Raw genomic sequence first — 57,671 nt, 5'->3', positions numbered from 1 at the left:
ATTTCATCACCTGAAACTGTTGTAAACTGTTCTTCTTTCGGTAATTCTCTTTTATCATCAACATAAAGAGAGATCAGAACGACATCATTTTTTAAGATTGGCAAAATTCTTTCATCAGACCAAACATTATTTTCCATTTTTCGACAATTTACACAAGCATAACCGGTGAAATCAAGCATTATAGGTTTGTTAACCGATTTTGCAAACGCCAATCCATCCTCATAATCGTGAAAAACCATGATCCCATGAGGTCCCAATTCGGCTCCTTCCGGTAATCCTTCTTCCGATCCTGCATTAGAACCTGCTGATCCTCCAACACCAAATGGACTTTCACTATACTGTGGAGGTGGTGGAAACGCACTAATTAATTTTAAAGGCGCACCCCAAAGACCCGGAATTAAATAAAATGTAAATACCAAGGTAAGCAATCCTAAATACAATCTTCCTACTGAAATATGTTGCAATGGACTATCGTGAGGTAAAGTAATTTTCCCAAACAAATACAAAGTCAACGCTCCAAAAATGGCGATCCAGATTGCAATAAAAACTTCTCTTTCTAAGAAATGCAGCTGTAAAACTAAATCGGCATTTGATAAAAACTTAAAAGCCAAAGCCAATTCTAAAAATCCTAAAACCACTTTTACCGTATTCAACCATCCACCCGATTTTGGCAATGAATTTAACCAACCCGGGAACATCGCAAAAAGCATAAAAGGTAACGCTAAAGCTAACGAAAATCCTAACATCCCGACAATTGGAGCAATTCCTCCATTTGAAGCTGCTTCTACTAATAAGGTCCCTACAATTGGTCCTGTACAAGAAAAAGAAACAATTGCCAGAGCCAATGCCATGAACAATATCCCTATTAATCCTCCTCTGTCTGCTTGCTGATCGGCTTTATTTGCCCATGAATTTGGCAACATAATTTCAAAAGCCCCTAAGAAAGAAGTAGCAAATACAATAAGGATAACGAAGAATATCAAATTAAACCAAACATCTGTAGACAACGCATTTAATGCATCGGCTCCAAATATTTTAGTCACAATTAGTCCCAAAATAACATAAATAGCAATAATTGAAACACCGTAAATAATAGCATTTCGAATCCCTTTTGCTCTGCTTTTACTCTGTTTTGTAAAGAAACTTACCGTCATTGGAATCATCGGAAAAACACAAGGCGTTAACAATGCTGCGAAACCTGATAAAAATGCGATGAAAAAGATAGACCACAAACTTCTTTTCGAAGTGGGAGCCGGCATTTCTGCTTTTTCTGTTGTTGAAGTAACTTCTGTTTTTACGTTTTCTGCTGCAGGTGCCACTACCTCTTTTGTTAAGGTATCAACAGCCAATCCCGCGTTTTTAGTTTCGTCCAATTTTGATTCCGATACTGTCGCAACTGCCTCCATTTTAAAGGATGCCGGAATTACAATTGAGAACTTTTTACTGGAATTGATACAAACTTCTTTACAAACCTGAAAGTCAAAGTCAACATCAACGGTCTTTAAATCCGGGTTTGTAATTGTGATTTCCTGTTCGATATGTGCCTTCCCTTCAAAGAAAGTTTCATTTACACCAAAAATATCATTGAAAGCCGTTTTGGTTTTACCTTCTTTTGCTTTCCCTACTAAAGTATAATTCCCTTTTTGATTTTTAAACGCAATTTCCAACGGAAGCGGGCCTCCATCTGGCGTAAATTGCGAATACATATGCCACTCTTTTTCTATCACACCATCAAAAATCAAAACCGCATTACTTCCTGATTTCTTTTCAATTTTAGCTGTCCATTTTACCGGTTCTAAAATTTGAGCATTGCCTTTTGCAAAAGCAAAAATGAAAAATAACAAAAATACAATGGTTTTATGCCAACCATTTTTTGAGATAATCGTCTGATAAGATTGATTTGAGTTCATTATTGTAATTCTATTTTAAGTATTTTAGTAGTTGTATTTTCAATTTTAAATCGTTCGTCCTGGCGAATTCCAACCACCCAGACAATCTGGTTGTCAGAACACAAAATCCATGTTTTTTCTTTTTCAAGCAGAGACAATTTTTCATCTTTAAAGAGTTTGCTCACTTTCTTAGATTTACCCTGCATTCCAAAAGGATAGAAAAGATCTCCCTCATTCCATTTACGTAAAATCAAAGGAAACCGGATTTTTTCGACAGCAACAAATATAGCCTTATTTGAATCTATAGTAATGTCATCTACCTGACAAAGCCTTAATTTTAAGGGAAAATTAACGTCTGTATCTGTTTCATTAATTATATATTCCTCATTTTCATCCTCTTCTAAAATCGGGGATAAAATCAATGTATTTCTGTTTTTCAACAAGCGAAATTCCGCTGCAAAAACTTGCTTTCCGGATTGTCCATCCACTAAGTCGTAAATATCATTCCAAGCAACAAATCCAAATTCATTCAACCATTGGTATAGATACGATTTATAATTGGGTAACTTTTTAAGCTGAATCAAATCAAAGTGAATATCATCCTCCATCTCTTTGGCCACCTGTTGGTAAATCATGATCGAAGCATCCTCGACCATCACCTGTGCTTCCTGCAAAAAAGACTGTGTTTTTTGAAAAGCATTCAAAAAATTAGGATTGATTTCTTTTAAAATCGGAACTAAATCATGGCGGATTTTATTTCTGAGGTATTTATTAGAGGCATTACTGCTGTCTTCTCTCCATTGGATATTATTTTCCTGAGCATACTTCAAGATTTCCTCTCTTGAAAAAGGCAAAAGCGGACGAATAATTTTATCATTTTCTTCCGGTATTCCGATTAATCCATCCAATCCCGTACCTCTTGCTAAGTTGATAATAAAAGTCTCCAGATTATCATCGGCATGGTGCGCTGTTAGAATATAATCGAAATTTTCGGTTTCCAAAAGCTCATAAAACCAACTGTAGCGCAACTCACGAGCCGCAACCTGAGTCGAAAGTTTATAGTCTTTTGCAAAAGCCTCCGTATCAAACTGTGTTATAAAAACAGGGGTTTTATTTGTGTCGCAGTACTCCTGGATGAAATTCTGATCACTAAAACTTTCTAAGCCACGAAGTTGGAAATTACAATGCAAAACCGCAATTTCATATGGTAATTGTTTGAGCAAATGCAGTAAAACCATACTGTCTAAACCTCCACTAACGGCAAGAAAGAGCTTTTTATTTTCTAAAAAAGAAAATCTGGAAGCGACATGATTTTGAAACTTTGAAAGCATTCGATAAAGATAAAGATTAAAATTTTATTAATTTTCAAATGAAATGTTAAGCGCGATAAAAATATTTACTTTCGTTCAAGCGACAGATAAAAAACAGGTGAAGCAAGCTACAAGAATTACTTTTTATGCAGATTAGTTTTTTTTGTCACAGATTAAATAGATTCACACTGATTTTAGTCATTTTAATCCTCCTAATCTGTGGCTATATTTTTTGACACGAATTTCACGAATTGGCACGAATTATTTTTTTTTAATTAGCAAACAACAAAACATTAATTAGTGAAAATTAGTGTAATTCGTGGCCACTCATTTTTATTGCAAAACCTCATGCATCGCCTTAGCTTTCAGCAAACATTCCTCATATTCTTTCTCTGGAACGGATTGTGACGTAATAGCACTTCCAACAGAAAACGAAACATACTTATTTTCCTGATTGTACAAAATACTTCTAATAACTACATTAAAATCAAAATCACCGGAAGGTGTAAAATATCCAACGGCACCACTGTACAAACCACGTTTGGTTTCTTCCAGATTTTCAATAATTTTCATTACAGAAATCTTCGGCGCTCCCGTCATACTTCCCATTGGAAAAGTAGTTTTTAAGACATCGATCGGGGTATATTGGGCATCCAGTTTTGATGTTATGGTCGAAATCATCTGATGCACTTGTAAAAACGAATAAATAGCACAAAGCTCTGTAACTTCAACGGAACCTTTCTGGGCAGTATGCGACAAATCATTTCGAACCAAATCGGTAATCATGATATTTTCGGCACGCTCTTTTGCATCCTTCCTAAGATACTCCTTTGATTTTTCGTCTTCTGTAAAATCTGAAAAGCGTCTCGAAGTTCCTTTTATGGGCTGAGATAGTAACGTATCTCCAACCTTTTTCAGATACCGTTCGGGCGATGCGGAAAGCAAAAACTGCTTATCGTTTTTAAAGAAAACTGAAAAAGGCGCTTGCGAAATCTCATTCAACTTTTGAAATTTCTCTATAGGATTTATAATGGCATTCTCAGCAAAAAACTCCATGCAAAAATTAGCTTCGTACATATCACCTACGTGAATGTGCTCCAGCATTTTTGTCACTTTTTCGACATAAGATTCTTTTGAAATTCGTTGTTGTACTTCGATTGCTCCCAGTGTCTCAAATGATTGAGAATGACTGTTCATAATTTCTTCAAAATCAACTTCAACCTCATCATCACAAAGAAACAGGTATTGAATTTCAAGTTCATTTCCTTTTAATAAAAATATTTTTTTAGGTTGAAAAAAAAACAAATCCGGAAAATTCAATCCATCAAAATTGGACGACTTTAATCTCTCAATATTATTTTTTAAATCGTAAGCTAAATATCCAAAAAGCCAATCTTTCGTGGTCGATTGATATTGTTTCAAATCATCGAAAGCGTTATGAAAATCTGTTTTCACAGAAGTAAAAGCATCTACAGCAAGCAGGCAATCAAAGCTTGAATATTCTTGTGGATAGGAATTACTGTCCAAAAAAATAACCTCACGGAATTGTTGCGACCAAATTAAAAGCTGTTGTTTAAGTTGCTCCGGATTGGCAATAGGTTTATGAATTGTAACTCTCAAAAGTGGTATAATTTAGACTTCAAAATTACGACAAAAAAAATCCTTCAATAAAATAATACCGGAAAAAATATTGGCATGCTTTTTAGTATACGAGATTAATACCAATCCTTAAAGCTGTTTCTAAAAATAAAAACGGTTTACATCGTGTAAATCCATAACTAATCCTCTTTTAATCTTTTAATCCTTTATGAAAACAATTACAAAAGTAAGTTTAACTACGCTGGCAACTGTTACATTGCTATATTCCTGCAAAAAAGCAGATGATGCATCACTTAACGATCAGACCGCAGATTATGCAACTGCAGTTGCAGACAGCGCCACAGTCTCTTCTTCTGCCGCAGTAGAGAAAAAAGACAGTAAGCAAAAGTTCATCAGAACCGCCGATATTAAATTTAAAGTCAAAAATGTTGCTAAATCAACTTATGCGATTGAAAATACAGTTCAGAAATTTGGAGGTTTTGTCACCTATACCAACTTACAAAGTAATATTCAGGAACAGATTAAAACCAAAATTAGTCAGGACAGCACTTTAGAAACTACAAAATATACGGTTGAAAACAATGTTACGATTCGTGTACCAAATACGCAATTGGATACCGTAATCAAGACCATTGCCAAACAAATTGATTTTCTGGACTCGAGAGTCATTAAAGCGGATGATGTTTCTTTAAAATTGTTATCCAATCAACTGGCACAGAAAAGAAATGTCGTTACCGAAAAAAGAGTCGCAAAAGCAATTGATACCAAAGGCAAAAAAATGACCGATATCATGCAGGCAGAAAATGCTTTAGCCACCCAAAAAGAAGCAAAAGACAATACTATAATTGACCAACTGTCGATGGAAGATCAAATCAACTTTAGCACCATTACGCTACAGCTTTATCAAAAGGAAACGACAAAACAGGAAATTACAGCCAGCGAAAAAGACAGTAACGCTTACAAGCCAAACTTAGGCATTCAGATCATTGATTCTTTAAAAAATGGCTGGTACATTCTTGAAGCCATATTTGTCTTTATTCTTAATCTATGGCCTTTTATTCTGATGGGTTTTAGTGGCTTTTTCCTGTATAAAAAATACGTAAAGAAATAAGCTGAAAACTGTTAATTAAGTAACAATTTTATAAGAAAAAATTCGTTATATTTGATATAGCATTCTATTAATCTTAAAATAGATTGTTTTGATTGTAAAATCCTCAGTAAAATAAGGTTTAAAATTGATTTTCATTTTATACGAGAATTCAAATTATATCAAGCACATAATTATTTTTTTCAACCTCTTAAAAATCCTAAGTATTATGAAAATTGCTACTATTATTATTCGAGTTTTGATTGGCCTTTTGTTGCTCTTTGCTTCAATCAGTTTTTTCTTTAAGCTGGCTCCTGAACCGGAAGTTACAGGAAATTTTAAAGCTTTTAATATGGGCTTAGTGGCCTCAACTTATTTATTGCCATTGGCAAAATCAGTAGAGTTGCTTTGCGGAATTGCTTTTTTAACGGGTCGTTTTGTAACATTGGCTAATATTTTAATCTTGCCAATTACAATCAATATTTTGTTTATTAATTATTTCATGGCTCCGGAAGGTTTGCCGATAGCAGGACTATTATTCTTAGCCAATTTATTTTTGATCTACAGATATTGGGATAATTACAAAACTGTTTTTACTCCTTAATTTATTACCAAACTAAAAAATAAACCCGACAGATTTAAAAACCTGTCGGGTTTATTTTTCACTACCTTAGTAAAAAGGACCAAAAAATGAGACTCTTAGCACCCCAACATCGTCTTTTTTGACAAATTTGGCTTTCCCGATACTTTGTTCCCACTTGTCTTTTTTGACATCATAGTCCCTGTTATCTTCTTTTATTGTATATGCTGTAACAAATTCTGTAGTTATAATAGTTTTATTTTTTCTCTGTCTAAAATCAAATCCAAGAAATCTGGTTATTTTCTGGATATTTAATTTCGCTCTATTGAAGTTTCCAAAATCCTTATTTGAATAAAGATTGTACCAAGCAAAAAGAATAATTTTCTCTTATAAAGTTACGAATCAATATTTTAAAAAACAAAAAAAACCGCCAGAATGTAAATTCTGACGGTCAAATATAATTTCGTACTAAATTATACGTGTAATGCTCTGTTATCTGTAGCCGCTAATGCTGCTTCTTTGATTGCCTCAGCAAAAGTTGGGTGTGCGTGACTCATTCTTGAAATATCTTCAGCAGATGCTTTAAATTCCATTGCAGTAACTGCTTCAGCAATTAAATCAGCTGTACGGGCTCCAATCATGTGAACTCCTAAAACTTCATCTGTTTTGGCATCAGCAATGATTTTTACGAAACCGTCCAAATCTCCACTTGCTCTTGCACGTCCTAAAGCTTTAAATGGAAAACTTCCCACTTTATATTCTGTTCCAGAAGCTTTTACTTGCTCTTCTGTTTGTCCAACAGCAGCAACTTCCGGCCAAGTGTAAACAACACCAGGAATTAAGTTATAATCAATATGCGGTTTTTGACCTGCTAAGATTTCAGCAACCATAACACCTTCTTCTTCTGCTTTGTGTGCTAACATCGCTCCACGAACAACATCACCAATTGCATAAATATTTGGAACATTTGTTTGTAAATGATCGTTTACTTCAACTTGCCCTCTGTCTGAAATTTTTACTCCGGCTTTGTCTGCGTTTAATCCATCTGTGTACGGACGACGACCAACAGAAACTAATGAATAATCTCCTTCAAGTGTAATAGTCTCTCCTTTTGCATTTTCAGCCTGAACCACAACAGCATCGCCGTTTCTTTCTACTGATTTTACTTTGTGAGAAACGTAGAATTTCATTCCTTGTTTTTTCAATACTTTAGTCAATTCTTTAGACAAAGCACCATCCATACCCGGAATAATTCTGTCCATGAATTCTACTACAGAAACCTGCGCTCCTAAACGTAAATAAACTTGTCCTAATTCGATACCGATCACTCCACCTCCAATAATTACTAAGTGTTTTGGAACTTCTTTTAAAGCCAAAGCTTCAGTAGAAGTGATGATTCTTTCTTTATCAATTTTGATGAATGGTAAAGAAGACGGTTTAGAACCTGTTGCAATAACAGTATATTTTGCTTCAATAGTTTCAGAAGTTCCATCAGCTTTAGCAACCGCAATGTGTGTTGCATCAACGAATGAACCTAAACCATTAAAAACAGTAATTTTATTTTTATCCATTAGGTAGTTGATTCCACCTACGGTTTGATCTACAACTCCTTGTTTACGAGCGATCATTTTTTCTAAATTAACTTTTACATCTCCCAAAACTTCAATCCCGTGATCTGCAAAATGAGCAATCTCTGCATAATGATGCGAAGAAGATAATAATGCTTTTGATGGAATACAACCTACATTAAGGCAAGTTCCTCCTAAAGAAGTATACTTTTCTACGATTGCTGTTTTGAAACCTAATTGCGCGCAACGAATTGCTGAAACATATCCTCCGGGACCTGAACCTATAATGACTACGTCAAATGAACTCATAGTATTTGATTTAAATTTTTTTAGCGGTTACAAAATTAAGGAATTAAGTTTTGTCTGAAGTTTAAATTACAATGTTTTTTGTGTGAAATTTGAGGGATGATTAACTGCAAGGGGCGCTAGGAGTTATGTGGAGGAGTGGTGTGTTTTTTTTGTTTCAGGTTTCAGGTTTCAAGTTTCAGGTTTCAAGTTTCAGGTTTTTAAAATTTGTGTTTTACGATAAAAGTCTAAAACCTCAGAATCTTAAAAAACTTTGCCTCTTTGAACCTTTGTTACTTTGCACCTAAAAACGTAGAACCTTAACACTTATTCATAAATTAATTAAGAGCAATTATGTCAAGATTTCTGGGGTCCAGTGCGCTGAATCAAAGATTCTCCAAACTTTATAAAATTAAATAATTTTGCAACTGCCCAACTAAGCTCATCTTGATTACAACAGTAATCCTTGATTTCACCCAGTTTATTATAATTTGAGATATTAAATCCTTCTTCAATATCATTATACCAAATAATTTTATCCCCACAGAGAGCTACTACCCAAAAACCTCCTCCTTCATCACCATAATCTTTCTCAGACCATTTTATTGGATCAATTTTAATTAATTGCCAAAAATTCGATAACTCTTCACTCAAATCAAGTTCTGATTTTTGAATTTCATCACTAAGTTCATTAAATGATATTGGCTCCCACTGTTCCATAATCTGTATATTATTATCTTGATAAATACTGACTATACCAATCTAAAAAATTCATAGGTATTTACTTTTAACACAGAAACAAAATTTGGCTAAAGCCTTTTCCATGTCCTAATTTAAATCTCCAGCTAAAGCTGGAGTCAATTCATAAATAAAGTCCTGCGATATCAACAACTCGAAATCTTAGCAACTTAAAAAACCTTTAACCTCTTACTCTTTACCCCTAAACCTTAGAATCTCAGCAACTCAGAACCTCAGCAACTTCTAAAAAGAAATCACCGTAGAATTCTTCACCTCACTAATCATAAACATACTCTGCGTACTTCCAATATGCTGTAGTGAAGTCAGTTTGGTTACCAAAAACTCTCGATAGGCCTCCATGTCTTTTACTAGTACTTTCAAGATGTAATCATAATCACCGCTTACGTGATGGCATTCTAAAACTTCGTTGAGCTGAATAACTTCACTTTCGAATTTGGTTAAAAACTCTTTGGTGTGTTGAATCAGTTTCAAATGACAAAAAACTACAAACCCTTTTTCGATTCTGGATTTATCGACCAAAGCCACATAATTTTTAATAATCCCTTCGCGCTCTAACTTCTTGATGCGTTCATAAACCGCAGTTACCGAAAGATTGAGCTTTAAGGACAATTCTTTGGTTGTCTTTTTACTATCGGTTTGTAACAAAACCAATAGCTTTTTGTCTGTAGCGTCTAAAGTCATTTTTTGTAGGTTTTTAGGAATGAAAGAAAATCTATTGCAACTTCATTTATTAACCAAATTTAAACAAATAATCTACAAATAATCATAATTATAGTTTTAAAATCTAATTACAACAACAAGTATTGACTTATTTTCTAATATAGATTTATTTTGAAAAATAATTCCAATCGTAGGAATCAATTTCAAAGATCAATGTCAATGACAGAAATCAATTTGAAAAAAATAAAACTAACTTAAAAATAACTCTAATGAACGATTTTAATCCGGCAGACAAAATTCAGGATTTACAATATTTTGGTGAATTTGGTGGTGTCAATCCGTCCATTTCAGATTCTTCTACCTATACTTTTCTTTCCGCTAAAACCATGTTTGATACTTTTGAAGGCAACATGGAAGGCTGTTATTTATATTCCCGTCATTCATCGCCAAGTAATTTGTATCTGGACCAAGCTTTGGCTGCTATGGAAGGCACAGAAACAGCAAATGTCTCAGCTTCGGGAATGGGTGCTATTACACCTACTCTGTTACAATTATGTGGTGCGGGAGACCATATCGTTTCCAGCCGCACCATCTATGGCGGAACCTATGCTTTCCTTAAAAACTTCACACCTCGTTTTGGCATTCAAACGAGTTTTGTAGACATCACAAAATTAGATGTTGTAGAAGCTGCCATCACCTCAAATACAAAAGTCTTGTATTGTGAGACCGTGAGCAATCCATTACTTGAAGTGGCTGATATTGCTGGTTTGGCAAAAATTGCTAAAAAGCACAATTTAAAATTAGTTGTTGACAATACATTCTCACCACTATCTGTTTCACCTGCAAAATTGGGTGCTGATATTGTAATCCATAGTTTAACGAAATACATTAACGGAAGTAGCGATACTGTTGGTGGTGTCACTTGTGCTTCTAAAGAGTTTATTAACGCTTTGAAAAACGTTAACAGTGGAGCCAGCATGCTTTTGGGACCAACAATGGACAGCTTACGCTCTGCCAGTGTAATGAAAAATCTCAGAACGCTTCATATCCGTATCAAACAACACAGTCATAACGCTCATTTTTTAGCGGATCAGTTTGAAAAAGACGGCTTAAAAACAGTTTATCCGGGGCTAAAAAGTCACCCGAGTCATACGCTATATAAAACAATGATCAATCCGGAATATGGTTTTGGAGGTATGATGACCATTGATGTTGGAACTTTAGAAAAAGCCAATGAATTAATGGAATTGATGCAAACCAGAAATTTAGGATACCTGGCAGTAAGTTTAGGTTTTTATAAAACACTTTTCAGTGCACCGGGAACTTCAACTTCCAGTGAAATTCCGTTAGAAGAACAAGCGGAAATGGGATTAACAGATGGGTTAATTCGTTTTTCAATTGGTTTAGATAACGATATTCAGAGAACTTACGAAATGATGAAAGCTTGCATGGTCGAGCTTGACATCTTATAAAAGCAAAACAATTCTTTATAAATAAATTTGCAAGATTTTTTTTTAGTTTGTTTAAATCCGCTGGAGATTCTTCTTTTAGCGGATTTTTTTTGTTGCCACGAATGGCGCGAATTTTCACAAATTAAAATTTAATAAATTCTTGCTGTTTGCTTTGGAAATGAATCTGCTTAAAAATATTTTGTCACAGATTTAAAGGATTAAAATGATTTTTTATTGCACGCTGATTGAGCAGATTTGAGCAGATTTATTTTTTCAACTTAATGATAAAATAATCTGTGCGAATCATTTTAATCTGTGGCTAAAAAATAATTCGGGCAAATTCGGGCAATTCGTGGTAAAATGAAATCTGCTAAATCTGCGTGAAAAAATACTTAGTCATTTTACCGCACGCAGATCTGGCAGATTTAAACAGATTCCATATAAAATAATTTGCGCCAATCATTTTAATCTGTGGCAAAAATTAATTCGTGCAAATTCGTGCAATTCGTGGCAAAATGAAATCTGCTAAATCTGCGTGAAAAAATACTTAGTCATTTTTACCGCACGCAGATCTAGCAGATTTAAACAGATTCCATATAAAAATAATCTGCGCTAATCATTTTAATCAGTGGCAAAAAAATTAATTCGTGCAAATTCGTGGCAACAAAAAAACCGTTCTTAACAATCAGAACGGCTTTCATTTATATCTTAGAACTAATGAATTATTACACTTTTTCTACCAAATTCAATTTACTGTTTTTTCTACTAAAGCCAAAGTAAATACAAAGACCAATAAGCAACCAAACTGTGAAATAAATCCAGTTCCAAACACTCAATTCGGCCATCATATACAAACAACAGATTAAACCTAAAAGCGGGATCAATGATAGTTTTTGTCTGAATGCCCATACCGTTAATCCACCTAAAACCAATAAGAAAATCCACATTGGAATTTTGTGTTTGAATAAACTTAATCCACTTTCGTATTTTAAGGAATCATTGATTGGCAAACCTTTTACAACCTCAGCATATTTTACTTCATCATCTTGGTATTGACTCAATAAATGCTCTAAATCGGATGTTTCAGAAGTTTTATTCTGAACATCTATACTTTTCAGATAATTGAAAACTTTTTCGGAATCATTTTTATCAAGTGACGTAATAATATCAGCCGAACTATTGATTTGAGTTTCATTTGTAATAAAACTCATTGTTGCTTTTTTATTATATCCAAAAGCAAAAATCAATCCGATCGCTAAAAAAGCCGGCATTATATATTGTGAATTGACATAAGGCGTTTTGAATTTCCCTCTCGGGATCTCCGGTTTGTTTTGTAAAACCAAAACTCCGGCACAAACCAAAACGAATGCAAATAAGGTTCCAATACTACATAAATCTGTTACCATAGTAAGATTCAGAAACAAAGCTGGAACTGCCACCACAAAACCGGTAACAATAGTAGCGTAAGAAGGTGTTTTGAATTTTGGATGCACTTTTGAGAAACGTTTTGGCAACAATCCATCACGACTCATACTCATCCAGATACGTGGTTGACCCATTTGAAAAACCAGTAAAACACTTGCCATTGCTACTACCGCACTTACGGCGATAATACCCGACATCCATTTTAAGTCTAATTTCTCGAATACAAATGCTAACGGATCACCAACATTTAATTCGTTATAACGCACCATTCCAGTCAGAACCAAAGCAATTGCAATGTATAATAAGGTACAGATGATAATAGCCCACATCATTCCGCGTGGTAAATCTCTTTGTGGGTCTTTACATTCTTCCGCAGTTGTAGAAATGGCATCAAAACCGATATAAGCAAAAAATACTGCTGACACTCCTTTTAGTACTCCACTTACTCCATTTGGTGCAAACGGATGCCAATTGGTTGTATCTACATAAAATATACCAACTGCAATAACCAGAAGCACGATGCAAAGTTTTACAACAACCATAATATTACTCGCATTACGGGATTCTTTCATTCCGCGGTAAATCAATGCTGTAATTAAAATAATAATCAACAAAGCCGGAAGATCGGCTACGAAGTGAAAAGAACCAAATAAGACCGGAGAAGTATTCCAGGCCGTATAAGCCGATTGTAAAGCCGGTTCTAAGTTCTCGAATGTTTTTCCGCTGTGCATTAAAGCTGTTGCGTTATTAAAGCCGTTTGAGGCGGTCAAATAATCCATTTGAACCCATTGCGGGAGATGAATGCCTCCGCTGGCGAGGAGTCCTGTAAAATAATCACTCCACGATATGGCGACGGTTATATTCCCGACCGAATATTCCATAATTAACGCCCAGCCAATTATCCAGGCTATAATTTCTCCAAAAGCAACATAAGAATACGTATAAGCACTTCCTGAAACCGGTACCATCGATGCAAACTCTGCATAAGCAAAAGCGGCAAAGCTACAGGCAACTGCTGTAAAAAGGAATAGAAAAATTACTGCTGGTCCTCCATCGGCACTGGCTTTACCGATTGTACTAAAAATTCCTGCTCCAACAATTGCAGCTATACCAAAAGCGGTTAAGTCACGAGCAGTCAAGTGTTTACCTAATGCATTATGACCGTCTGCATCATTTTTTGCAACTTGTTTTAGAATTTCCTGTACTGTTTTTTTTCGAAATAAACTTGAAAATGCCATATAAGGTTTTACGATTAAAAATTAATATATTTCGGACTTTATGCTTTTATTTTACAAATAATGCAAATTTTATCCTGAAATCAAATATATAAAACGATTTTATTTTATTTGGGTTTCGTGATTCTTTTTTTGAACACAAATTGCACGAATTTCCACGAATTGTTTTTTTGCCACTTATTGAAATGATTCGAACTGATTTAGGATTCTTTCTCGCCACAAATTGTATTAATCTTCACGAATTATTTTTTTGCCACTGATTAAAATGATTCTCACAGATTATTTAATCTTTTTAATCTGTGGCTAAATATTTTTTCACGCAGATTTGGCAGATTTTTTTGCCGCGAATTACACGAATTTTTACTAATTTTTTTTGCCACTGGTTAAAATAATTCCCACAGATTATTTAATCTTTTTAATCTGTGGCTAAATATTTTTTCACGCAGATTTGGCAGATTTATTTGCCGCGAATTACACGAATTATTTTTTTCGCCACTGGTTAAAATGATTCCCACAGATTATTTAATCTTTTAATCCTTTGCATCTGTGGTAAAATATTTTCTCATCACGAATTTAAAAAATTTTAATTCGTGTAAATTCGTGCAATTCGTGTCTAACTTTTTTTTCACCATCAATTACGCAAACTAAAAATTCCAATTCGTGAAAATTCGTGCAATTCGTGTCTAACTTTTTTACTTCAGACAGCTCTTCAAAATACTCACCGGATGTTGTGCTTCCCGGTTTGTTCCGTCGTAGATTTGATGACGACAACTTGTTCCTGCAGCTGCTATTTTTACATTTTCGGCTGTTGAGCGTACTTTTGGGAATAGCGTGTCTTCTCCCATTTGCATGCTTACTTTATAATGCTCTTTTTCATAACCAAAAGATCCCGCCATACCACAACAACCCGAATTGTAAATCGTAACCAGATTGTTCTTCGGCAGATTCAGCATCGCGAACGTAGCCTCGATTGAACTCAATGATTTTTGATGACAGTGCCCGTGAATCTTGATTTCTTTTTTCTCTTCCGAAAAGGAATCGGCTGTAATTTTCCCTTTTAGAATTTCTTTTTTAAAGAATTCTTCAATTGTAAATGCATTTTGAGACACTTTAGCAGCACTTTCTTTATCATCTGCCAGACGCAAATATTCATCCCTAAAAGTCAAAATTGCCGAAGGTTCTATTCCGATTAACGGTGTGTCCTCTGAAACTAATTCTTTAAAAATCCCAACATTTATATTGGCGATCTTTTTGGCTTCTTCGAGGAAACCTTTAGACAGATAGGTTCTACCACTTTCTTCATGAGCTACAACCAGAACTTCATACCCTAATTTAGTTAAGAGTTCAAAAGCATCGATTCCGATATTAACGTCGTAATAATTGGTGAATTCATCATTAAACAAATACACTTTCCCATTCGGAAAATCGTTGCTTTTTGATTTCTGACTGTCGTACCATTTCCTGAACGTTTTTTTGGCTAATAATGGGACTTGTCTTTCGGGAGCAATTCCCATGCTTTTTTTGACCAAAGATTGATTCGAAATAAAATTCGTAATCGACGGAAAGACACTTCCCATTTTATTCAATTTTGCATTGTGGGCAAAAATCTTATTTCGGGTCGAAAATCCGTTAGCTTTTTGGTATTGGTATAAAAATTCCGCTTTCAAAGTTGCGACGTCAACATTACTCGGACATTCACTAGCGCAGGCTTTACAGCTCACACACAACTCAAAAACTTCGTATAATTCTTTTTGATCAAATTTGTTTTCTTTTTCAGAATACGTCAAATATTCTCTCAGTGCATTGGCTCTGGCACGTGTTGTTTCTTTTTCATTTTTTGTGGCGCGATAACTCGGACACATTGCTCCTCCTGCCGATGGCAATTTTCGACAGTCTCCGGAACCGTTACATTTTTCGGCAGCACGCAAAATCCCTAAACTGTCTGAGAAATCCTGAAACGTTTTAATATCCGGTTCTACTCTGCCCGAAACTACACGATGATTTTCATCCATTTTAGGAGCGTTTACAATCTTTCCGATATTCAAAACTGAATTAGGGTCGAAAGCCAATTTGAGCCTTTTTAATAACTCATAATTTTTTTCTCCCACCATAAATGGAATAAACTCTCCTCGCACCATACCATCGCCATGCTCACCACTCAAGGAACCGCGATATTTCTTTACCAAAATAGCTACCTCGGTTGCAATCGTTCTAAAAAGAACCAAGTCTTCTTTTTTCTTCAAATTAAGCTCGGGACGCAAATGCAATTCTCCTGCTCCGGCATGTGCATAATAAATTGCTTTTTGTCCATATCTCTCCATCATCGCCGTAAAATCGGCTATATAATTGGGCAAATCACCCAATTCTACCGCTGTGTCTTCAATAGAATCGGCTGCTTTATCATCACCAACAATACTTCCTAGAAGTCCAAGACCTGCTTTTCTTAAATCAACAACTTTATCTATATCTGCTCCGTAAATTTTTACAGAAGCATAACCAAAATTATTTTTCGCTAAATCAGCAATTAGAGCCTCAGCTTGTAGTTCTGCATCTTCCATACTGTGAGAAGCCAACTCAAACATCATAATCGCTTTTGGTTCTCCCACCAGAAAAAACCTGTTTTTGGCTTGCTCTCTGTTTGTTTTGGTACATTCTAAAATAATATCATCAATCATTTCGCAAGTGTACAAATGGTGTTTCATTGCCACCACAACAGATTCCAGAGATTCCTGAATGCTGTGATAATGCGCCACCACCATAATATTCTGCGTTGGCGGTAAATCATCTACTTTTAGCGTGACTTGCGTGGTAAAAGCTAAAGTCCCTTCACTTCCACAAAGCAGTTTCCCCAGATTAATCGTAGGCTCTGTTCCTCCAAACAAATCCGATTTTAATAAAAGATCTACTGCATAACCCGTATTTCTTCTGTGTATTTCAGGTTTTGGAAATTCATTTATAATTTCCTGCTGCGCCGCTTTATCGGAGAGTTCTTCGAAAATATTTTTGTATATTTTATTTTCTAACGTATCACCTTTGGTCTTTTCGATAAATTCTGCAGAGGTAATTTCATTAAAAACCACTTCGGAACCATCACTCAAAATTGCATTAATAGTTACAATTTTATCACGGGTTACGCCGTATCGAATCGAAGTTGTTCCGGAAGAATTATTCCCGACCATTCCACCAATCATACATCGGTTTGAAGTCGAAGTATTGGGTCCAAAAAATACACCGTGAGGTTTTAGAAATAAATTTAATTCATCCCGAATCACACCAGGCTGTACGGTAACCGTTTTTTTAATCGGATCAAAAGCCAGAATCTTGGTAAAATTCTTAGAAACATCAACCACAATTCCGTCACCGACGGTTTGTCCTGCCAAAGAAGTTCCGGCAGTTCTGGGCGTAATCGAAACATTATGTCGCGCCGCAAACCGAATCAGCTTACTTATATCTTCATTGGTTTTAGGTAATGCCACCGCTTTTGGTCTCATTCTATACACCGAAGCATCGGTCGAATAAAGCGTTTTATGAAGATCATCGTATAAAAGTGTGCCTTCTAATGATTCTGATAATTGCTGTAACTCCTTATGTATTGACATAAAATCTTGATTTATTATCTATTCTAAACTACAAAAATACTTCTTTTTGAGGTTCTGAGTTTTTTTCATTAAAAACAAATTTTTAACGCGCAAAACCAAGTTTCCAAGCTGTACATTTGCTTTATTTTACGTTAAAAAAACCTTACCCCTCTACACCTCAGCACCATAAAAACCTACAAAACAGTAACCCCGGCCTCAACAAAGTTTTTAACCTTAGGGCTTTTGGGATTCAAATCTGTAATTACGGCATGTAGTTGTTCTAAACCGCAGACTTTGTGCATCATTTTTCCGTTAATTTTATCGGAGGTTGCCATGGCAATCACTTTTTCAGAAACTCTGATCATTTCTTTTTTAACTACTGATACTTCATAGCCCATTTCAGTAAGTCCTTGATTTTCGTCAATACTGCTGACGCCCAAAAAGCAAATATCAGCTTTGATTTTAGACAAAACGTGCACCACATCGATACCAATGGTCACCATTGCGTTTTTCTGCAGTTTTCCACCTATAAAAATCAGTTCAATATTGGGGTGCTGCGACAATTGCATCGCGATTGGGAGACTATACGTATATATGGTAGCCGAAAAATCTATTGGAATTAATTTGCAAAAAGACAGGTTTGTAGTTCCACCACTCATGATGATTACCTGTCCTTCTTTTAAAAAAGGCAAGGCTTTTTGACCTACAACTATTTTCTTTTCTTCGTTGATTATGGCAATATCGAAAACGTTTTTGGAGTTGCATTTCACCAGAAAAGCGCCACCATACACCTTATTAATCAATCCTTTATTATGAAGTTCATTAAAATCTCTTCGGATGGTGTCCTCAGAAATACGAAGTTCAATGGCTAGGTCGATGGTATTAATTTTTTCAGTTTCCTGAAATTTATCCATGATGTACTGATGTCTTTCTCGTTTCAACATTTACTCTGATTTTTTTTCAAATATAAAACTTAGTCTATTAGAATCCTCTTAAAAGAAAAGTCTCTTTTAAATCAAAAAGGAAATGTAAAGATATAAAAAAATCGAAAACTGTTTGCATTATTATGCGTTATTTTACACAAAAACAAAATTTAACGCATAAATTTGCAATTTACCAAAATAATTTATACATTTCAACTCTCTAACCAATCCAAAAAACCTTAAAATGAAAAAACTACTATTTATTTTATTTGGAGTTCTTTTGTTTGCGCAGCCACTTTTTGCACAGACGAAAACGGTAACCGGTACTATTATAAGTACAACCGACAACCTTCCTTTACCCGGCGTGACGATCCTTATTGAAGGAACTTCCAAAAGTGCAATCACCGATTTAGACGGAAAATTTAGCATTGCCGCAAACGAAAATGACAATTTGATTTTCAGTTTTATTGGCTTTGCTTCAAAAACAATTAAAGTTACCTCAGCCACTACTTCCTTAAACATCAAAATGAAAGAAGAACTCAACACACTTTCTGAAGTTGTAGTTTTAGGATCAACCGTACGTGCAACCCGAAAAGAGCTGGGGAATGCTGTAACCAGTATCAAAGCAGAAGATTTAGTAAAGGCACAACCCGGAGGTTTATCGACTGCCCTGCAAGGTAAAATTGCGGGAGCTCAGGTTTCTCAAAACTCAGGAGATCCTGCAGGAGGATTTAGCATCAAACTGAGAGGAACGTCTTCTATATTAGGCTCTTCAGATCCTTTATATGTTATTGATGGTGTGGTATTAAACAATGCCACAACAAACGTTACCAATCTAAATGTTACGACAGGTAACTCGAACATGCAAATTGGTCAAAACAGATCAGCAGATATTAATCCGAACGACATTCAGAGCATTGAAGTTTTAAACGGTGGTGCTGCGGCAGCCATTTATGGTTCAAGAGCGGCAAATGGAGTGGTTCTTATCACGACCAAAAAGGGAGTTGCAGGAGAAACGAGATATACTTTTTCGACCAGTTTAACTTCTAATACCATACGCAAAAAAGTAGACGTAAATCTATCCAACAAACAATTCGTAAATGCTTCTCCAGCTCTTTTCCCAATTCAGGGAAATCCGGCAAGTCCAACTACCGTAAATGTACTGAGCAGAAATTTAGAGACCAGAACGATAGACGTACAACGTTACGATTACCAAGATGATATTTTCACCACCGGAATTGGTACAGATACTTATTTCTCTGCCCAGGGTGGTGACGAAAAAACGAAATTCTTTGCTTCGTTAGGTTATCTAACAAACGAAGGAATCGTAAAAAACACTGATTTTAAAAGAGGTGGTGCCAAGATTAGATTAAAACATGACTTTAATTCTAAACTATCGGCTACAATGGGTTTAAATTATGTGAATTCGGCTTCGAATGAAAAACCGGACGGAAACGTTTTTTGGAGCCCAATAAACTCCATAAATATTACAAACAACACCTATGATATCAATCAAAGAGACAACAACGGAAACTTATTGGCTGTAGATCCAAACAGAATTAATCCCTTGTCAATTATAGAGACTTTTAAAATCAAACAAAATACAGATCGTATTATTTCTGATTTGCAATTGAACTATGTTCCTTTTAAAAACTTCAATGCCGATTTGATTTTTGGTATTGACAATTACAATCAAAGAGGAAATGTGTACATTCCGAGATATCCTTATGTGGTCAATCCTGCTTATTATAACGATGGTTATGTTTCGGAAGCTACTAATAGAGTGGTTCAATTTAATAATGATTTGAACTTAAGATATGTTTGGAACGTTAATTCGAACTGGAAAGCAACCACTTTTGGAGGTTACAACATTCAAACTTACAGAGACAACTTCGCTGCTATTGAAGGTCGTAACTTAAAACCTTTTGTTGAATCCATTAACGCTTTTAATACCTTAATCGCAGGTTCACCAAGCGCCAGTCAGTCCAAATACAATTTATGGGGGTACTATTTACAGGAAACAATTGGATACAAAGAAAAGCTGTACCTTACTTTGGCGGGAAGACAAGATGCTTCGACTATTTTCTCTAAAGACAACAGGTCTCAGTTTTATCCAAAAGCGAGTTTGAGTTATGTCCTTTCTGACGAGCCTTTTATGCAGCACATAGACAACGTACTGAGTACGGCCCGTTTGAGAGCTTCATGGGGAAAATCGGGAAGTTTAACCGCGATCAGACCTTATGCGCGTTTTACGAACTATTCTACAGGAACACTTCTTGGTAATACCACCTTTACACTCGAAGGTTTCAAACAAGGAAATCTGGATTTGAAACCGGAAAGAAGTGCTACTTATGAAGTCGGCGGGGATTTTGGTTTCTTAAAAGATCGTTTAAATTTATCTTTTAGTTACTATAATGCCGATATCGAAGATTTGCTTTTACCGGTGCAACTGGCGGCTTCACAAGGAGCAACCAATACAATTCAGAACATTGGTCAAATGAACAATAAAGGTTTTGAATTAAATCTTAGATACGATGTTATCAAAAAAGAACATCTGACTGTTGGCGTATTCGTTAATTTTAGCAGCAACCGCAACAAGGTAACCGGATTACCTCAACAGCGTTTTAAACTGGACAGCAACCTTGCCGGAGCGCCTGTTTTTGTTGAAATGAACAGACCAATTGGTATTTTCTACGGCACTTATTTTGCCAGAAATCCGGACGGAAGTTTATTACTTACACCAACCGGTTATCCACAAACCGAAAAAGGAGATGTAAATACCGGAACACCACAGCGTGATCCTTCAGGACAACCAAAGGGGACAATTTTAAACAAAGAAATCGGAGATCCGAATCCGGATTATATCATTTCGTTTGGAGCGAATTTAAACTACAAAAAATTTGGTTTCTCGATTCTTTTTGACGGGGTTCAGGGAGGTGATGTATTTGATGCCGATTACAGAACCAGACAAGGTGTAGGATCAGGAACCATTGTAGCACAAGAGCTTAATGGCGAATTGCCTCGTGGGTATATCTGGTCGGTTTATAATATTGAAGAATTCAGAGTTGTTGATGGAAGCTATCTGAAACTAAGAGAGGTTTCGCTTAATTATTCGTTTGGAAAATTAAACAGCTTTTTTGATGATTTGACGGTAACTGCAAGTGGAAGAAACTTAATTTCCTGGGACAATTTCACCAGTTTTGATCCGGAAACCAACTCCGGCGGACAGTCTTCTGTAGCGAAGTACAACTTTGGTACGGTGCCAATTCCGAGCAGTTATTCAGTAGCATTGAAATTTCAATTTTAATTAAAAAAGAAAACATCATGAAAAAGATATTCATCCCTATAGTAAGTCTTGCCCTACTTTTTACGAGTTGCAACGAAGAGTATTTAGACCCGACAAAACCATCACAAAATATGGTTTTAAGTACCCGAGACGGAATTATTGGCGCCTCAAATGGTTTGCAACAACTTTGGACAATTGACAGAATAAGCCCTGTGTACAATACAGTAACAGGCAACGGATTCACTACATTGGAATTGCGATTACTAAATGCCGGAAATGTTGATGAAGGAGAACTTTCTATCGGTGGCGAAGTTTTATCAACCAAAAACACGGTTGTAAATAACCTTTGGTCCCAATGTCTGATCATAAACTCTGAATCGCAAAAAATACTCGACAACGTGAATGTACTGACTTCAGAAACAGAAAGAGCAAGTGTCTTGGTGCATGCTTCTATTTTTAAAGCTTTAGCACTTTCTACCTTGGTACAGTATTTTCAGAACGTTCCTTTGAGAACCGAAAAAAATGCGGCTTTCAACACCAGAACCGAAGTCTTAAATGCAGCAATTGCTTATTTAAAAGCCACAGAACCTTCCTTAGACAAAGCAACAGGTTTTGCAGGTTTGGTCAATACGATCAATTATAAAAATACCGTTTATGCGCTTTTGGCCAGAATGTATATGATGACAGGCGATAATGACAATGCTTTAAAATATGCCGGATTGGTTGACTTAAACGTAAAATCGGTTTTTGGATTTGATGTCATCAGCAACAATCCGATTGCTTTTATTTCAATTACGACTAACAATGTTTTTCAACCGGTTAATTTAACATTAGGATTACCGGCAAGTCTAACCCCTAATGCTTCAGACGAAAGATTAAACTTTTACATCAAACCGGGTTCAAATCCTACAGTGGCTACAGGTTTCTTTGATACTAATACAAAAGCGATTCCGGTTTATTTACCGGGAGAAATGATGCTTCTAAAAGCAGAAGCCTACGCAAGAAAAGACAATGTACCTCAAGCTATTATCGAATTAAATAAAGTTTTGACAAAAACCACCGCAACAGATGCTTACGGAATTGGAGCCAACTTACCTCCTTATGCCGGAGCAGTTACCAAAGATGCTGTTTTGGAACAAATCTACAGAAACCGTTGTATCGAAATGTACATGTCAAGTTTAAAACTGGAAGACAGCAGAAGATTTAATCGTACGGGTGCCGGCCTTACCGGAGCCGAAAGAAATCGTAATTGGTATCCCTATCCGGATTCGGAAAGAAATAACAATACCAACACTCCTGCTGATCCGGCAATATAATACTCAAAAAGCCAAGGCATTTCAAACGAATTCCCTTGGCTTTTATTCCCTAAATTTAATTCATTTAGTATGAAAGATAAAAACCCTGAAACGGAACGAGAATCATTATATCAAGATTTAGATCAAATGAGTGTTCTGGAACTGCTTACGAACATTAATACGGAAGATCGGAAAGTACCTCAAATTGTAGAACAACAAATTCCGAAGATTGAAAAATTGGTAAAAGCCATTGTCAAAAAAATGCAACTTGGCGGAAGATTGTTTTATATAGGCGCCGGAACTTCGGGCAGAATTGGTGTTTTAGATGCTTCTGAGTGCCCTCCTACTTTTGGTGTTCCGCCCGACATGATCATTGGTATTATTGCCGGTGGTGATACCGCTATCCGAACAGCGGTTGAAAATGCGGAAGATGATGTAAATCAGGCCTGGAAAGATTTAGAAAAATATCAGATTTCGAGTTTGGACTTTATTATCGGAATTGCTGCTTCGGGAAACACTCCTTACGTATTGGGCGGTCTTAAAAAAGCAAAAGAAAACAAGGTCAAAACAGGAAGTATTTCCTGCACCAGCACGGGACTTATTGCCCGCGAAGCCGATTATCCGATTGAACTTGTTACAGGGCCGGAATTCCTTACGGGCAGCACCCGAATGAAAGCCGGTACTGCTCAGAAATTAGCCCTTAATATGATTTCGACTTCGGTCATGATTAAATTAGGAAAGGTAAAAGGAAACAAAATGGTAGACATGCAATTGTCTAACGAAAAACTGGTAAAAAGAGCTATCAAAATGATTATGGAGGAGCTAAACATCGAATATGATTTGGCTGCGACATTACTTCAAGAACACAAAAGTGTACGAGCCGTTTTATTAGCAAACAACAAAATATAACAATCTCACAAACACCCCCTAAAAGATGTCATCAGGTACAATTCTAATTTTTATCGTAGTCTATTTTGGTCTTTTGTTTTTTATATCGCATACCATTAGCAAAAAAGGACAAGACAATGACTCCTTTTTTAAAGCGAATAAAAACTCCAAATGGTACTTAGTGGCTTTTGGAATGATCGGGACTTCGCTCTCCGGACTTACTTTTATTTCTGTTCCCGGTGAAGTTGGATCGCCAAACGGAGAACAATTCAAATATTTTCAGTTTATAATGGGGCAAGCCGTTGGTCTTATCATTATCGCCAAAGTATTGCTTCCGTTATACTATAGAATGAATCTAACTTCAATTTACAGTTATATCGAAAAAAGAATGGGACCAAACAGTTACAAAACGGCAGCCTCCATTTTTTTGGTAAGTCGTACCGTTGGTTCTGCTTTGCGTTTTTATTTGGTTATCCTTGTATTGCAACGTTATGTTTTTGACCACTATCACATTCCGTTTCCGGTTACTGTTTTTTCAGGTTTAGCTTTTGTCTTTTTATACACCTACAGAAGCGGTTTAAAAACCATCATTATAACCGATACCTTGCAAACGTTCTTCTTGGTTTCCTCCGTTTTTATTACCATTTATTTTGTTTTGAATAGTTTGGATTTAACAGCCTTTGAATCGATTTCCGCCATTCGAAACAGTAATTATTCCAAAACATTTTTCTTTGATGATTTCCTGACAAACAAGTATCATTTTGCCAAACAATTCTTAGGAGGATTGTTTATAATGATTGCTATGGTTGGACTTGATCAGGATTTAATGCAAAAAAACATCAGTTGTAAAAACATCGGCGAAGCACAAAAAAACATGTACACGTTTACGGTTATTTTTGTTACAATCAGCCTTCTTTTTTTAAGTTTGGGAGCTTTATTGTATATGTACGCGGACAAAAACGGCATTACAGTACCGCTGGATTTGGTAACAAACAAACCCAGAACGGATCTGCTTTTCCCTGAAATCGCACTGAATCATCTGTCAATAGTTCCCGCTTTCGTATTTCTATTAGGAATTGTTGCGGCCACTTTTGCTACAACGGATTCTGCTTTAACCGCTTTAACTACTTCTTTTTGTGTCGATTTTTTAGGAATGGACAAATCTGAAAACATTTCAAATCCTAAAAATGTAAAACGCAGACATTTGGTTCACCTGACTTTTGCGTTTTTATTCTTTTTGGTCATTATTGTATTGAATTCTTTTAATGACAGCTCGGTTGTAGCCTTGGTTTTTAAAGCTGCTTCTTATACGTACGGTCCATTATTAGGTTTGTATGCCTTTGGATTATTGCAAAAAAACAGAATCGTAAACGACAAATTAGTGCCTTGGTTCTGTATCCTAGCTCCAATCTTGACCTATTTATTAAGTGAAAACTCTAAAGTCCTTTTCGGTTATGTTTTTGATAATGAATTGATAATCGTAAATGCCTTAATCACTTATGTCGGACTTTATTTCACCAGTAAAAAATCAAGCGAAAAAATATACTTTTAGATCAATTAACAGCAAAATAATCTAATTTTAGTCCTTGCAAATTCAACCCAAAAACAGCTTCCTTAAATTTAATTGTAATGAATCAGAACATCAGTAATCTCTACCAAATTGCACAGAAAGAAACGCGTACCATTATCGGATTAATGTCCGGAACTTCTCTGGACGGGCTCGATATTGCTTTATGCGAAATTTCAGGAAGCGGAAAAGAGACGGTTGTTAAGTTGCGCGAATTCGTAACGGTAGATTATACCGAGGATATAAAAATCGAAATCCGAAAAGTTTTTGCTAAAAAAACAATTGATTTTGAACACCTGATTTTACTGAATGAATGGATCGGCATTTTACATGCTCAAATGATCAACGATTCTTTAAAAAAATGGAACATTGCTTCAAGTGCTGTGGATTTGATTGCATCACACGGACAGACGGTTTTGCATGCTCCGAAATTCCTGCACCGACAAGAAAAATTCACCAATGCCACTTTACAAATTGGCGATGGGGATCACATAGCTGTCAAAACAGGAATCATAACACTTTCTGACTTTAGACAAAAACATATAGCAGCAGGCGGAGAAGGTGCGCCATTGGCTGTCTATGGGGATTACTTTTTATTTGGGCAAAAGGGTGAAAATCGTATTATGCTCAACATGGGCGGCATTGCCAATTTTACGTACCTGCCCGCCTCTCTAAATGCTGACGAAGCTTTTGTAACCGACACCGGAACCGGAAATACTTTAATCGACCTTTTTGTAAAACACAACTATCCTGAAAAAAGTTACGACAAGGATGCCGAAATTGCCCAACAAGGAACCGTAAACCAAATATTGTTAGATCATTTAAAAGACAACGAATTCTTCCGTCAGGAATTTCCAAAAACAATTGGCCCTGAACTTTTTGGTTATCATTATGTTGAAACGGCTTTATCTAAAAGTGGTCAAAATCAAATTACTGTACCGGATTTACTAGCGACTTTAACTCGTTTTAGTGCTGAAACTATTGCTGAAGCTATTGAAATCTCAGTAAAAAATACGACTCATAAAATTCAGGATTTTAAAATTTATATTTCCGGCGGAGGGGCTAATAATCCGTTATTAGTGAAATGGTTGAAAGAATTATTGCCTTGTCAGTTTCATAAAAGCGATGAATTAGGAATTCCGAGTGATGCTAAAGAGGCGGTTTTGTTTGCTGTTTTGGCTAATGAGACGGTTTCGGGGAAAGCTTTCGATTTCGGGACTAAGGAAGGAATTCCTTCTGTTACTATGGGGAAAATTTCATTTCCTGATTAAAGGGTTAGTGTTGTAGCGATTTTTGACGCGGATTCGCTATTGCGTATAATTTTTTTAACACATAGAGACATAGATTTTTTTTAAAGCTATGCAAACTATGAATCTATGTGTTAAAAAAAAATCACAGCCAGTGAGTTAACAACAATAAGCAGTAAAAAAATATTCTAATGAAAGAACGCCTAATTTCGATTGATGTATTAAGAGGCCTCACCGTATTAATGATGACCATTGTCAATAATCCGGGGAGCTGGTCTACTGTTTTCCCGCCATTATTGCACGCCGAATGGAACGGTTGTACACCGACTGATCTCGTCTTTCCTTTTTTTGTTTTTATAATGGGAGCAGCGATTCCGTTAGCGATTCCGACCAAGAAATTCGATGGAGAAATGTTCGAAAAAATCCTGACCCGTTCCTTACGAATCATTTGTTTGGGATTGTTTTTAAATTTTTTCAATAGTATCGAATTCTTGGGACTTACCGGAATTTCGTTGTTAGTAATCCGACTAGTGCTGACTTTTGCCGTGGGTTATGCTTTAATGGGCAATTTCTCACCAAAAGTAAAACTGATTCTCGCTTTGGTTCTTTTTAGCACCTTTCTGATTTTAGCTTATAGTGGTATAACTTCTTTTGCTCAAGTAAGACTTCCGGGGGTATTACAACGTATCGGAATTGTATATTTTTTTGCTACAATACTCTATTTGAAAACTTCAACGAGAACGCAGTTTAGTATTATTGCTGCACTTCTTTTAGGATACTGGGCACTTATGACACTCGTTCCCATACCCGGAATGGGTCATCCCAATCTGAACGCTGGAACCAATTTAGCAACTTGGATTGATACTCTTTTTCTCGAAAATCACATGTACATCGCTACTAAAACCTGGGATCCTGAAGGAGTTTTAAGTACACTTCCCGCCATAGCTACCGGTTTATTGGGTGTTGTAATTGGGCAAACTCTCGGCAGTTCAGTGTCTCAAAATGAAAAAGCTAAAAAAATGGGCCTTATCAGTTTCCTTTTAATCGTTTCAGGATTACTCTGGTCTCTTGTTTTTCCGCTTAACAAATCGTTATGGACCAGTTCTTATGTTTTATTTACTGCGGGTCTCGCTACTTTGTTCCTCACGATTTTATACTACATTATTGACATCAAAAAAATACAAAAAGGAACTAAACCTTTCCTGATGTGGGGCGTTAATCCAATGCTGGTGTTTTTTGCATCAGGTATTATTCCGCGCTCCTTGGCTATGATTCAATTTCCAAATCCTGAACTTGTAGGTGAAACAATTAATCTTCAACGTTACTTATACGAATTTTGGATTGCACCGTTCTTTTCCAATCCTATGATGGCATCTCTCGCCGGAGCTTTGATATATGTTCTAATCTGGCACGGTATTTTATATCTTTTTTATCAAAACAAAAGAATATTAAAAGTATAATACTAAATGAAAATTATACTTTTAATACCGTAATACTATAGTTTAATGTAGCTCCCTAAAAACAGTAAAATGAATAAGAAACAGCACCTTCTATTTTCAATTTTCTCTTTGTTGTTGTTCGCAGGAACAATGAATTCACAAGAAAAAACAAGCCACCCTAAAAACGAATTTAGAGGTGTTTGGATCGCAACCGTTGTAAACATTGACTGGCCCAAAACCAACACCGACAATGTTGAAAAAGAAAAAGCCGATTATCTTGAACTTTTAGAGACGTATAAAAAACTAAATTTTAATGCTGTAATTGTACAAATCAGAAGTGTTGGTGATGCTTTATATCCGACCGCACTGGCTCCTTGGTCACGTTTTTTAACCGGTAAAGAAGGTGTTCCCCCAGACCCGTATTATGATGCATTGGCCTGGATGATTGAAGAAGCGCATAACAAAGGTTTTGAATTTCATGCCTGGATGAATCCCTATCGTGCTACTTTCGACTTAAACAAAGAAATTTTGAGTCCCGCTCATGACGTTTTCCAACATCCCGAATGGATGATTGAATACGGCGATAAAATCTACTACAATCCAGCATTACCGGAAGTTCAGGAGCAATTAACCAAAATCGTAAAAGAAGTGGTCGATACCTATGATATTGATGCCATTCATTTTGATGATTATTTCTACCCTTACGCCGTTCCCGGAAAAGTTTTCAACGATACCGATTCTTTTAACAAATATGGATCGGGCTTGACTTTAGATGATTGGCGTCGCAAGAATGTGAGCGATTTTATACACACGATTTCCACCACCATAAAAGCGAGTAAACCTTGGGTACAATTCGGCATTAGTCCTTTTGGGGTTTGGCGCAATAAGTCAGTCGATCCTAAAGGTTCTGATACGCAAACGACTTCAACCAATTACGATGATTTATATGCTGATCCTGCTTTATGGATGAACCAAAATTGGATCGATTATATCGCGCCTCAATTGTATTGGAGTATGGACAATCCGAGAGCTTCTTATTCGAAACTAGTGCAATGGTGGGCAGAAAATTCAAACAATACCCCTATTTACATTGGTCATGCGGCTTATAAAATTAAAGCCGATGCTGATAAAAGCTGGGATATTGCTACTGAAATCCCAACTCAGATTGATTTTTTAAGAGAATTCAAAAATATTAATGGCAGTGCCTATTTCAGCGCAAAATCATTCAACGGTAAAAACTACGATGTCGCACGTCTTTTAGAAGAAAACCAATACAAATATCCTGCGCTTCCGGTTGCTGTTCCGAATTTAAAAAGAAATATCACCGTTGTTCCGACTGTAAATAAATTTGCAAAAAACAGCGCTGCTTATACGTTTTCAATTCAATCGCCGTTGGATACTAAAGTCCGTTATATGGTAGTTTACGGAGCCAAACACCTTTCAAAAATCAATACTAATGATGCCACCCAAATTATTGACAAAATAGCGGTTCATGCCATTAATAACGAAATCACATTTTCGATACCTGCCCAAAAAATGAAACCGTATAAAGCTTGTGCTGTGACGTTTATCGATTATGCAGCAAACGAGAGTGCTCCGACTGTGATTAACTTAAAATAGAAACTAAAGATTCATTCCATTGTTCCGTCAAATAAAAGCAGCTTTCAATTCTTGATTTTGAATTTTGTATGTTTTTGACAAGTGCAAAAGAATATTAAAAGTATAAAAAACAACAAAAAACACCCGATAAATATCCTCTAATTATAATTTCTTATACTCACCTAAAAAAACTATTTTTGGTACCTGTTTAAAAAAGATTAAAATGCATAAAAACCAGCACTTCATATACTCTATTTTGTTTTTATTGTTCTTTGGAGGAACGATGAATTCTCAAGAAAAAACAATGCACCCCAAAAACGAATTTAGAGGAGTCTGGATTGCAACCGTGGTAAACATTGACTGGCCGAAAACAAATACGGACAATGTTGAGAAAGAAAAAGCAGATTATCTTGAAATTTTAGACACTTATAAAAAACTAAATTTCAATGCCGTAATCGTACAAATCAGAAGCGTTGGTGATGCTTTTTATCCTTCTGAACTGGCTCCTTGGTCGCGTTTTTTAACAGGTAAAGAAGGTGTTACACCAAGCCCGTATTACGATACTTTGGCCTGGATGATTGAAGAGGCGCATAAGAGAGGTTTTGAATTTCATGCCTGGCTGAATCCCTATCGTGCTACTTTCGACTTAAACAAAAAACTTTTAAGTCCGACACACGACGTGTTCAAACACCCGGAATGGATGATTGAATACGCAGGAAAAATCTATTATGACCCTGCGCTGCCTGAAGTGCAGTCCCATTTGACTAAAGTCGTGAAAGAAGTGGTTGATAAATATGATATTGATGCCATTCATTTTGATGATTATTTCTACCCGTATACCGTTCCCGGAAAAACATTTAACGATGCCGCATCGTACAAAAAATATGGCGCAGGTTTAAGTCTTAGCGATTGGCGTCGTGCCAATGTGAGCAATTTTGTGCACACCATTTCTACTACAATTAAAGAAAGTAAACCGTGGGTTCAATTCGGAATTAGTCCGTTTGGGGTTTGGCGAAACAAATCTCAAGATCCAAAAGGTTCCGATACACAATCGACCTCTAATTATGATGATTTGTACGCTGATCCTGTTTTATGGATGGATCAAAAATGGATCGATTACATCATGCCGCAATTGTATTGGAGTATGAATAACTCGAGAGCTTCTTACTCAAAATTAGTAAAATGGTGGTCTGAAAATTCTAACAATACAGCGATTTATATTGGTCACGCTTCTTATAAAATCAGAGGTGATGCTGATAAAAGCTGGAATTTTGCCAATGAAATTCCAACTCAGATTAATTTTGCCAGAAGCTACAAAAACGTAACCGGAAGTGCCTATTTCAGCGCCAAATGCTTCACTAGTAAAAACTTTGACATCGTACGTCTATTAGAAGAAAACCAATACAAATATCCGGCACTTCCACCGGCTGTTCCGAATTTAAAACGAATTGTAATCGATATTCCGGTTGTGACTGAATTTGTAAAAGACAGCTCTTTTTATACGTTTTCTATCAAATCGCCACTCAATACAAAAGTCCGTTATATGGTGCTTTACGGAGCCGATCATATTTCGAAAATCAATACGAATGATGCCACTCAAATTGTGGATAAAATAACGGTTCATGAAATTGATAATCAAATTACATTCTCTGTACTGGCTCAAAAAATGAATCAGTATAAAGCTTGTGCTGTGACATTTATTGATTATTTTGCAAACGAAAGTACCCCAACCACAATCGACTTAAAAAAGACATTTAAAATCTATTCCCCAGCTCAACCAAATGAAAACAGATAATAAACCCTGGTTTTGGATTCCACTTCTTAATTTTGCGTCCGGCTTGCCTTACGCTGTAATTATCTCTGTTTCGGTACTGATGTACAAAAACTTAGGGATCAGCAATGAAGATATTGGTCTTTATACCAGTTTATTATACCTGCCATGGGTAATCAAACCTTTATGGAGCCCTTTTATAGACCTGCACGGAACAAAACGAAAATGGTTTTTAGCCATGCAATTTGTAATTTCACTTGCCTTTTTATTGGTTGGTTTTATCATTCCGTTAAATCACTTCTTTCTGATGAGTTTGGCTATTTTCTGGGTTGCAGCTTTTGCTTCCGCTTCGAATGATGTAGCCAGCGATGGATTCTATTTGTTGGTGCTACCAAAAGAACAACAGTCATTTTTCCTCGGGATCAGAAGTACTTTTTACAGACTCTCTATGCTGGCCGGAAACGGTTTAATCGTATTATTTGCGGGACATCTGGAAAATAAATACGGAGACAATACGAAAGCATGGTCGTATACCATGATTGCAGTAGGTTTACTAATGGCTTTTATTACAGCATACAATTTTATTTTTACACCAAATAGTGAAGTAAATACCGTAGGAACAGCTAAAGAAGCACACGAAAAAAGCTTCGGTTCTGTATTTGCCAGTTTCTTTAAGAAAAAACAAATCGGACTGGTATTGACCTTTATTCTCGTATTTCGTTTAGGCGAGTCACAACTCCTTAAAATGTTAAGTCCTTTTTTATTAGATGAAAAAAAATTAGGCGGAATGGCCTTGAATACCGAATCTGTTGGAATTATTTATGGAACATTAGGAATTCTTGCTTTAACAATAGGTGGGATTTTAGGTGGAATTGCCATTTCTAAACACGGCCTCACCAAATGGATGCTTCCGATGTTTCTGGCCATGCATTTACCGATACTTGGTTTTATTGGATTAGCTCATTTTCAACCCGAAGAACTTTTTCACCTGCATATAAACGCCTACTTTTTTGAAATAAACTCCCCTCTAAATCTCTATACTTGCATTACAGTTGTATTGGAACAATTTGGTTACGGCTTTGGTTTCACCGGTTTCATGATGTATCTAATTCATGTTGCCGAGGGCGAATCTAAAACTTCACATTATGCAATTGCAACCGGTTTTATGGCATTAGGAATGATGCTTCCGGGAATGCTGAGCGGTTATATACAACAATTTTTAGGCTATCAAAACTTCTTTATTTGGGTTTTTATTGCCACTATTCCAGGTCTTATTTTATCACGTTTTTTAATTTTCCCGAAAGACTTTGGGAAAAAAGCTGAAGAAGTTTAATCCCAAATCAAACATCTTACCTATGGAAACCAATGCGAATTTGCAGTCCGAACGCAACCTAAAAGGAGCTGAGTTCGAGAAAACAGGAAATCTTGAAAAAGCAGTTGAGTTATACGAAGAAAATGTTGCGGAAGGCTTTAAAGGAAATCATCCTTACGATCGATTGGCCACGATCTACAAAAACCAAAATGACATTGAAAACGAAATTCGGATTTTAGAAAAAGCAATTATTGTTTTTGAAGAAATCACCATCGAAGACCGATTAGAAGGTTTGCCAAAACTCTTTCGATTTAAAAACCGATTAGAAAAAGCAGTACATACCAAAACGCAGCTTGCCAAACAAAAGAAAAGCAAGCTAAAGTAAGAATAAATTTCACAGTACTTATATCATGAATAGCTTAAAAAGGACCAATTCAGATGATGCTGATTTCTTAAAACTGGTCGTTTTATTAGATCAGGATTTAAAAATAAGAGATGGAGAAGACCATGCTTTTTACAATCAATTTAATAAAACCGATAAAATAAAACATGTTATCGTTTGTTATGAAAATGATATTGCCGTTGGTTGTGGCGCTTTTAGAGAGAAAACCAATGATACCGTCGAAATCAAACGCATGTATGTGCATTTTGAACATCGAAAAAAAGGTATTGCTTCTATCATTTTAAAAGAATTGGAGACTTGGGCTGCCGAAATACAATACAAGTACACCATTCTGGAAACAGGCAAAAACCAACCTGAAGCAATTGCCTTATATCAAAAACAAAAATATACAATAACTCCAAATTATCCGCCTTACGAGGAAATGGATAATAGTGTTTGTATGAAAAAGACTTTATACTAATGAAAATGACAGCTGAAGCCTTAAAACAAAAAGTGGGACAATTCTTTTTTCCTGCCGTTTTTATAAACGATACTGAAGAAAACATTCAGGAAACAGAACGTTTGATAAAAGAACACAACATTGGAGGACTGACTTTTTTTCACAGTCGTGCCAGTGCTGCAACGAATTATGAAAGCAAGAAAAAGGTTGTTTTTAACGACGATAGCTACGAAAAAATTAAAGCTTTAATTGTACGGTATCAAAAATGTGCTCCTACTCCGCTTTTAATCAGTATTGATGCCGAATGGGGTTTGGCCATGCGCATCGAAAAAACACCTCAATACCCCTACGCAATTACGTTAGGTGCTTTGCCGGAAAACAAATCAGATTTGGTTTATGAAGTTGGAAGACAAATTGGGTTAGATCTTAAAGCTGCCGGAATTCATTATAACTTATCGCCTTTGGCAGACATCAACAACAATCCGAATAATCCGGTTATTGGCTATCGCTCTTTTGGTGAAAACAAAGAAAAAGTGGCCCATTTTGCGCTGGAATATTTAAGAGGAATGTCAGATGTTGGGATTTTAGGTTGCCTGAAACACTTCCCGGGACATGGAAATACTAATGTAGATTCACACTTAGGATTGCCGGTTTTAAAGGAGAGTTTAGAAGAATTACTGGAAAACGAATTATACCCTTTCATCAAAGGAATCGAAAACAATGTCGACTCCATCATGATTGGACATCTGGCTGTTCCGAGTTTAAATGAAGGAAAAGATACTTCAGCCACTTTATCAAAACCTATTATCGAAACGCTTTTGCGCGATCGATTGGGTTACGACGGATTAGTCATTTCGGATGCCTTAAATATGCACAGTGTTTCAAAACTATATGAAACAAAAGGCGAACTGGAATGGGAAGCTTTTAACGCCGGAAACGATGTTTTGTGTTTTGCTGAAAATGTGCCCGAAGGAATTCAGGAAATCTTAAAAAAAGCAAGTCCGGAACGCATCGAAGAAAGTTATAACCGAATCTTGAAATGCAAAGAGAAGGTTGGAATCTTATCTGAAAAAGAATTTGCTCACGGTGAATTAGATTTCGAAAAAGCTGCTGTTTTGAATACCAAAATTGCAGCAAATTGTCTGACTAAAATCATCGATACCTCGAATACGGAACAGATTTTCGAAGCAAAGAAAAACAACCAATTAGCCAAATTGAGTTTGTATAAAAATACAGAAAACGCCTTTTTTAAAACCATAAATTCAAAATTAGCTTCTCCCGAATTTGCTTTTGAAAATTCAGAAGATTCTAATACCGCTGCGATTAAAAAAGAACTGGAAGGTTTTGAAACCATACTTATTTCTTTATTTGTTCCGAAAGCAAAACCGATGAACAATTTCGAAATAAATGACGAAGTAATCGTTTTACTTTCCGATTTGCTTCAAACCAAAAAATGTATTCTTTATGTTTTCGGTAATCCGTATGTTTTGCCTGTAGTTCCTAATCTTTCGAAAGCTTCAGGACTTGTTCAGGCGTATCAGGATTTTGAAGAATTTCAAAAAATCGCAGGATTGCAAATTCTTGAAAATGGAGCTTGCAATGGAACCTTACCTGTAAATATTGACATTCAATAACTTACAAAGCATTCAATACAAACAATAACAAAAACCTATCACTTAATAAATATTAATAATTACATCTTATTGCAAACACCCTTACTTATACCCTACTTTTGCACCGAAATAAATTTTTAATTTAAAACGAAAAATATGTCTTTAGTAGGAAAGAAATTCCCAAGTATTGCAGTAGATGCTATCTCAGAAATGGGTGATAATTTAAAAATCAACATTTTTGAAGAAGCGGTAAACAACAACAAAAAAGTACTTTTGTTTTGGTACCCAAAAGATTTCACTTTTGTATGTCCAACTGAATTACACGCTTTTCAAGCTGCTTTACCAGAATTTGAAAAAAGAAATACTATCGTAATTGGAGCTTCATGTGATACAAACGAAGTACACTTCGCTTGGTTAAACACTCCAAAAAACAACGGTGGAATCGAAGGTGTAACTTACCCAATCTTAGCTGACACAAACCGTAACTTATCTAACATTTTAGGTATTTTGGATATCGATGCTACAGAATACAGCGAAGAAACTGATTCAGTAATCATCGAAGGTTCAAACGTAACTTTCAGAGCTACTTACCTAATTGACGAAACTGGAAAAATCTTCCACGAAAGTGTTAACGATATGCCATTAGGTCGTAACGTAAACGAATATTTACGTATGGTTGACGCTTATACTCACATTCAAGTTAAAGGTGAAGTTTGTCCTGCAAACTGGGAAGCTGGAAAAGAAGCTATGAGTGCTGACAGACTTAGTACTGCTGAATACTTAAGCGCAAACTAAGAATATTAAATTCCAAATTTTTTAAATTCCAAATTCCAATGGATATAAATCAGTTTTATAGCAAATTGGAATTTGGGTTTTAAATCCACAGATTTCCCTTCACAAAAATTCAATAACAATTTCAATAATCAAAATTTCAAAATTCCCACCAAAAAGTTTGGAATTTGGAATTTAAAATATTGGAATTTAAATCAAACAATATGTTAATCGACTTAAACGAAGATACGTTAGCAGATTTAGTTGCTAAAAACGAAAAGGTAGTAGTACAATATTCAGCATCATGGTGTGGAAACTGCCGTATTATGAAACCAAAATTCAAAAAATTAGCAACAGAAAATGACGCTATCACTTTTGTTTTGGTTGATGCTGAGAATTCTCCGGAATCCAGAAAATTGGCTAATGTGAGTAACTTACCAACCTTTGCCACTTTTGTAAACGGTAAATTGGTAAACGAAACACAAACCAACAAACAAGAAGTTTTAATCGAATTAGTGAACGAAATTGTTTAATTGATTTAAGAAACAATCGATTTAACGAATAAACAGACAAAACATGAAATTACCCGTAATAAAACAATTAACGCAGTTTATAGAAGAAAATGATCAGGATTACATCATCGAAACGATTGAAGTTCTTGAGGCCATGACCGAAATTCCATCTTTAAAAGATGAAGAATTAGATGTAATTGGTGAACTAATTTCTAACATGTACGGTGCGTTAGAAGTACATAAAATGGTAGTTCAGGGAACAGATAAAAAAGAAGCTTTAAACGCGTTCATGAAACGTGTCCTGGGTTCTATCGACAAATAGTCGGCCTCTCTCAAAAAAAAACAAAAAACATGACTGAAAAGTGCTTTCTTAATTTAGGGAGCACTTTTTTTTTATGCACTTTTTTTAGTAGTCAGTCACAGTTTAGTCCTCGTCTACAATCTTAATCTAATAACATTGTTTTGCAGTTAATTCACAACCGATGTCGCCTTAATCGGAGTCGAAGGGGTTTATCACTTAAAAGGTCTTCGACTTCGCTCAGACTGACACACAAAAAATCTAAAACACCATCATTGTCCTCCTGAGCGGAGTCGAAGGGCTTTATCATTTAAAAGGTCTTCGACTTCGCTCAGACTGACACACAAAAAATCTAAAACACCATCATTGTCCTCCTGAGCGGAGTCGAAGGGCTTTATCACTTAAAAGGTCTTCGACTTCGCTCAGACTGACATTCCGAAAAACTAAAATCTCCCGTTTGTCCCCCTGAGCGAAGTCGAAGGGCTCATTTTATTGTTCCCACAACCCATAACAAATACTTTTACATTCAAATATTAATCCTTACTTTTGAACCTCATTAATTTAAACAAAAATCATGGCTTCAATAACATTAGGAGGAAATCCGGTTCATACTTCAGGCGAATTACCAGCAGTTGGTTCACAACTAGCTGATTTTAAATTAGTACAAAACGATTTATCAGTTGCTTCTTTGAGCACTTTTGCTGGTAAAAAATTGGTTTTAAATATTTTTCCTAGTGTAGATACAGGAACTTGTGCGACTTCTGTTAGAAAATTCAACGAAAGCGCCAGTACTTTAGAAAATACTACCGTTTTATGTATTTCAAGAGATTTACCATTTGCTCAAAAACGTTTTTGTGGTGCTGAAGGATTAGAAAATGTGGTTAACTTATCTGATTTTCAAGCAGGTGATTTTGGTAAAAGCAATGGTTTAGAAATCGTTGACGGACCATTAGCCGGTTTACACTCAAGAGCCATTATCGTTGTAGATGCTGATGGAAAAATTACGCACACAGAACAGGTTGCTGAAATTGCAAACGAACCAAATTACGAAGCCGCTTTAGCAGCACTATAAATCACAGAATGGAATTCCAAAAAGACAATACATTTGTTAAAGGTCGACTTAAAAGCGTAACTTACGCTTTTAAAGGCGCCTTAAAATTAATCACTACCGAACACAGTGTTATGGTACAATTTTCATTAGGAATACTAATGACTATTGCCGGTTTTTATTTTCATATTTCTCATGAAGAATGGCTTTTTCAGACCTTAGCAATTGGTCTTGTATTAAGCGTAGAAGGTTTAAACACTGCTGTAGAAAAAGTAGCTGATTTTATTCACCCAAATTACCACGAAAGAATCGGTTTTATTAAAGATATTGCTGCCGGAGCGGTATTTTTTGCCGCAATGACAGCGATCGCAATAGGACTGATCATTTACATCCCAAAATTCATATAGGCAACAGGAAACGCAAGAATGGCAAGAACAACAAAAAAAGAAACTTTAGATAAAAAAAACGAGCCAAAGGCTGAGACTTCAAGACACTGGAGACCAAACAAACAACAACGGTTTGTTATAGGCTGCCTTCTGGTCCTGTTTTCTATTGCATTACTAGTTGCATTTATTTCCTTTTATATTAATGGACAATCGGACCAAAGTGCCGTTAGTGAACTTGGCGACCGCTCTGAGGTAGTGCAAAACTGGCTGGGGAAATTTGGAGCCTTTTTATCCGACATCATCGTTTACAAAGGATTTGGATTAGCCGCTTTTATTTTTGTACGACTCTTTTTCCTGACCGGAATGTTTTTAGCCTTAGAATTATCTTTGAAAAAACTAAAAAACATTTGGTTCTGGGATTTGTTTGCCATCATTATTGTTTCAGTTTTATTTGGATTCTTTGCTACTTCTGCACCCGAATTGGGCGGAACTATTGGTTATGAGTTGAATTTATTTTCACAAGATTATATCGGAAAAACAGGTACTTTACTCGCCTTGCTTTTTGGATTAATTATATATCTGATTTTCAAAATAAAACTGTCTCCGGAAAAAATTCAGTCTTATTTTGATTCTACAAAAAATGAAATCAAATCTGAATTAAATGCTCTTAAAACTCAGCCTAAAACGGAAAACGCCTACAATCTGGAGGAATTTGCTGTTGAAGAACCTGATGAAGAGTTAGATAACATTCATTTAAAAACAAATGAATCTCAATTTGAAATTAACAAAGAAGCGTTAAAACCAACCATTTCAAATTCTTCTGAAATTGATTTGAACCCGGTCGTGAAACCGCTTCAAATGAACATCAACCCAACAACAGAAACTCCGGTACATGCCGAAGAATTTGTTATTGAAACTCCTGAAGAAGAAGACATCATCGAAGAAAATCTGGCTTCCCGTCTGGTAGCTGATTTTGGTTTATTTGACCCTACTTTAGATTTGTCGAATTATAAATTCCCAACTATCGATTTATTAAAGGAATATTCGACAGGCGGAATTACCATTAATCAGGAAGAATTAGAAGAAAATAAAAACAAAATTGTAGACACCCTTCGTAACTACAAAATTGAAATCGCTCAGATCAAAGCAACGGTTGGTCCATCGGTGACTTTATACGAAATTGTACCGGAGGCCGGAATCAGAATCTCTAAAATCAAAAGTTTAGAAGATGATATTGCCTTGTCTCTGTCTGCATTAGGAATCCGTATTATTGCACCAATTCCAGGAAAAGGAACTATCGGTATTGAGGTTCCGAACAAAAACCCTACAACTGTATCGATGAAAAGTGTAATTGGTTCTGCTAAATTTCAGGAAGCTGAAATGGAACTACCAATTGCTTTAGGAAAAACCATTTCTAACGAAACTTTTGTTGTCGATTTAGCGAAAATGCCTCACTTATTGATGGCAGGAGCTACAGGACAAGGAAAATCGGTTGGACTGAATGCGGTATTGACTTCTCTTTTATACAAAAAACATCCGGCTGAAGTAAAATTTGTTTTGGTCGATCCGAAAAAAGTAGAACTTACTTTATTCAATAAAATCGAAAGACATTATTTAGCCAAACTTCCTGATACCGAAGATGCTATTATCACTGACAATGCAAAAGTAGTCAACACTTTAAACTCTCTTTGCGTTGAGATGGACAATCGTTATTCGTTATTGAAAGATGCGATGGTTCGTAATATTAAGGAATACAACGATAAGTTTAAAGCCCGAAAATTAAATCCGGAAGCAGGACACCGCTTTTTACCGTACATCGTTTTGGTTGTAGATGAGTTTGCCGATTTGATTATGACTGCCGGAAAAGAAGTCGAAATTCCGATTGCGCGTTTGGCACAGCTGGCACGTGCTATTGGTATTCACTTAATTATCGCCACACAAAGACCATCTGTAAACGTAATTACAGGTTTAATTAAAGCCAACTTCCCTGCAAGAATCGCTTTTAGAGTAACTTCAAAAATTGACTCGAGAACAATTCTTGACACGCAGGGTGCAGATCAATTAATTGGACGAGGAGATTTATTGTATACTAACGGAAATGATGTGGTACGTGTTCAATGTGCTTTCATCGACACTCCGGAGGTTGAAAAAATCACTGATTTTATTGGTGGACAAAAAGCGTATGCCACTGCTTATTTACTTCCTGAGTTCATTGGGGAAGAAAATGGCATTAATCTTGATATGGATATCTCCGAAAGAGACACTTTATTCAGAGAAGCTGCTGAGATTATTGTTAATGCTCAGCAAGGTTCCGCTTCCTTATTGCAAAGAAAACTAAAACTAGGTTACAACAGAGCGGGTCGTTTAATCGACCAGCTGGAAGCAGCCGGTATTGTTGGACCTTTTGAAGGCAGTAAAGCACGAAGCGTAAACATCTCAGATTTAAGTGCTCTTGATCAATTTTTTAATAATGAACAAAATTAACCCCATCATGAAAACTAAAATTCAGGAAATCCACAACAACTCTATCAAAAGCACGACTAAAAAGTATTTTCAAATGGCATTTTTATTGCTTTTGAGCTTCACTTCTATGCAGGCTCAGGATAAAAAAGCCAAAGATTTATTGAATCAGGTGACGGCTAAAATAAAAAGCTACAACAATATTGCTATTGATTTTAAATATTCTTTGAACAACGCAAAAGAAAACATCAATCAGGACAGTAAAGGAAATGTAATCATGAAAGGCAATCAATATGTATTAAACTTCATGGGTGTTACTAAAATCTTTGACGGGCAAAAAACATACACTATTGTTCCGGAAGACGAAGAAGTGACCATTTCTAAAGTAAACGAAAAAGACGATAATGCAATTACACCGTCAAAAATGCTTACTTTCTTTAATTCAGGTTATAAGTACAACATGGATATTGTTCAGAATGTTAAAGGCAGAAAAATTCAATACGTAAAATTAGCTCCAACTAATACAAAAGATCAAAGAAAAGAGATTCTCTTAGGGATTGATGTGCAAACAAAACACATCTATAATTTAATTGAAACCGGAAAAAATGGAACAAAAACCACTTTGACCGTTAATTCTTTTAAAACCAACCAGCCTTTATCAAAAAATCAATTTACATTTGTAGCGAGCAAATATCCAAAATACTACATCAACAAATTAGACTAATTACAAGGTTGAAAATTTTAGACAAATACTTACTAAAAACATTCTTAATTACATTTACTACGGTATTTGTAATTCTTTTTTTCATATTCATTCTCCAAACGGTCTGGCTCTTTATTTCGGAACTTGCCGGTAAAGACTTGGACTTGATATTGGTTGTGAAATTCCTGCTTTTCTCGATGCCTCGAATAATACCATTGGTTTTACCGCTATCGGTTTTATTGGCATCTATTATGACTTTTGGTAACTTGGCAGAGAACTACGAGTTTGCTGCAATGAAATCCTCAGGGATATCCTTACAAAGAGCCATGCGGGTTTTGATAATTTTTATCTGTTTCCTAAGTATTATTGCGTTTTGGTTCGCCAATAGTGTAATCCCGTATGCGGAATATAAATTTGTCAATTTCCGAAAAAACATCGCTCAAGCCAAACCAGCCATGGCAATTGCTGAAGGTCAGTTTAACGATGTTGGAACGTACAATATTAAAGTAAATAAAAAATCCGGTGAAAATGGCAACATCTTGACCGGAGTTACTATTCACGAAAAAACCAATAATTATGGTGAAAATAAAACTGTAATTAAAGCAAAAGACGGTGAACTAATCAGTAACGAAAAATCCAGTATATTAAAACTGGTCTTAAATGACGGGTATTATTATCAGGATGTAACGCCAAAAGACTACGAAGACCGCGCGAAATTACCTTTCATTAAGGGAAAATTCAAAAAGCAAATCATCAATATAGACTTATCCGAACTGAACAAAACGGATGACGATCAGGAAAACGTCGGAAGTACCTACGGTATGCTTAACGTTAACGAATTAAGCTATACTTTAGACTCCCTGAACAAGAATCTAAACAATGAAATCATCTCTTTTTCGGAAAACATCAATCAACGTGTAGGGATCAAAACGTCTCCTAAACCGTTAAAAACGGAGAAAAAGAAAAAACCATTACCGAACAATCTTTTGTCTTTATATACCAATAAAGAGAAATCAGACATTCTAAAAATGGCTGCCAGTAATGTGACGAGCAATATTTACGCTATCGACTCGACTCAAAAAGATTTAAAAGACAAACAAAGAGATATCAACAAACACATGACCGCTTTATATGAAAAGTTTGTCATTGCTTTTGCTTGCTTCTTAATGTTTTTTATTGGCGCTCCTTTAGGTGCCATTATCCGAAAAGGTGGACTTGGTCTGCCAATTGTATTTGCCGTTTTGATTTTTATCACCTTTCACTTTATCAACACCTTTGGAAAAAGACTGTCTCAAGAAGGCGGAATGACTCCGTTTGTTGGTTCATGGATGTCATCATTCATCTTATTGCCGTTGGCCGTACTGCTTACCTACCGTGCGACAAATGACAATGGATTAATCAATTTTGACGCAATTACAACTCCTATTTCACAACTATTTCAAAAAATTTCTGAACGGTTTTTCCCTGTTCAAAATAAACAATAACTATGTCAACAACTAAAATACAATTGAATACCATTGAAGAAGCTATAGAAGATATTCGTCAAGGTAAAGTAATCATTGTAGTCGATGATGAAGATCGTGAGAACGAAGGTGATTTTTTGGCTGCAGCCGAAAAGGTAACTCCTGAAATGATCAATTTTATGGCAACTCACGGACGTGGATTAATTTGTACGCCTCTTACGGAAAGCCGTTGCAAAGAACTTGATTTGCGTGCCATGGTTAGCAACAATACCGATCATATGGAAACTGCTTTTACGGTTTCTGTCGATTTAAAAGGAAATGGCGTTACCACAGGAATTTCTGCGGCCGACCGATCTAAAACCGTTCAAGCCTTGGTTGATCCTAACACAAAACCACACGAACTTGCGCGTCCGGGACATATTTTTCCGTTAGTAGCCAAACAAGGTGGTGTTTTAAGAAGAACCGGACATACAGAAGCTGCGATTGACTTTGCAAGACTTGCGGGTTTTAAATCTGCCGGTGTTATCTGCGAAATCTTAAACGAGGACGGAACAATGGCCCGTTTACCTCAACTAATAAAAGTGGCTAAAAAATTCGATTTGAAATTAGTTTCAATTGAAGATCTAGTCGCCTACAGAATGCAACACGACAGTCTGATCGTTAAAAAAGAAGATTTTGACATTGAGACTCGCTTCGGAACTTTTAGATTAAGAGCTTACGAGCAAACCACAAACAAACAAATTCATATTGCTTTAACCAAAGGAACCTGGAATCTTGGAGAAACGATTCTCACCAGAATACATTCTTCACAAGTTAACAATGACTTACTTGGTACCCTGACTAACAATGCTGAGCAACAGTTAGACGATATGTTTAAAGTGATCAATGAAAACGAAAAAGGTGCGGTTATCTTTATCAATCAGGATATGCAGGCCGTAAATTTATTGAACAGGATTCAAGAGCTTAAAACACTACAGGCTGAAGGAACAATGAAAGCGCCAAAAGTAATTATCGACAGTAAAGATTACGGAATTGGAGCTCAAATTCTTCATGATATTGACATTTCTAAAATTAGATTGGTATCAAATACCGAACAAACCAAACGTGTCGGAATGATCGGTTATGGTCTTGAAATCACTGAATACGTAAGCTATTAAGATATGGGAACATTAGAAGAAAGAATTGCAAAATCGGAAACTCATATTTTTAAAGCCGTTTTTCCTAGTACAACGAATCATTATGACACTTTATTTGGAGGTACTGCCCTGCAGCTCATGGATGAAGTTTCGTTTATTTGTGCCACTCGTTTCAGCCGAAAAAAAGTAGTAACGATCTCTACAGGTCAAATTGACTTCAAAAAAGCAATCCCGGCCGGGACTTTAATCGAATTGGTTGCCAAAGTAATTAGTGTTGGAACAACAAGTTGTAAAATTCACGTGGATATTTTCATGGAGCAAATGTATTCAGAGCTTCGCGAAAGTGTTGTTTCAGGAACATTTTCTTTTGTTGCGGTTGATGAAAACAAAAAACCGGTAGCTATTTTAGACCACCTGGCATAAAAAAAGTAAAAATTATCTTTTCGTAAATACTGATACTTAAAGACTTAAAATAACAGCAAAAAAAAGTTCAAAAAAAGTGCTTCAAAAATTTTTATAATCGAAAAAGCGCACTATATTTGCACTCGCAATCAGCTAATGAAAGCGACATACTGGAGAAATGGCAGAGCGGTCGAATGCGGCAGTCTTGAAAACTGTTGACTGTAACAGGTCCGGGGGTTCGAATCCCTCTTTCTCCGCCAGTAGAAGTTTCATAAGAAACTTTAAAAGTCAAAAGCCTTTAAATACAAGTATTTAAAGGCTTTTTCGTTTTTTGTCACTTGTCAAAAAACACATATATTATCAAAGTACGGTGACCCTATGAGTGACCCCGATTTTTTTTCGCAAAAAAAAGCAAAAAAAGGGTCACTAAAAAAAGTGAATTGCCCGGGAATTCCTTGAAAACACTACAAACTTTCAGCGATTTTAAATCAATTTGATTATTAATTTAAAATTGTGAGTTATGTTAAAAGTAATTTTTTATCTCAAAGCAGGTAAATTCAACAAAAGTGGAGAATCTCCAATTTATGCCCGTATTTCGTACAAGAAGCAATCCATAACAATGGCGGCGGGTAAATCGATCTTAAAAGAAAGATGGCAATTTACTGACAACTTAAGAAGTGTCCTAAAACTTGAAAAAGAAAAGGTAATTAAGAATACCCTCGATCTTTTTCTTCTTGGTATGGAGAAGAAGTTCAATGAACTCCTTAAAATCGATCCCGATTTTTCATTGCAATTACTCAAAGATGAGTTTAAAGGAGAAACAACCGTAAAAGAAGATTCTGTAAGCATAATCGAAATTATGAATAAGCATAATGAGTTCTTTAAAAGAAAGGTCGATGCCCAAGAGCGATCAAAGGCTTCCTACCAGAAATATGAACGTGCAAAAGATTTGCTTATCACATTTATGACAAAACAGTATGGAATACAAGATATTTCTTTGCCGGAAGTGAATAGTGCCTTTGTTTACAATCTTGAGGCATTTCTCAAATATGACAGCAACTTTAAAGGCAAAACAGGCATTCAAAATAACTCGGTAGTCAAGTATATGAGAATGTACAAGACAGCGTGTAAATACAGCATCAGAATGGGAATAATAGACAAAGATCCTTTTAATGTTTATGATGGTAAACTGCATATCACCGATGCTGTATTTCTTACTCAGGAAGAATTAAACTTAATTGAAAACAAGAAATTTTCAGTAAAACGTCTCGAAAAGGTTAAAGATGTTTTTCTCTTTAGCTGCTACACTGGTTATGCACCGGTAGATGCCGCCAATCTTACATCCAATAATATATCTTCGGATGGAAAGGATAATCTGTGGATTATAACCAATAGAGCAAAAACAACAATTAGAGCAAACGTCCCTATTCTTCCTCCCACCTTGGCGATTATTAATAAATACAGAAACATGCAAATTGGACTGATCCCAAAGTTATCAAATCAAAAAATGAATGCTTATCTTAAGGAAATTGCTGATTTGTGCGGTATCGACAAACACCTCACTTGGTATGTGGCAAGACATACATTTGCAACTACGGTGACTTTAGGAAATGGAGTAAGAATAGAGAATGTTTCGGCAATGATGGGACATACTAATATTAAACAGACGCAGCATTATGCTAAGGTACTGGATATAAATATTATGGAAGATATGTCAAAATTAAAACAAAAGTACACTTAAACAATTAGCCAGTTAAAGACTGACCAATATTAAAAAAGGCAAAAGAATTCACAATTGAATCCTTTTGCCTTTGTGTTGAAGTAGTATATTATTTTGTTTGCAGATATACAATCAATAATAATCACGGCTCGTTTTCGCTAAGTATTTTTTCTATTTTGCTTGATTCATACAAGTAAATATCCCCTAGCTTAGTGTAAGGAAGTATACCCGTTTGACGGTATTTGATGATTGTATTATTTGAAAGTCCAAATATTTTCTTTAAATCTTCATTTCTATAATATCGTAAGCTGTCTTTTGTATTGTTTCCTTTTATTTTTAAATCTATTTTTTCCAGTCTGGCATATAAAGGATCTAGCAATTGTTTGATTGCTACTATATAAGACATTTTAGTTTTATTACCTTCTTTAGACATAATAGTTAATTTTTAGTTTTTAAAATGATACAAATTACCAGCAAATTAATTTTTCTCTCCGTTTTTCAAGTAGATCAATAATATTATCAAGAAATCTTATTTGCTTTTCTTTATAGGTAAATCCTTTTGACTCCGAAAACTGTTTACTTATTGTATCTATGTTTGTTTGAAATCCTGAATCTCCTATATATGTAAAATTATTTTCTATAAAAAACTGAATTTTACTTCTATTGCACTTTTGATTTCGATCATCAAAAAATAAAATTTTCTCATCCATAAGAATATAAAAAAGTTGTGCCAAATCGCTCTTGTTGAAATTAGAACTGCACTTCTCTTTTGCTAAGGCATTAAATGACGAATTTCTTTTACTAAGGTAAGTTTTATTTTTTTCTAAAAACCTTTCTATTCCTTTCATCTTCCCATACAATTTTGAAACCGCGTCGGGAAGTTCTTCAACAACAAACTTCTTCATAACATAAACTTTTTTGCAATTTTATTTCTTTATCAATATCACTAAGAATTGAAATAAATCGTACTTCTCTGGTTTCTATTTCTCTTTGGCAGATAACTAATATAGCCATACTCGTTTAGTTCACGCATGCATTTATGGTATGTTACAGGTCCGGTTATCTTGGCTAATTTCATGATTTCATTCCTATAGACCTCTATAGGGTTAACAAAACCCTTTTCGGTCCTAAATTGAAGCAATGCGGCATAAATACCAATATGCGTAATACTGATACGATGATCTTTCTCTATTGCCTTAAAGAAATCAGATAGAGGTTTTAATGTTTTCATTATATCACAGTTTATCAGCTAATACGCATATTATTCTTTTTCGAATGGTTTTCCTGCTTGCTCTCACTCGTTTTTTGAATTTGTTTTAAAGTTTCTATTGTTCTGTTACCCAATGCAGTTGAAAGTGTTATTTTTCTTGAGTGCTGATCGTAAATGTTTACCGATTTAAACTGAGGATTAGCTTCAATATAAAACCGATGTTCATCTCCATTTTTAATCAAGGTTACAGGCAGCCGATTTCCTTGTTTTAAATTATCCTTTAATTTATCGGCTTGAGTTTTATTTGATAATTCCTTTAAAGGAAGTTGCTGTAAGGCTTTTTCAAGATCATAACCATACCCCGAATGAAATTCTTTTATGTGGTGATTGCCGCTTGCGTCTTTATCATTAAGATCCAGTTGAATCCAGGATTTTTCCTTCTGAATGGAACGTCCCGCTAATAAATTATATGCCTGTGTTGTATCAATAAAATTTCCCTGTTGTACTTTAAAATATTGGCTTCTCACTTCATCAGGCTTTGATTCATTTTGCAAAGTGGTTTTATATCCTTCAAATTGATACTGTCCGCTCTGATTTTTAATAAAAGACAACTCATGATCCAATCGCTCCTTTTCGTTGACGTAATAGGAGACCGGAATAGTGAACTGCTCATGACCCTGTTTAATTTGCTGATCAATTTGACTTGACAAATCTTTAAAACCAATTCGCTGTACCTGATCGTACAGCGATTGGTTGTTTTTTTCCTGCTCTTTTACATCCTTGCGTACCGCAATTTGGTCTATGAGTGGCGCAACAAACAGTTTACGAACAAGACGAACTAATAAATTGGGATAAAGCTGTTTTAGAATCTTGTTCTTTTCCTGCTTGAGCATCTGCAAAGCAAAACGCTCCTCAATATTTTTTGTCCCCTTATACTTTGTTCCAATACGCTCGTAATGATGCAGTTTTTCTTTAATCAATGACCTATTATTGGAAAGACTGAAATTAAACAGTTTACTAAAGCGCTCTTCCCTGGAGCGCCACTGGTTTAATTCCATCTCTACTCTGTTAATGGGAAGTTGTTCGTTCATGATTACTGATTACATGGATTGACTTTTCTTTTTTTTCTTAGCTTCCTTTGGCACTTCTGGACCATCGTCATCAGCAGTTTGGTTTTGCTTTTTACTGCCTTGCTTTTCAGAAACTTGCTGGGTTTCAGATTGCTTTTCTTCTTTGGACTTACGATTATCAATGCGCTGCAAATTACTGTCATACACATTAATTGTCTTGAATTGCGGGCTGGCTTCAATATACTGCTTGATCTCATTACCTTCTTTTTGGAAAGTAGCGGATTGCAGATTTCCCTTTTTCAAAGAATTAATCAAGTCTTCTTTGTATTTTGGAGTTTCCAGTTCTTTAATTGGATGTTTGGAGAGTGCTGCTTCTAAATCATAACCGTAATTCTGATGGTAATGGTTTAGTTTAAAGTTTCCATTAGTTTCGGATTGTTTGAAGTCCATTTGAACCCAAGAATTGTAAACTTCGCCCTCTTTACTGGTGAGATCTTTATTTACCGATCTGCCTTCCATAAGATTGTAAGCTTCTTTCATGGTTATGTTGCTGCCCTTATTGATGTAAAAGGTTTGCTCCAATGCCTCTTTAGAATTTTCTTTTTGCAATTCTACTTTATAAGAATTAAAAAAGTAAATGTCGCTTTGATCGGATTTTTTAAAATTTAACGTCGCTGTAGCGGTATCATTACCATATTGCGTGTTATGCGTCAAAGTGAAATCAGGTTCTTCTTTCTGCATTTTTTCCTTTAATTGAGATTCCAGTGCTTCACCGAAACCGGTATACTTAATCTGATCTCTTAAGTATTCAAAATTTTTCTCGTTCATGATTCAATTTTTTAAATTATTATATAGCTTAAAGTTTAGGAAGTACAGTCACCTGTACCAGTTTTGTATTCTTGACATGTTTTTCTAAATGTCTGCCGCCATTTTTCTCCATGAGTTGTATGGCTAAATATTTTTTTTCCGGAATTGTAAATTTTGGCAGTGCAAATACAAAGATGTTTTCTGCTTCTGCTTCAATTTTATCAATATCATTCAGGATATAAATTGGTGTAATTTCAATTTCCTGTGAAGCTGTGCGTTTTATTTTTTTAGTGTCGCGAATAAAAAAACGAAGCTGATCGATCTCATAATTGATTTTAGAATTGTTGGTTATCTTTATCCTGTAATACATAACTTCGTCACGAATAAAAATTCCGTTGAGCCTAAAATCAATATCGTATTTACTTTCCTTTTGACCTCGCAGCTTTTTTTTGTCGTATAGCGCTAACTTTGAATATTCCTCAATATCCTGATCATTAATAATTTCATCTGAAAAATAAATTTCCTGTCCATCAGGCTTAGTTTTATTAAGGGTAAGATTCAGCTGAGGGAAATCTTCATCATAGCCCAACACGAAAGAATAAAGTTTACCATCTGCAGTCACCACCGTAAGATTGGTCTGAAAAAATCCCCTTTGGGCTGCCTTAACCTGAAGGATATTTTCAAGACCTTTTGCTTTTTGTACCAATATATCGGTACTTCCCTTGTCGACACTTTTTATGGCAAAAGGAAATACAATATTGGTCGTTTTTGAATAGGCTATCATTAAGGAGTCTGATTCTGTTTGGAATAAACGGTTTTTACTTGTTTGCTGTGCCAATACACCGATGGTCATAAATAACAGATGCCCCATCACCAATAGTTTAAAATTTTTCATCTCTATCATTTTTAGTTTTTAATTGGAATCTTTTTGTTTCTGTTTTTCATCACGCAGTAGTACTTTATACCCTGCTTTTACCACTACTTTAACCAGTTTTACTTTTTTGCTTAAAAGACTTTTTGCAGCTTCAATTCCTGCTCCCGCTGCCTGAGCTCCCCAGGAATCGTCCAGCGATGCAACTCCCAAAGTTTGCATGGAGCGATCAGCGGAAGCTTTGGCGACATCACGATTAATGGCTCCCGGGATGTATATTCCAATAAGTCCATCCATATCGTAAACAGACAAGTCCACTGGGAATAGGGAGTTGTTGTATCTGATACTGCTAATATTGATAGTTAATCGTTCTCCTTTTAATGAAGCGGTTCCAAACAAAAAATTGTCTTTTGGAATTTTAATACCGTTTATAAAGATGTCATTCATGAGTCGGAACTTAACTGTGGAGCCATTTACAACTGTTTGTGTTTCATGAATAATGGCTTCTACAGCATTCTGCATTAAATCATCATTTTCGAGTTCGTCTAAAGAGTAAAAACCATTCTGTTTGTACTCAGAACTGTTCAATGTTTTGTTTTGTAAAGAAGAAACAGGATTTTCTTTTTCTCCCGTTGAGATAGCGAAGACTTGTCCGCGCTGAGCCTCAGACGCTTTTTTCAATTTTTCCTGTACCCTGCCCGGATGCTGGATATCCAAAATACTCTCCAGCATTCCGCCGAGTTGCTGCAGTTCCGGATCCTGACTTTCCTGCTCTTGATTCATAGACTGCATCATTTGTTCGAACCTGTCCACATCATTGGAATGCAGCGAGGTTTCATTCGATTTTGCAATTTTTACATAATCTTTATTTTGCTCCGGAATTGACACAGGTGTATTGATTGCTTTTTGCAGTGCTTCCAATTTTTGATGTACTTTTTCTTCGTTTGGATCACGATAAACGGACTTATTTAAGCCATTTGGCTCTTTTCTATAGGTAACAGCACTGCTGTCTTCGGTGGAATCGATCTGAAAGGATTGGCTCAAATAATTAGGATCTTTTTTAATAAGTTCATCAAGCTTTGCTGAATCAAGAGCAGCCATATCGTAATAATTCATTTTATCGAGCGGAATTCCTTCTTTCAGGTTCGCATTGGGAAGTTTTAGATTAAAACCTTTTTGATGTGGTGCTGCTGAGTTGGCAGCATCCATTTTTCCACCTCCCAATGCCCAAAATATGGCAGTTAGAAATGGTAAAGCCAATATTGGCAGTACCAAGAGCATCTTACGATGTTTTAAGGCCTTTAATGATTTTGTGTTTTGTTCCATGATATTAATTTTTAAGATGTGAGTAATAATAATTTTCTATTATTGTTAGACTGTCCAGAAGTCCAGGACGGTGTAACACAATACTGTCATGCGTTCTTTTTCCTGTCGGACTGCGCCCCAGACTATCCATATACCTCCGAAAACTTGTGATTTTTTCAAATTCAGTTTCGCTGATAATTGTATTGAGTTCAAGAGGCTTTTCTTTTGTGGGTAACAGATTGGTTGATTTGGTAATCGGAGTTAATGTTATATTTCTATTTTTATTACCTGAAAAACTATTAACAATCAGGCATATACTGCAGCCAGTTGTAAATACTGTAAAACACAACAGAATCACAATCCAGTTAAGACGTGTAAAATGAGCTGTTTTACGTTCAAGCCAATTGGCGCATTTATACTGCAATCGCAGATTAGCCTGGTCAAACTTTTGGCATAGATTATTTTTAGCAGTTGCAAGAACATCGCTTTTTTTGCTAATTCGTTTAAAAAAGAGTTTCATGATGTACAGCTTTATTATTTTCTGTTTTCAGTACTTATATCGCGATTCTCAATAGTATTCCATCGCTCGATTAAAAAGCCATGCGGATTGTTGTCGCTTCGAGATACATTACGAAGGTTGCCTTCAGTTATCAGGTTTCGATGGGCAATGCTGGTGGTGCGGATGATATTTTGAGTAGCATAACACCGGAATCCATACGGATAGTTGTTAAGGTCAATAGTCACACTGTCAATCTGTATCGTCTGGCTGACATTCCCTGATATAATTCCGGAGTAATAGCCGTTTTCCTTTAAATCGTCATAGACCCGTTTGGCACTGTCATCGGCCAGATAAAGAGCCTTTGTTACATTGCTTTTAATGACTTTGTCATCCGGGTCAAGTGTAAAAAACAGCTTATGGAACGTTTTTACATGATCTCTAGCTTCGACTGGAATATTATCTTTTCGGTCTGAAGCGTAGGCTTCAAGTGCTTTTCCATTAGCCAGTATATAAACCTTATTTTGCATTTGAGACACCAGCGAGAAACTCTTATAAAGTGAAAAGCAGCTAATTAAAATGCAGCCTGTAATGACCAGAATGGTAAATCCGCGAACATGCCGAAAAGCAGTATCAATATTTTTCATTTTGCTAAACATAAACTTTGAATTTAGGGTTAAGATTTACCTTTTAATTTATCGGCCATATAATTATCCTTGTCCTTGAAGTAAGGAGCAGAATTACCGGAATCAGACATGCTTTGATACATACGACCGGCAGCATTCCCCATTGCATCTGCGGCCATTGTAGTTCCTTGAGATGTAGTATTGACAAGGGAAGTTGTAGAATTACTAAACATACTGGTTACTTTTTGTCCGAGTGCTCCACCGCCTCCGGCATGAACAATGTAATTGGCAACAGAAGGGACAGTGAAATAACCTATAATTCCAATAATCATAAAGACCAGATAGGCAATATCAGTCCTGCTAAAGAAAGTATTACCGTATTCACCCGCTTGTGCGATATCAATTTTGAGCATATTCTCCTGAATTTTTCCGATAATACTTCCAAATATATTAGCCACAGGGAGCCACAGATAGATATTTATGTAACGTGCCAGCCAGACGGTAAGGGTGTGTTGGAAACCATCGAAGACCGAAATGCCAAAAACGATTGGACCTAAAATAGAAAGTACCACCAATTGAAAAGTTCTCAGCGTATCGATGCATAGGGAAGCAGATTCAAATAATACACGCAGTACCTCGCTCATCAATTCTTTTACTGAATTGCGAAAATTATAAGAGGCTTTGCTCATCGCAAATTTGATGTCATTCCCAATACCGTCCAGCATTCCCTGACCACTTGGATCTGCATCATCATGGGTATAGCGGTACCATTTGTCCTGATCGCCGCTTCCTGTCGAACCCACATACATTTTCCAGGGATCTGTTTCTTTGAGCGCCTCTTCTTTTTCTTTAAGCAGTCTTTCAATCGCTTTATTCGATCCCTCTACCATTGCAGCAGTTGCGGTAACAGTAGGTTTCATGACACCATTAATCATATACAGGACAGAGGGGAAAATCATAATGCAAAACCCGATAACAAAAGGACGAAAGAGCGGATAGAAATCTATGGGTTCAGCACTCGCAATATGCCTCCAGACTCTTGAGGCGATATACCACATCGCTGCAAAACCGGCAAGACCTTGACCGACGCCAATGAGATTACTGCACAAAGGCATCATTTCATCATACAATTGTTCCAATACACTATGCAGACCATTCATGTCGTCTGCAATTCCTTGTGCCTGTATCGTAAATGGCAATATCATTGCAAGAAGAACAAGTATTATTTGCTTATTTATCTTTATCATGAGAGTGGATATTTAGTTATTTAACTTATAAATATTGCGCATTGCCTGAGTATCATTACGCTCTTTGGCACGTTGCAAACCCAGTACAGCCGTATTGTTGTTGAAGTTTCTCAGGAACAAAAGTTTGTCCTGCATATCTGTATATATTTTGTCAATAGAGGTCAGCCTTTCATCATCTGACATTCGCATTTTATTAGCGGTAATCACCGAAGTCAATTCATCAAGATTTCTAAGACTTTGCTTAAAAAGATTATCATACACTCTTTCGAGATAGGCGATTTCTTCAGGATTAAAATTTTTACTATCCCTAAAGCGGTTAAAAGCAGACTTATATTCTTTTACCAGCAGCACCTGATAATTAACAATATCTCCTATACGCTTGTAATTCTTAACTGTTGGACTAACCTGCATCAGTGCATCCAAAAATGTTTCATGAAGGCTGAAATTTCCCTCTGACAAATCCTTCACTGTATTATAACCGCCGCTAAGTATTTCATATCCTTTTTTCATATCCTTTAGAATCTGTTTGAACTGGGCCAATTTCTCTATGTTCAAAATCAACTGTTGGATTTCCTGTTTTTGGGCTGTTACTTTAGACGGAAATAAAAAAAGAATAAATACAGTTCCTATAATCAGTAATTTTTTCATGGCAAATCAGTATTTATGCCGTTTAGGATACGGCTGTTTTTAGCGTCTTTTAATTCGTTTGCTTTTGATACAGCCAGGACTTTAGTTTGATTACTGAAACTCTCACAAAAAGTATAATTATCAAGCATACTCTGGTAGATCATATCAATGCGTTTCACTCTCTCATCATCTTTCATTTCGAGTTGTCCGTCCATGATGATTGTTAAAAGCTCATCCAAATTGGTATCACAATTTTTGATTAATCGTTCAAATACCCTTTTGATATAATCGATTTCATCTCCATGAAACAAATCATCCTGCCGAATTTGCTGATAAAAGCCTTTATAGCTTTTCATGATTTTAATCTGGAGGGCTATAATTTCCGTTACCCTTGCATACTTTTTTATTTTGGGATTGACCGCCTTTAAGGAACTCAGGTAATCTTTATGAAGATTAAATTCTCCGCGTTTGAAATCTCCTATGGTGTTGAGCCCTTTTTTGACTATGGAATAGCCTTTTTGAGCATATCCGATATACACTTGCAGGGCTGCAATTTGCTGTAAAAGCATCCTTTGCTGTTTGGCTTGGGCCTGAAGATGCCCTGTAGTGAGCGCAGTAATAAGCACTAGTAAAAATATCTTTTTCATGATTTTTTAGATTGTTTACGGAATTCCGTAAAATTGTTTGATGGATTTGACATCATGCTCTGTTTTGGCTCTTTGAAGACTCAGCAGTATGTTTTGTCTATTGAATAGTGTCAAGTCATCATAATTGGCATCAATCTGATCTGCAGCACTGTTTATAATTTCTAGTCTTTTGGCATCACTCATCTGAGTAGTAAAAGAATCCAAGACCAGGAAAATCTGATCGATATTTTTCAGGCTTTCATCTAATATTCCCGAGTACACACTTTGCATATAATTGAGTTCACTTGCATTAAAATGAGCATCCTTTTGAAACAAGCTCCAAACTCTTTCATATTCATCAACCAAACGAACCTGCTTTTTACTGATGTCCTTGATACGCTGGTAATAGGTAATGATAGATTTGACTTTTGCCAGTTCCTCGTAATAATTCCTATAGAGCTCTTTTTGTTTTTGTGTCCATTCGGATATCTCATCCAATTTTAGTTTGGATAAGATATTTTCGATTTTTTTCTGTGCATTCTGAAGCCAGATCGTTTTGTTTTGCAGTTTTTGAATCCTTAGGTCAATAGCCTTAATTACCTTTTTGGCAACCGCTTTTACGATTTCTAAAATCGGTATTGCTGCAACTGTTGTCGGTCTTGCCGGAGTGCTGATCAGTAAAAAGCACAACAGGCAAATCATGATTTTCTTCTTTGTTTTCATAAGTAGTGTAGTTTAGTTTTCATAATTTTTTTATGCTCTTAAGTCATTGGCAAGTGCTGCAATCCCTTTTCTGATATCACCATCAAATTTCTTAGCATACGCCTGTACTTTTACTTTTTCAGTTTCTTCGGTTGTGTAGGCGTAATATTCCTCAAGGGATACCTCTGTGCGGTATACTTTCGACTGCATGCCTCCAAGTGAGATGAATACTTCTTTGTATTTCTTATTAGGATCATTGGCTTTGTTTACCGAGAGTACGAGTGCTTTTTCTTTGTCGGTAAGTCCAAGCAGCTCCTGGATTTGCTCAAACTTATTTTGGTACTTGCTCTGGTCCAGCAATATCTTGCAGTCACTGTTATTAATGATAGCCTGCTTGACCACTGGCGAGGATATAATATCTTCGACTTCCTGAGTCACTACTATGGCTTCACCAAAGAATTTACGCACGGTCTTAAACAAATACTTTATGTATTCCGACATACCTTCCTTGGCAATGGCTTTCCAAGCTTCTTCAATCAGGATCATTTTACGGACTCCTTTGAGTTTACGCATCTTACTGATGAAGACTTCCATGATGATGATAGTTACCACGGGAAAGAGTATCGGATGGTCTTTGATGTTATCGAGTTCAAAAACAATAAAGCGTTCTTTTAATAGATCCAGATTCTCAGTAGCATTTAAGAGGTAATCAAATTCACCTCCTTTGTAGTAAGGACGAAGCACATAAAGGAAATTATTCACATCAAAATCCTTTTCCTTTACCTTGTCGCCCTCCAAAATGGTTACAAAATCATTCTTCAGAAATTCATAAAAAGTGTCAAAACAGGGAAATAACTCAGAATTGCTATCTAACTTTTCATAATACAATTGAAGCGCATTGGACAGTGCTACATACTCACTTCGATTGAAGGTTTCATTGTCTTTTTTCCAGAGTGCCAGGAGTAATGTTTTAATACTTTCTTTTTTCTCGGTATCGAGTATATCACCTTCGCTGATATAAAATGGATTGAATCGGATTGGATTTTTTTCATCATAAGTAAAGTAATACCCATTAACCATATCACACAGTCCCTTGTAGCTATGTCCTACGTCAACAAGTACAATATGCGTTCCCTGCTCATAGTAACTTCTGACCATATGGTTGGTAAAAAAGGACTTTCCGCTTCCAGATGGGCCCAGTATAAATTTGTTCCGATTGGTACAAATACCCATATTAACTGGCTCATCACTAATATCCACATGAACAGGTTTTCCAGTCAAGCGATCTCCCAATCGAATTCCAATTGGACTCATGGAAGAGCGGTAACCTGTTTCCAGATTCAAAAAACAGGTTGCTTGTTCCGTAAACGTATCAAAAGTGTCATTCATTGGGAAATCTGCAGAATTACCGGGAATTCCTGCCCAGAAAATCTGTGCAGCGCCCACTGTCTCTTGTTTAGCAGCTGCATCCATCTGAGCTAAGGCGGAAGACACCTTGTTCTTTAAATCTTTGAGTTCTTCTTTATTGTCCGTCCAAATCAATACATTAAAATGTGCTTTGACTGGCAGTCTCTGCTGGCTAATAGCCTCGTTAAGGAAATCATTAGTGGCATCACGGGCAATCAAATTCTCCCTGCTATAGGCTGATAAGGACTGTAATCGTAGTCTTTTACTTTCAAGTTTTTGCAAAGTTTTTTGAAAATCCTCTATGAAAATGTACTGGTTATAAATGTGGTTACAGGATAACAATTGACCCAAAGTTGAAGCAAATCCAATACTGAATTTGGTTTTATCGGTGGAATAGCGGTCATAATTAATTCGGGAACCACATAAGGCGGGCAGATCAGCTGCATCTCCCAAAGTATAAATCTGGCAATGCTTGTCGCCGACCTGCAAACCGTCATCAAAAGCAATGTCCTTAAAAATAAATGAGTTTTCCTTTTCAGAAAGAAAACAATAACGCTCTATAATCCCAAT

The 57,671-nt window shown here is 35.9% G+C and carries 49 protein-coding genes and 1 tRNA gene (2 of these 50 only partly in view); 27 read left to right on the top strand and 23 right to left on the bottom strand.

Annotated features, from left to right (window positions below; genetic code table 11):
• The 3 genes from LNP23_RS11160 to LNP23_RS11150 all read right to left on the bottom strand — a co-directional run.
• Window positions 1-1,910, bottom strand: partial view of a protein-disulfide reductase DsbD family protein gene (locus LNP23_RS11160; protein WP_230004942.1) — the 5' portion only. Its footprint begins 184 nt before the window's first position; the window shows 1,910 of its 2,094 coding nt (coding positions 1-1,910); it begins with the start codon at window positions 1,908-1,910; its stop codon lies beyond the left edge, outside the window.
• Window positions 1,910-3,220, bottom strand: coding sequence for a tRNA lysidine(34) synthetase TilS (gene tilS / locus LNP23_RS11155; protein ID WP_230004941.1), 1,311 nt, complete (start codon window positions 3,218-3,220; stop codon window positions 1,910-1,912). The genes LNP23_RS11160 and tilS overlap by 1 nt, the downstream gene beginning before the upstream one ends.
• Window positions 3,221-3,532: 312 nt before the next feature.
• A complete protein-coding gene (locus tag LNP23_RS11150) occupies window positions 3,533-4,819 on the bottom strand; it encodes an anthranilate synthase component I family protein (protein WP_230004940.1) in 1,287 nt (428 codons plus the stop codon).
• Between the two features lie 187 nt (window positions 4,820-5,006).
• On the opposite strand from LNP23_RS11150, the gene LNP23_RS11145 reads away from it, so the two are divergent.
• Together LNP23_RS11145 and LNP23_RS11140 are read left to right on the top strand one after the other, a co-directional pair.
• Window positions 5,007-5,909 carry a DUF4349 domain-containing protein gene (locus LNP23_RS11145; RefSeq protein WP_230004939.1) on the top strand — a complete coding sequence of 301 codons (903 nt, stop codon included), beginning with the start codon at window positions 5,007-5,009 and terminating at the stop codon, window positions 5,907-5,909.
• A 205-nt stretch (window positions 5,910-6,114) separates the two neighbouring features.
• Window positions 6,115-6,489: a DoxX family membrane protein gene (locus tag LNP23_RS11140; protein ID WP_047778248.1), complete on the top strand. Its 375-nt coding sequence runs from the start codon at window positions 6,115-6,117 to the stop codon at window positions 6,487-6,489.
• A 449-nt stretch (window positions 6,490-6,938) separates the two neighbouring features.
• Here the strand turns inward: LNP23_RS11140 and lpdA are convergent, their stop codons facing one another.
• From lpdA to LNP23_RS11125, 3 genes are all read right to left on the bottom strand, one after another.
• Window positions 6,939-8,342 (bottom strand): dihydrolipoyl dehydrogenase, encoded by a 1,404-nt coding sequence (lpdA, locus tag LNP23_RS11135; RefSeq protein WP_230004938.1) that lies wholly within the window; start codon window positions 8,340-8,342, stop codon window positions 6,939-6,941.
• A 333-nt stretch (window positions 8,343-8,675) separates the two neighbouring features.
• Window positions 8,676-9,038 carry a hypothetical protein gene (locus LNP23_RS11130; protein ID WP_230004937.1) on the bottom strand — a complete coding sequence of 121 codons (363 nt, stop codon included), beginning with the start codon at window positions 9,036-9,038 and terminating at the stop codon, window positions 8,676-8,678.
• A 261-nt stretch (window positions 9,039-9,299) separates the two neighbouring features.
• Complete coding sequence (locus tag LNP23_RS11125) at window positions 9,300-9,758, bottom strand: Lrp/AsnC family transcriptional regulator (protein ID WP_047778239.1); 459 nt, start codon at window positions 9,756-9,758, stop codon at window positions 9,300-9,302.
• A 248-nt stretch (window positions 9,759-10,006) separates the two neighbouring features.
• On the opposite strand from LNP23_RS11125, the gene LNP23_RS11120 reads away from it, so the two are divergent.
• Complete coding sequence (locus LNP23_RS11120) at window positions 10,007-11,209, top strand: aminotransferase class I/II-fold pyridoxal phosphate-dependent enzyme (RefSeq protein WP_230004936.1); 1,203 nt, start codon at window positions 10,007-10,009, stop codon at window positions 11,207-11,209.
• Window positions 11,210-11,913: 704 nt separating this feature from the next.
• Here the strand turns inward: LNP23_RS11120 and LNP23_RS11115 are convergent.
• The 3 genes from LNP23_RS11115 to LNP23_RS11105 form a co-directional block, all read right to left on the bottom strand.
• A complete protein-coding gene (locus tag LNP23_RS11115; RefSeq protein ID WP_047778234.1) occupies window positions 11,914-13,851 on the bottom strand; it encodes an amino acid permease in 1,938 nt (645 codons plus the stop codon).
• Between the two features lie 689 nt (window positions 13,852-14,540).
• The gene (locus LNP23_RS11110; protein ID WP_230004935.1) at window positions 14,541-17,447 is read right to left on the bottom strand and encodes an FAD-binding and (Fe-S)-binding domain-containing protein; all 2,907 of its coding nucleotides are present in this window, start codon (window positions 17,445-17,447) and stop codon (window positions 14,541-14,543) included.
• A 173-nt stretch (window positions 17,448-17,620) separates the two neighbouring features.
• Window positions 17,621-18,370, bottom strand: a complete 750-nt coding sequence (locus LNP23_RS11105; protein ID WP_230004934.1) for a DeoR/GlpR family DNA-binding transcription regulator — start codon at window positions 18,368-18,370, stop codon at window positions 17,621-17,623.
• A gap of 223 nt (window positions 18,371-18,593) precedes the next feature.
• On the opposite strand from LNP23_RS11105, the gene LNP23_RS11100 reads away from it, so the two are divergent.
• The 24 genes from LNP23_RS11100 to LNP23_RS10985 all read left to right on the top strand — a co-directional run bounded on the left by LNP23_RS11100 (window position 18,594) and on the right by LNP23_RS10985 (window position 46,128).
• Window positions 18,594-21,656, top strand: coding sequence for a SusC/RagA family TonB-linked outer membrane protein (locus tag LNP23_RS11100; RefSeq protein WP_230004933.1), 3,063 nt, complete (start codon window positions 18,594-18,596; stop codon window positions 21,654-21,656).
• A 17-nt stretch (window positions 21,657-21,673) separates the two neighbouring features.
• On the top strand, window positions 21,674-22,951 hold the full coding sequence (locus LNP23_RS11095) for a RagB/SusD family nutrient uptake outer membrane protein (RefSeq protein WP_230004932.1): 1,278 nt from the start codon (window positions 21,674-21,676) through the stop codon (window positions 22,949-22,951).
• 69 nt (window positions 22,952-23,020) lie between these two features.
• A complete protein-coding gene (gene murQ / locus LNP23_RS11090; RefSeq protein ID WP_230004931.1) occupies window positions 23,021-23,839 on the top strand; it encodes an N-acetylmuramic acid 6-phosphate etherase in 819 nt (272 codons plus the stop codon).
• Between the two features lie 25 nt (window positions 23,840-23,864).
• Window positions 23,865-25,370, top strand: coding sequence for a sodium:solute symporter (locus LNP23_RS11085; protein WP_230004930.1), 1,506 nt, complete (start codon window positions 23,865-23,867; stop codon window positions 25,368-25,370).
• A 77-nt stretch (window positions 25,371-25,447) separates the two neighbouring features.
• On the top strand, window positions 25,448-26,656 hold the full coding sequence (locus LNP23_RS11080; RefSeq protein ID WP_230004929.1) for an anhydro-N-acetylmuramic acid kinase: 1,209 nt from the start codon (window positions 25,448-25,450) through the stop codon (window positions 26,654-26,656).
• A gap of 167 nt (window positions 26,657-26,823) precedes the next feature.
• A complete protein-coding gene (locus LNP23_RS11075; protein WP_230004928.1) occupies window positions 26,824-28,092 on the top strand; it encodes an acyltransferase family protein in 1,269 nt (422 codons plus the stop codon).
• Between the two features lie 69 nt (window positions 28,093-28,161).
• The gene (locus LNP23_RS11070) at window positions 28,162-29,691 is read left to right on the top strand and encodes a glycoside hydrolase family 10-like protein (RefSeq protein ID WP_230004927.1); all 1,530 of its coding nucleotides are present in this window, start codon (window positions 28,162-28,164) and stop codon (window positions 29,689-29,691) included.
• Window positions 29,692-29,893: 202 nt separating this feature from the next.
• Window positions 29,894-31,465 carry a glycoside hydrolase family 10-like protein gene (locus tag LNP23_RS11065; RefSeq protein ID WP_230004926.1) on the top strand — a complete coding sequence of 524 codons (1,572 nt, stop codon included), beginning with the start codon at window positions 29,894-29,896 and terminating at the stop codon, window positions 31,463-31,465.
• On the top strand, window positions 31,452-32,774 hold the full coding sequence (locus tag LNP23_RS11060) for an MFS transporter (protein WP_047778218.1): 1,323 nt from the start codon (window positions 31,452-31,454) through the stop codon (window positions 32,772-32,774). The genes LNP23_RS11065 and LNP23_RS11060 overlap by 14 nt, the downstream gene beginning before the upstream one ends.
• 22 nt (window positions 32,775-32,796) lie before the next feature.
• On the top strand, window positions 32,797-33,138 hold the full coding sequence (locus LNP23_RS11055) for a hypothetical protein (protein WP_230004925.1): 342 nt from the start codon (window positions 32,797-32,799) through the stop codon (window positions 33,136-33,138).
• Window positions 33,139-33,163: 25 nt separating this feature from the next.
• Window positions 33,164-33,616, top strand: coding sequence for a GNAT family N-acetyltransferase (locus LNP23_RS11050; protein WP_230004924.1), 453 nt, complete (start codon window positions 33,164-33,166; stop codon window positions 33,614-33,616).
• Window positions 33,616-35,229 (top strand): glycoside hydrolase family 3 protein, encoded by a 1,614-nt coding sequence (locus LNP23_RS11045; protein WP_230004923.1) that lies wholly within the window; start codon window positions 33,616-33,618, stop codon window positions 35,227-35,229. The genes LNP23_RS11050 and LNP23_RS11045 overlap by 1 nt, the downstream gene beginning before the upstream one ends.
• Before the next feature lie 135 nt (window positions 35,230-35,364).
• On the top strand, window positions 35,365-36,003 hold the full coding sequence (locus LNP23_RS11040) for a peroxiredoxin (RefSeq protein WP_047778213.1): 639 nt from the start codon (window positions 35,365-35,367) through the stop codon (window positions 36,001-36,003).
• A 200-nt stretch (window positions 36,004-36,203) separates the two neighbouring features.
• Window positions 36,204-36,512: a thioredoxin family protein gene (locus LNP23_RS11035; protein WP_047778212.1), complete on the top strand. Its 309-nt coding sequence runs from the start codon at window positions 36,204-36,206 to the stop codon at window positions 36,510-36,512.
• 43 nt (window positions 36,513-36,555) lie between these two features.
• Entirely contained in the window at window positions 36,556-36,813 is a 258-nt protein-coding gene (locus LNP23_RS11030; RefSeq protein WP_017495510.1) for a DUF6952 family protein, read from the top strand.
• A gap of 550 nt (window positions 36,814-37,363) precedes the next feature.
• Window positions 37,364-37,861, top strand: coding sequence for a thiol peroxidase (gene tpx, locus LNP23_RS11025; RefSeq protein WP_047778209.1), 498 nt, complete (start codon window positions 37,364-37,366; stop codon window positions 37,859-37,861).
• An 8-nt stretch (window positions 37,862-37,869) separates the two neighbouring features.
• Window positions 37,870-38,244, top strand: a complete 375-nt coding sequence (locus tag LNP23_RS11020; RefSeq protein WP_047778207.1) for a diacylglycerol kinase family protein — start codon at window positions 37,870-37,872, stop codon at window positions 38,242-38,244.
• An 18-nt stretch (window positions 38,245-38,262) separates the two neighbouring features.
• Window positions 38,263-40,707, top strand: coding sequence for a DNA translocase FtsK (locus LNP23_RS11015; protein ID WP_047778205.1), 2,445 nt, complete (start codon window positions 38,263-38,265; stop codon window positions 40,705-40,707).
• 73 nt (window positions 40,708-40,780) lie between these two features.
• Window positions 40,781-41,407, top strand: a complete 627-nt coding sequence (gene lolA1, locus LNP23_RS11010; RefSeq protein WP_487320894.1) for an outer membrane lipoprotein periplasmic chaperone LolA1 — start codon at window positions 40,781-40,783, stop codon at window positions 41,405-41,407.
• Window positions 41,408-41,415: 8 nt separating this feature from the next.
• Window positions 41,416-42,870, top strand: coding sequence for an LptF/LptG family permease (locus LNP23_RS11005; protein WP_230004921.1), 1,455 nt, complete (start codon window positions 41,416-41,418; stop codon window positions 42,868-42,870).
• Window positions 42,871-42,872: 2 nt separating this feature from the next.
• A complete protein-coding gene (gene ribB, locus LNP23_RS11000) occupies window positions 42,873-44,006 on the top strand; it encodes a 3,4-dihydroxy-2-butanone-4-phosphate synthase (protein ID WP_230004920.1) in 1,134 nt (377 codons plus the stop codon).
• A gap of 3 nt (window positions 44,007-44,009) precedes the next feature.
• Entirely contained in the window at window positions 44,010-44,408 is a 399-nt protein-coding gene (locus LNP23_RS10995; RefSeq protein ID WP_047778199.1) for an acyl-CoA thioesterase, read from the top strand.
• Window positions 44,409-44,559: 151 nt separating this feature from the next.
• A tRNA-Ser gene (locus tag LNP23_RS10990) sits at window positions 44,560-44,647 on the top strand.
• A gap of 260 nt (window positions 44,648-44,907) precedes the next feature.
• On the top strand, window positions 44,908-46,128 hold the full coding sequence (locus tag LNP23_RS10985; protein ID WP_230004919.1) for a site-specific integrase: 1,221 nt from the start codon (window positions 44,908-44,910) through the stop codon (window positions 46,126-46,128).
• A gap of 121 nt (window positions 46,129-46,249) precedes the next feature.
• On the opposite strand, the gene LNP23_RS10980 is transcribed toward LNP23_RS10985, so the two are convergent.
• The 14 genes in view from LNP23_RS10980 to LNP23_RS10915 are tightly spaced (at most 41 nt apart) and all read right to left on the bottom strand, a layout consistent with a single transcriptional unit that may run on beyond the window.
• Window positions 46,250-46,540, bottom strand: a complete 291-nt coding sequence (locus LNP23_RS10980) for a helix-turn-helix domain-containing protein (RefSeq protein WP_230004918.1) — start codon at window positions 46,538-46,540, stop codon at window positions 46,250-46,252.
• Between the two features lie 34 nt (window positions 46,541-46,574).
• Complete coding sequence (locus LNP23_RS10975) at window positions 46,575-47,012, bottom strand: hypothetical protein (protein WP_230004917.1); 438 nt, start codon at window positions 47,010-47,012, stop codon at window positions 46,575-46,577.
• A gap of 41 nt (window positions 47,013-47,053) precedes the next feature.
• On the bottom strand, window positions 47,054-47,338 hold the full coding sequence (locus LNP23_RS10970; RefSeq protein WP_230004916.1) for a hypothetical protein: 285 nt from the start codon (window positions 47,336-47,338) through the stop codon (window positions 47,054-47,056).
• A gap of 14 nt (window positions 47,339-47,352) precedes the next feature.
• Entirely contained in the window at window positions 47,353-48,408 is a 1,056-nt protein-coding gene (locus LNP23_RS10965; protein WP_230004915.1) for a hypothetical protein, read from the bottom strand.
• A gap of 9 nt (window positions 48,409-48,417) precedes the next feature.
• A complete protein-coding gene (locus tag LNP23_RS10960) occupies window positions 48,418-49,215 on the bottom strand; it encodes a hypothetical protein (protein ID WP_230004914.1) in 798 nt (265 codons plus the stop codon).
• 28 nt (window positions 49,216-49,243) lie between these two features.
• On the bottom strand, window positions 49,244-50,089 hold the full coding sequence (traN, locus tag LNP23_RS10955; RefSeq protein ID WP_230004913.1) for a conjugative transposon protein TraN: 846 nt from the start codon (window positions 50,087-50,089) through the stop codon (window positions 49,244-49,246).
• A gap of 18 nt (window positions 50,090-50,107) precedes the next feature.
• Complete coding sequence (gene traM / locus LNP23_RS10950) at window positions 50,108-51,391, bottom strand: conjugative transposon protein TraM (RefSeq protein ID WP_230004912.1); 1,284 nt, start codon at window positions 51,389-51,391, stop codon at window positions 50,108-50,110.
• Between the two features lie 4 nt (window positions 51,392-51,395).
• Window positions 51,396-51,890, bottom strand: coding sequence for a hypothetical protein (locus LNP23_RS10945; protein ID WP_230004911.1), 495 nt, complete (start codon window positions 51,888-51,890; stop codon window positions 51,396-51,398).
• A 14-nt stretch (window positions 51,891-51,904) separates the two neighbouring features.
• Window positions 51,905-52,513 carry a conjugative transposon protein TraK gene (gene traK / locus LNP23_RS10940; protein ID WP_230004910.1) on the bottom strand — a complete coding sequence of 203 codons (609 nt, stop codon included), beginning with the start codon at window positions 52,511-52,513 and terminating at the stop codon, window positions 51,905-51,907.
• A 29-nt stretch (window positions 52,514-52,542) separates the two neighbouring features.
• On the bottom strand, window positions 52,543-53,739 hold the full coding sequence (gene traJ, locus LNP23_RS10935; RefSeq protein WP_230004909.1) for a conjugative transposon protein TraJ: 1,197 nt from the start codon (window positions 53,737-53,739) through the stop codon (window positions 52,543-52,545).
• A gap of 12 nt (window positions 53,740-53,751) precedes the next feature.
• Window positions 53,752-54,387 carry a TerB family tellurite resistance protein gene (locus tag LNP23_RS10930; protein ID WP_230004908.1) on the bottom strand — a complete coding sequence of 212 codons (636 nt, stop codon included), beginning with the start codon at window positions 54,385-54,387 and terminating at the stop codon, window positions 53,752-53,754.
• A complete protein-coding gene (locus LNP23_RS10925) occupies window positions 54,384-55,013 on the bottom strand; it encodes a hypothetical protein (protein ID WP_230004907.1) in 630 nt (209 codons plus the stop codon). The genes LNP23_RS10930 and LNP23_RS10925 overlap by 4 nt, the downstream gene beginning before the upstream one ends.
• Before the next feature lie 15 nt (window positions 55,014-55,028).
• A complete protein-coding gene (locus LNP23_RS10920; RefSeq protein WP_230004906.1) occupies window positions 55,029-55,715 on the bottom strand; it encodes a conjugal transfer protein TraI in 687 nt (228 codons plus the stop codon).
• A gap of 30 nt (window positions 55,716-55,745) precedes the next feature.
• A protein-coding gene (locus LNP23_RS10915) for a TraG family conjugative transposon ATPase (protein WP_230004905.1) crosses the window boundary here: on the bottom strand, window positions 55,746-57,671 show its 3' portion. It continues 537 nt past the right edge of the window; 1,926 of the gene's 2,463 nt are visible here — the last part of the coding sequence; its start codon lies beyond the right edge, outside the window; the stop codon is at window positions 55,746-55,748.

Source organism: Flavobacterium cupriresistens, from assembly GCF_020911925.1.
Classification (GTDB): domain Bacteria; phylum Bacteroidota; class Bacteroidia; order Flavobacteriales; family Flavobacteriaceae; genus Flavobacterium; species Flavobacterium cupriresistens.
This window is presented reverse-complemented; position numbering and strand designations above follow the sequence as displayed.

Bases quoted from the DNA above. Each gene is read 5' to 3' on its own strand.
- LNP23_RS11015 (WP_047778205.1), top strand. From the start codon at position 38,263: ATGGCAAGAACAACAAAAAAAGAAACTTTAGATAAAAAAAACGAGCCA.
- LNP23_RS10925 (WP_230004907.1), bottom strand. From the start codon at position 55,013: ATGAAAAAGATATTTTTACTAGTGCTTATTACTGCGCTCACTACAGGG.
- LNP23_RS11145 (WP_230004939.1), top strand. From the start codon at position 5,007: ATGAAAACAATTACAAAAGTAAGTTTAACTACGCTGGCAACTGTTACA.
- LNP23_RS10965 (WP_230004915.1), bottom strand. From the start codon at position 48,408: ATGAACGAACAACTTCCCATTAACAGAGTAGAGATGGAATTAAACCAG.
- LNP23_RS11065 (WP_230004926.1), top strand. From the start codon at position 29,894: ATGCATAAAAACCAGCACTTCATATACTCTATTTTGTTTTTATTGTTC.
- LNP23_RS11105 (WP_230004934.1), bottom strand. From the start codon at position 18,370: ATGTTGAAACGAGAAAGACATCAGTACATCATGGATAAATTTCAGGAA.
- LNP23_RS11120 (WP_230004936.1), top strand. From the start codon at position 10,007: ATGAACGATTTTAATCCGGCAGACAAAATTCAGGATTTACAATATTTT.
- traJ (WP_230004909.1), bottom strand. From the start codon at position 53,739: ATGATAAAGATAAATAAGCAAATAATACTTGTTCTTCTTGCAATGATA.
- LNP23_RS11045 (WP_230004923.1), top strand. From the start codon at position 33,616: ATGAAAATGACAGCTGAAGCCTTAAAACAAAAAGTGGGACAATTCTTT.
- murQ (WP_230004931.1), top strand. From the start codon at position 23,021: ATGAAAGATAAAAACCCTGAAACGGAACGAGAATCATTATATCAAGAT.
- LNP23_RS11030 (WP_017495510.1), top strand. From the start codon at position 36,556: ATGAAATTACCCGTAATAAAACAATTAACGCAGTTTATAGAAGAAAAT.
- LNP23_RS11055 (WP_230004925.1), top strand. From the start codon at position 32,797: ATGGAAACCAATGCGAATTTGCAGTCCGAACGCAACCTAAAAGGAGCT.
- LNP23_RS10995 (WP_047778199.1), top strand. From the start codon at position 44,010: ATGGGAACATTAGAAGAAAGAATTGCAAAATCGGAAACTCATATTTTT.
- traN (WP_230004913.1), bottom strand. From the start codon at position 50,089: ATGAAAAATTTTAAACTATTGGTGATGGGGCATCTGTTATTTATGACC.
- LNP23_RS11070 (WP_230004927.1), top strand. From the start codon at position 28,162: ATGAATAAGAAACAGCACCTTCTATTTTCAATTTTCTCTTTGTTGTTG.
- traM (WP_230004912.1), bottom strand. From the start codon at position 51,391: ATGGAACAAAACACAAAATCATTAAAGGCCTTAAAACATCGTAAGATG.
- LNP23_RS10970 (WP_230004916.1), bottom strand. From the start codon at position 47,338: ATGAAAACATTAAAACCTCTATCTGATTTCTTTAAGGCAATAGAGAAA.
- LNP23_RS11060 (WP_047778218.1), top strand. From the start codon at position 31,452: ATGAAAACAGATAATAAACCCTGGTTTTGGATTCCACTTCTTAATTTT.
- LNP23_RS11110 (WP_230004935.1), bottom strand. From the start codon at position 17,447: ATGTCAATACATAAGGAGTTACAGCAATTATCAGAATCATTAGAAGGC.
- LNP23_RS10930 (WP_230004908.1), bottom strand. From the start codon at position 54,387: ATGAAAAAATTACTGATTATAGGAACTGTATTTATTCTTTTTTTATTT.
- LNP23_RS11075 (WP_230004928.1), top strand. From the start codon at position 26,824: ATGAAAGAACGCCTAATTTCGATTGATGTATTAAGAGGCCTCACCGTA.
- LNP23_RS10985 (WP_230004919.1), top strand. From the start codon at position 44,908: ATGTTAAAAGTAATTTTTTATCTCAAAGCAGGTAAATTCAACAAAAGT.
- LNP23_RS10945 (WP_230004911.1), bottom strand. From the start codon at position 51,890: ATGAAACTCTTTTTTAAACGAATTAGCAAAAAAAGCGATGTTCTTGCA.
- lpdA (WP_230004938.1), bottom strand. From the start codon at position 8,342: ATGAGTTCATTTGACGTAGTCATTATAGGTTCAGGTCCCGGAGGATAT.
- LNP23_RS10980 (WP_230004918.1), bottom strand. From the start codon at position 46,540: ATGTCTAAAGAAGGTAATAAAACTAAAATGTCTTATATAGTAGCAATC.
- LNP23_RS11020 (WP_047778207.1), top strand. From the start codon at position 37,870: ATGGAATTCCAAAAAGACAATACATTTGTTAAAGGTCGACTTAAAAGC.
- LNP23_RS11050 (WP_230004924.1), top strand. From the start codon at position 33,164: ATGAATAGCTTAAAAAGGACCAATTCAGATGATGCTGATTTCTTAAAA.
- LNP23_RS11080 (WP_230004929.1), top strand. From the start codon at position 25,448: ATGAATCAGAACATCAGTAATCTCTACCAAATTGCACAGAAAGAAACG.
- LNP23_RS11035 (WP_047778212.1), top strand. From the start codon at position 36,204: ATGTTAATCGACTTAAACGAAGATACGTTAGCAGATTTAGTTGCTAAA.
- traK (WP_230004910.1), bottom strand. From the start codon at position 52,513: ATGAAAAATATTGATACTGCTTTTCGGCATGTTCGCGGATTTACCATT.
- LNP23_RS11125 (WP_047778239.1), bottom strand. From the start codon at position 9,758: ATGACTTTAGACGCTACAGACAAAAAGCTATTGGTTTTGTTACAAACC.
- lolA1 (WP_487320894.1), top strand. From the start codon at position 40,781: ATGGCATTTTTATTGCTTTTGAGCTTCACTTCTATGCAGGCTCAGGAT.
- LNP23_RS11100 (WP_230004933.1), top strand. From the start codon at position 18,594: ATGAAAAAACTACTATTTATTTTATTTGGAGTTCTTTTGTTTGCGCAG.
- LNP23_RS10960 (WP_230004914.1), bottom strand. From the start codon at position 49,215: ATGAACGAGAAAAATTTTGAATACTTAAGAGATCAGATTAAGTATACC.
- LNP23_RS10975 (WP_230004917.1), bottom strand. From the start codon at position 47,012: ATGAAGAAGTTTGTTGTTGAAGAACTTCCCGACGCGGTTTCAAAATTG.
- LNP23_RS11085 (WP_230004930.1), top strand. From the start codon at position 23,865: ATGTCATCAGGTACAATTCTAATTTTTATCGTAGTCTATTTTGGTCTT.
- LNP23_RS11040 (WP_047778213.1), top strand. From the start codon at position 35,365: ATGTCTTTAGTAGGAAAGAAATTCCCAAGTATTGCAGTAGATGCTATC.
- LNP23_RS11140 (WP_047778248.1), top strand. From the start codon at position 6,115: ATGAAAATTGCTACTATTATTATTCGAGTTTTGATTGGCCTTTTGTTG.
- tilS (WP_230004941.1), bottom strand. From the start codon at position 3,220: ATGCTTTCAAAGTTTCAAAATCATGTCGCTTCCAGATTTTCTTTTTTA.
- ribB (WP_230004920.1), top strand. From the start codon at position 42,873: ATGTCAACAACTAAAATACAATTGAATACCATTGAAGAAGCTATAGAA.
- LNP23_RS11095 (WP_230004932.1), top strand. From the start codon at position 21,674: ATGAAAAAGATATTCATCCCTATAGTAAGTCTTGCCCTACTTTTTACG.
- LNP23_RS11130 (WP_230004937.1), bottom strand. From the start codon at position 9,038: ATGGAACAGTGGGAGCCAATATCATTTAATGAACTTAGTGATGAAATT.
- LNP23_RS10920 (WP_230004906.1), bottom strand. From the start codon at position 55,715: ATGAAAACAAAGAAGAAAATCATGATTTGCCTGTTGTGCTTTTTACTG.
- tpx (WP_047778209.1), top strand. From the start codon at position 37,364: ATGGCTTCAATAACATTAGGAGGAAATCCGGTTCATACTTCAGGCGAA.
- LNP23_RS11115 (WP_047778234.1), bottom strand. From the start codon at position 13,851: ATGGCATTTTCAAGTTTATTTCGAAAAAAAACAGTACAGGAAATTCTA.